The organism is Marinobacter salinisoli (assembly GCF_017301335.1).
GTDB classification, from domain to species: Bacteria; Pseudomonadota; Gammaproteobacteria; order Pseudomonadales; family Oleiphilaceae; genus Marinobacter; species Marinobacter salinisoli.
The window spans coordinates 3,567,729-3,621,893 of the sequence record NZ_CP071247.1 but is presented as its reverse complement, the minus strand read 5'-3'; the positions used below and the strand labels follow the sequence as shown (position 1 = coordinate 3,621,893).

Below are 54,165 nucleotides of genomic sequence, written 5' to 3'. Positions count from 1 at the left end.
TGGCCGACGTTCGGGAGCTGATGGCTCAGTGCCCGGCTGACCAGATTTTGCGTACTGCGTAGGTGTCAGACCCGTGGCCTGTCGAAAGGCGCGGGTAAAGTTGGCGGAATCCTGATAGCCGAGCCGGTAAGCCGTTTCGGTGACGCTCAGCTGGTCATGGGTCAGGTAATGCCTGGCCCGATCCATCTTCTCTCGCAAGAGTAGCTCCCGAAAACTGGTCCCATCTTTCAGTAGCCGTCGGTGCAGGGTTCGAGAGGACATGCCCAGATCAGCTGCGATGGCGTCCTGATTGAGCAGCCGCTGTCCGCAGTGCTGTAATCGTTCCATCACTTTGCCTGCCAGCCCCTGATGCCTTGCCAGCTGTTCAAGTTCCGCATTGCACTGCGCCAGCGCCCGGCTGTGCGCGGCCTGGTCTGCCAGGGCGAAGGGAATCTCAAGTTTTTCCCGTGGCAGCGAGAGGCGGTGCTCGGGTTGGTTGAAGGCAATGTTGTCGATGGCTGCGCCGAGCCGCTCACTCAATGCCGGGTCCTCAGCGAATGCCAGGCTTGCCCGCAGGTCCAGATTCCCCACCAGAAAGCTGCCCATGACATCGAAGCTGGCAAGCAGGGTATGAACCACGAAGCGTTCCGTTCTCTCGGAAATCCCGGGTGCGGGTGTAATCCTCAGGTCGGATCGTTCGCCCCGGTGTTCGAGGCCAAGCCAAGCCAGTGAGGTAATCAGAGGGAAGAACCTGATTGCCACCTCAATCGCCTGGCCTGCGTTGCCGGCGGTCAGGCCCGCGTAGCCGGCGGCGCCATGGGCGCTCACATTCAGGTGATGGCCCAGCCTTACCCCGGGCAGCGGTTCGTCGGCCAGGTTTTCAACGTTGGCGAGGAACTGGTCGAGTGTCTGGTGATCGATCCAGCCATCGGGGGTCAGCAGTTCATCCTGCCGAAGCCCGGTGCCAGCCAGAAGTGCCTCGGTTGTGAGCTGATCCGTTGTCAGTTGCTGGCAAAGGATGTGGATGTATCGGGCCGCCGTGGCGATGTGAGGGGCGTTGCTGGTCATGAGGTGAATATTCTTGTTGGTTTTTCATGCAGTGTCTGAAAATGACAGATAACTGTCAATTGCTAACCTGCACGGTTCTGCAAACGGGCGCACAGTGAGGGCATCCATAGGTTCGGCTTAGGCAAGGGAGGCTGACATGCTCGAGCGAGTGCCACCGAAAGTAATGATTACCCTGAAAAAAGCGATGTTTCTGCTGGTGTTTTTTGTCGCCATGCTGCCCTACAACGCCTGGCAAAACATGCAGGAAAGCGGGCACTGGAATCTGTATGCCTGGTGGCCGCTGTTTGTCATCTTTGGAATCATCCCGGTTGTTGATCATCTGGTGGGTAAGGATTCGTCCAATCCGCAGGAAGATGAGGTCGAACAGCTGGCGGCCCAGCGATGGTATGCCTTGCTGACTCTGATGGCGGTACCGACTCAGTTGGCGGTGCTGTATTTCGGCGCCTGGGTGTTTGTGACGACAGACCAGTTCACGCTGGCGGGGCAGGTAGGCTGGATTCTGTCCTGCGGCATTATCAGCGCAATTTTGTCCATCAATGTCGGGCACGAGCTGATCCATCGGCGCAGCCGGCTGGAGAATTGGGCCGGAGGGCTTCTGTATGCCTCGGTGTGCTACGCCGGCTTCAAGGTGGAGCATGTCCGTGGCCACCACGTGACCGTCTCTACCCCCGAGGACGCGTCGTCCGCTCGATATGGCCAGAGCCTCTACCATTTCTTGCCCAGGGCCTACCTGCACAATGTGCGCAATGCCTGGAAGCTGGAAGGGAAGCGGCTGAAACGGCTGGGCTTGCCCACTTTTCACTGGCGCAACGAGCTGATCTGGTGGAACGCCGTGAGCGTTGCATTTGCGGTGGCTGCCCTGCTGCTGTTTGGATGGGCCGGGCTGGTGTTTTATCTGGGTGTGAGCTGGATGAGCTTCACTACGCTGGAAATCATCAATTACATTGAGCACTACGGGTTGCATCGCCGGAAACTGCCGAACGGTCGTTACGAGCGCACCACGCCGGCCCATTCGTGGAACAGCAATTACCTGATTACCAATCTGGGGCTGTTTCACCTGCAACGCCATTCTGATCACCATGCGTTTCCCAACCGCCGGTACCAGGTGCTTCGGCATTACGATGGTGCGCCGCAGCTGCCCACCGGTTATGCGGGGATGTATGTTCTGGCCCTGGTGCCGCCGCTGTGGTTCCGGGTAATGAACCCCCGTGTCAGAGCCTATTATGAAGGCGAGGAATGGCAGCTTTCGGCCCAGGAGTTCGAGCAGTCGGCGGCCTGATGGCGCCCGGGAACTGACCGGGCTGCCCATACTTTTGCTACGGTGAGCCACACACCCTCGATGGTGCGGTGTGTGACAATGGCCGGGCAAACGCAGGGTAGCCTGGACAGGAAACATTCATCATGGATCGACAAGTAGACATTCCCTTGCCTTCGGGGCACCGGATGCGGGCCCACTGGTATCGCCCGAAGGATGCGAACCCTCATCGGGCGGCGGTCATCGCCATTCACGATATCTTCGGATACACCGCCGATATCGAGCGTATTGGCCGCCGTTTGGCCGATAACGGTTACCCGGTGCTGGTACCGGATCTGTACGACCTGCCGGGTAGCAAGCCGCTGTGTGTGGTCAAGACGCTCAAGGCTCACGAGATGGGCAGCGGGGAGGCATTCGAGCAACTGGAGGCCTGCCGGCTGTGGTTGCTGAGCCAGCCTGAGGAGCCGGTGACCCAGGTTGGCGTGATGGGCTTCTGCATGGGCGGACGATTTGCCGTGCTGTACGCAGCCCGGGCGCCGGTGCAGGTGGTCGCGCCTTTCTACGGCTCAATTCCGGGCAATCATGCAGCCCTCTCAGGCATCTGTCCCGCCGTCGGTGGCTGGGGCAAAACGGACCTGATATACGGCAGCCACGGCGAGCGCCTGGCCAGTCATCTTGAGCGCCTCGGGGTCCCCCACGATATTAAAACCTACGACAACGTCGGGCATTCCTACATGAACGACCATCAGAGCTTCATGTTCAAAAAAGTCGCCGCAGCTTCACCCATGCGGGCAAGGTATGACGAGAATGCGTCCGAAGACAGCTGGCGCCGTGTACTTGGCTTCTTTGAAAAAGTGTTTTCCGGTCAGTTGGGAACCTGAGGTCGGATGGCGCGCCCGTTCCCGCAAGCGGGCGCATTGATGCTCAGTCTGTCTGTGAGATCCGTGCGATCTCATCCGCGTAGAAGTCATCAAAGTTGGTGAAATCCATGCTGTCCTGTCCGCAGCAGCGGATGTTGCCGGTTTTGATGTCATAGACCCAGCCGTGGATTTTCACTTTGTGAGAGGCCAGTTTCGCGGCAACCACGGGGTGGGTACGCAGGTGCTGGACTTGTTGCAGCACGTTTTCCTCGATGGCTTCGTTCAGATAACTGCTGTCCAGGCCGGATTCTGTCGGGATGTTATGACGCTCCCGGACGATTTCCATGGCCGACCGGCAGTGTCCAAGCCACTCTTTGACGTGGGGCAGGCCCTTGAGGGCCGGAATATCCAGTGCGCCCTTGATGGCACCGCAGTCGGTGTGGCCGCAGACAATGATATGGCGAACGTGCAGTACCGCGACGGCATATTCAATGGACGCCGTCATCCCGCCCGTTTGATTACTGTGGGGCGGGATAATATTGCCAGCGTTCCGGCAGATGAACAGGTCACCGGGGCTGGTGCCGGTGACCAGATTCGGGTCGATGCGGGAATCCGAGCAGGTAATGAACAGAACATCCGGGTTCTGGCCGCCAGCGAGCGCGCCGAACAGGTCTTTGCGCTCCGGATAGACATTCTGGCGAAAATCCAGCACGCCCCGAATAATAGGTTCCATGAATCACTCCTCGGAAATTAAGAGGGCACAGCTGAACATATCCTTCCGGAATTACGCCAGACGACAAACGTATTGCTCTGTTCTCGGCCGCCCGCTATCGGGGTTAGCCCCTTGAGCCCCTCATTAGGCGGGTAAAGGTAGCACAGACGGTCGCAATTAACGTCCTTTGAAGACCGCCTCACGGCGTTCCAGAAACGATTGTATGCCTTCCTTGACGTCTTCACTGGCCATCACCGGTTGCAGCGACGTGAACAGGTGCTGCTTGGCGGCGATTTCCCCTTGCTGAACCGCCAGTTTCGAGGAGGCGAGGCTGCCAGTGACGCCAAGGGGCGCTGCTTTGGCGATTTTCTCCGCAATGGCCAGGGCCGCTGTAAACTGATCGCCCGGCTCAACCAGTTCCTGAATCAATCCCCACTGGTAGGCCTGGTCTGCGCTCCACTCGTCACCAGTCAGCAGATAGCGCTGGGCGTTGCCCCAGCCAATTTCCCGTTGCAGGCGAATGGTGGCACCACCGCACGGGAAAATACCTCGCTTCACTTCCAGTTGGGCAAAGCGGGTGCCCCTGGCGGCCACGCGAATGTCGGTATTCAGCATCAGTTCAACGCCGCAGGTAAAGCAGATGCCCTGGGCGGCAAACACGACAGGCTTGGTCAGTGCCTCGCCAACAACGTTGAATGGGTCCAGTTCGCCCTCGTTTGGCTCGATGCCTTTACCGCTGGAAAACACGCCGGCCCAGTCATCCAGTTGCAGGCCGCTGGTGAAGTGGTCGCCTTCGGCATAGAGCAGTCCCACCCGAAGTTCCGAATCGAACTGAAGCTGATGGTAGGCGCGGGCAATTTCGTGGTACATCGCCCGGTTCATGGCGTTCATCTTGTCGGCCCGGTTAAGGCCGATCAGCAGGATGTGTCCCCGTTTTTCTATGGTGACCAGTGACATAGTGCCCTCTCGTTTCTGATGCCGCTGCAGCGCTTCCAGAGCTGGTCCTGCAGAGTTGGGTTCGTTCGGTGAAGTCATGCGAGCTGTATTAGTAACGCAGGCTCTCACAGACGGACGCAGGGTGTAATTGGCGAGTCCGACATATAATTGGTCAAAACGGACATATGCCGAATCAAAGAGGCGTTCCGGGCGCGGTTAGCACGTTGGTAAACTTCATGGTATACCAGCACATCGTGAACTGGCGGGCGCTCCAGGGGAGCCCGCTGTTGAATAAGTATTCGGAGTTTCAGTCATGCCAAAAGCAAGTGAGATCAAAAAGAATTCAGCGGTGGAGTTTGATGGGCGAGTGTATTTCGTGAAGGACATCGAGCGTTCGGTGCCTCAGGGGCGAGCGGGTGGAAGTCTTTACCGGATGCGGATGTATGACGTGGTCACCAACAACAAGATTGACCATACCTTTAAAGATTCCGACATGCTGAACCTGGCGGACCTGGTGCGCCGCCCGGTGACCTTCTCCTACACTGATGGCGAAGAGTACGTGTTCATGGATAGCGAGGACTTCTCCCAGTACAGCCTGAACAAGGAGGCGATCGAAGACGAGCTGTTGTTCATCAGTGAAGACACGGAGGGGGTGATGGCCATATTGCTCAGCGACTCACCGGTATCCCTGGCACTTCCGCCCACCGTTGAGCTGGAAATCACCGAGACGGACCCGTCGATCAAGGGCGGTTCTGCCACGGCCCGTACCAAGCCGGCGACGCTTTCCACTGGGCTGGTAGTGCAGGTTCCAGAACACATTTCCACGGGTGACCGTATCAAGGTGAACGTGGAAGAACGCAAATTCCTGAGCCGGGTCTGATCCGGCAATAGGCCGATACATGGGCAGGAACAACGAAAAGCTGGTGGTGTTTTACGATGGCGCCTGCCCTGCGTGTATCAAAGACCGGCGCTGGTATGAAAAGCTGGCCGGGAAGGGCGGAGGCGCGGTGGAGTGGCTGGATATTACCGGCCAGGACGCCGTCTTGCGTGCACAGGGCATTGATCCGGAGCGTGCGCTTCGGGAGTTGCACGTCAAGGATGCCGACGGCCACATCCATCGAGAAATGGATGCCTACATCCTGCTGATGTCCCGGGTGCCTCTGCTCAAGCCGCTGGCTTGGATCATAGGCTTGCCCGTTATCCGGCCGGCATTGGCGTGCTGGTATCACCAATGGGTTAGCCGACGGTTGGACGGGCAGGGGTGACGCACGCTGTCTGGCTGATAAGCAGCACCACTGTGTCGGTCTAGCTGCCCGTCCTTTTCTGCCTCATCGTTAGCCTACTTTCTGAGCCCTGCGATCTGCTCCTTGGTTTTCCTGCGCTCGTCCAGAATTTCCCTCAGTAGCGCCTTACCTTGGTTATCCATCCAGGCTTTCCAAAAGGCCGCCCTGGCTCATTAATGCTCGTTAGGCAGCAATTCACCCCCCTGACGACTAAATCCGGCTCACAGGACGAGTTCAAGGAGTTTGGGCGTACGGGGGGCGTTTAGCGTTCGGGATCACGGAATCGCTGCAGAGACCGCTCTTTTCGATACAGACGAGCCGATTTATGCGTCCATAAAATTTACACATGGTGAGTTTGTGCGGGTCGAAATTCCAATAGCTCTCTGTATTTATTGATAAAAACGGTTTGGTATCTTATTTGCTACTACTATTGCGGGCGTTCCCTGCCCGAGACCAAACCGCTTCGAGTGGACATGAAACAAGGAATATAAGGATATAGATCATGAATTTTAAACGAGCTTCGCTGGCATTGGGCATAGCCTTGTCCGTCAGCAGCGTCCAGGCAGGTGTCACGTATTCCGTAGAAGCTGCGAATCAGCTCACCTCAACCCAGGTGGGTGTGACCACCGTCGATTTTAACGATGGTACTACCGGCTCCTACACTAGCGTAGTGGGCGATTTTACGATCTACGATACTCCAAGTGGCACCGGACAATCCGCTCCGCCCTTTAGTATTACGGATAAATATATCAGTGTGCCCAATCCCGTAAGCAACGGCAGCGCCACGTTTACTCTGGACGGCAGCTACAACTACTTTGGTTTCTTCTGGGGCTCAGTGGATACCTACAATACCATCGAGTTCTTTGATGGCATGACGTCCGTTGCAAGCTTTGGCGGCGGTGACATCACGCCCGAGCTGATAGCCGACGGGAACCAGGGCAGCTGGAATTCCAACCGCTATGTGAATTTCTTTTTCGATGGTGGGCACACCTTTGACAGTTTTGTCATGACAAGCACCAGCTTTGCTTTCGAAACAGATAATCATTCTTATGGCAATGTTGCTGTTCCGGAGTCTGGCACCCTCGGATTGCTATCCCTGGGGTTGCTTGGTTTAGGTTTGGCGCGTCGGCGTAAAGCGTAACTGACCCGATCCTGAAAAAACCGCAGAAATTATTCTGCGGTTTTTTTTCCCTACCTCTTTTATCTACCACCAGCTCATTTCCCCAGCATCGCGCGCTGCTTGCCTTTAACGCCCCACGAACTATTCAGGGAGTTTTGGCGCGTTAATAATCTAATGGCCTGATCTGGCTGGTTTATCCTTTATGCAGAGGCTGCGTTACCAGAGGAGTAACGACGATGGATAAGGTAAATTGGCGTATTAAGGGGTTGGAGTTTGTGAACTGCAACTGCGACCTCGGTTGCCCATGTCAGTTCATGGGCAGACCCAGTCACGGTGATTGTGAGGCTTTTGCTGCGGTCAAGATTGAAGATGGGTTCTTTGAAGATACCCGCCTTGATGGCCTGGCGTTTGCGATGACATTGAAGTGGCCGGGCGCGATTCACGAGGGCAATGGCACGGCGCAGGCATTCGTCGACGAGCGGGCGACACCGGAGCAGCGGGAGGCGCTCATGGCGATTCTGTCCGGCGAAACATCCGAGCCGGGGGCGACCTTCTTTAACGTGTTCGCCAGCACGCTCACCAAGATGCACGATCCGGTATTCTGTCCGATCGACATGGAGTGTGACGTCGAGGGGCGGCACGCGACGATTCGGGTAGCTGATTTGATTGAGGCCAGTGGAACGCCGATCCTCAGCCCCGTCGATGGCTCGGAGCACCGGGCCCGGATTGACCTGCCGCAAGGCTTTGAATACGCGGTGGCGGAAGTGGCGACCGGCCGCACCAGTGCGCACGCCGACGTGCCCATGGAGCTGAGCGCCTCCCACAGCCATATGGCGCATCTGGATATCGGCCCGACCGGCGTCTATCACTGATCTGCGACCATGGCGATTGGGGATAACATCCGTTTGGTCGCGAAGGGCTCCCTGCGCGGAAGCCGCATAACCCTGGCGGGCCTGCTTGCAATCACAGTTCTGGCCTGGTTGTACCTGATTGGTATGGCGTCTGACATGGATGCCATGGCAACGGGTGGGATGGTGACATTTCATCACTGGACGGTGAGCTATTTCATTCTGATGCTGGTGATGTGGATCATCATGATGATCGCCATGATGATGCCCAGCGCCGCGCCAATGGTGCTCCTTTATCGGCAGGTGGCGCGCAGGAACCGTCTCCCGGCTGTGCTCGGTACGCTGGCCTTCATCGGCGGCTATTTGCTGGTCTGGAGCGCGTTCAGCCTTTTTGCCACCGCGCTGCAGTGGCTTCTGGAGGAACTGGCGTTGCTCAGCCCCATGATGCGTAGCCAGAGTGCTTTGTTCAGTGGGGCTCTGCTGATCGCCGCCGGCGTTTACCAGTTTTCCTCATTCAAGCAGGCTTGCCTGAAACGCTGCCGTGGCCCTCTGCTTTTCATTACACGTTACTGGCGACCGGGCGTTACTGGCGCGGCTGAGATGGGGGTCCGGCACGGCATCTTTTGTGTGGGTTGCTGTGGGGCATTGATGCTGCTTTTGTTTGTCGGTGGTGTGATGGACCTCACCGTCATCGCGGTGATTGCTGCTGTGGTGCTGCTGGAAAAGCTGATGCCGGGCGGTGACCGGTGGGCAAGGGCTATTGGTGGCCTCGCCATCGTGCTCGGTGGCGTGCTGATTGTTGCGGGTACCTAGTTTCCGAGAGGAAGCAGAGTCACCGGCAGAGCAGGGGGCTGCCGGTGACAATCGGGGGCTAACCCCGCCCGTCCTCAATGTGATCCACATCCACCTGGCCGGTCAGCCGGCGCCGGATGTGAGACCAGGACAGGCCGAAGGCCAGCAGCAGGGACAGAACCAGCAGAATGACCCAGGTCATCGCGCTTTCCCCTTCCAGGCTGAGCCAGCCGATATCCACCAGCAACCACACCAGGCAGCCCAGCAAGGCGGCGCCCAGGGATATGCCCAGCCAGCCCAGGGACAAAAAGGTGGCCCTCAGGAAAACAATCCAACCGATCAGTAACACAATGCCGACGATGGCGATGACCGGCCCCATGGTGGTTTCCGAGTCAAAGGCCCAGGAGATATAGGAATACTGCGTCGGGTTGTAGGTACCGAAAACCAGTGCAGCAGCAAAAATCCAGCGCCCTACGACATTGCCCAGGCTAGAGGATGCGGCCATAGAAAGTTCTCCGTGTCAGTGGCGCGTGTCCGGTAGCGATTGAGTGAGTGGTTCCGCAGAACGGCGTCGGAGCCTATATGAGCTTAGACCAGATTTTGTCCAGACAGCGCAATGGAGCGCTTTCTTGGGGTAGAGTACGGAGTTCAAACCTTTCAAACGGAGATGAATGCATGACAGATCGTCCCGCCAAGCCCGTGTCTGCATCGGCAGTGGACAAGCACGTCTACAAAGTGTTTCCCAATGACATGAATTCCCACAACACGGTGTTCGGGGGAATGATCATGGCCAAGTGCGATCGGCTGGCGTTGGTTGTTGCCGAGCGGCATTCGGCCCATGTCTGTGTGACCGCGGCCGTGGATTCCATTCACTTCAGGGCGCCCGCCAAGGGTAACGACACCCTGCTGTTCAATCTGTCGTTGAATCGCAGCTGGGGCTCGTCCATGGAAATCGGCGCCCGGGTGGAGGCTGAGAACAGTTACACCGGCGAAGTGCGCCATATTCTGTCAGCCTATTTCACTTTCGTCGCCCTGGATGAACACGGCAAACCGGTGGATGTCCCTCAGGTCATCCCGGAAACCCGGGAACAGACCCGTCGTTTTGATAACGCCGGCATTCGCCGGCAGGCTCGCCTGGAAACCCGTGGCAAGCTGACCTCCCGGTAGCCGCGGGGTAGTGCTAAAGCCCCGCATCCTTCACGTTTTCCATCACCACAAAGGTGCTGGTTTGCTGCACGTGGGGCAGGGCTGAAATCTGCTCGCCAAACACTTTCCGGTATTCCGCCATGTCCCTGGTGCGAACCTTCAGCAGGTAGTCAAAGTGACTGGCAATCATATGGCACTGCTCGACCGCCGAGATCTTGCGCACGGCCTCGTTGAAAGCGCTCAATGCCGTGCTGCTGGTGTCGCCAAGTGTGACCTGGGCAAAGGCAACGTGTGACTGGCCGAGCTTGCTCTGATTGACCAGTGCCGTGTAGCCGGTGATGTAGCCCTGCTCCTCCAGTCTCCGCATCCGAACCTGGCATGGCGTTTTCGACAGGCCCACCCGGGATGCCAGCTCGGTCACGGTTATCCGGGCGTTTTTCTGCAATTCGCGAATGATGGAGTGGTCAATTCGGTCCAGTTCGACCATGGCATGCGTTTCCAATGCAATGAATGACTTGGTGAGTCTGAAACTATAACCAAATGTCCTGTATTTCTACATAGCATGGTCAAATCGACTTTGAATTGCGCGCCGTATAGGCCGTATCCCCCTGAAAGTTCTTGCATTGGCCACTATCATGGGGTGTAACCTGAGTTGACTTGGTTGTCGAAAGGTCGGGCACGGGAGTGTCTGAAGGGAAAACGCCTAAAAAACTGAAGGACAAGAAAAATAATTAATGCACGGCGCTGGAAAACGACCTTTTGTCACGTTTTGGAGGCTCTAATAGGAAAATCGTCTTTGTTCATCCCGGTAGAATTGCCGGCAGACGAATAACAGAAAGAGGGTGAGACTATGAGACCGCAGCGATCAGAAATTCCTGCTCTTGAAGACAGCCGTCAGGCGGTTCGTGATTACTACCTTGCTGACGAGCACAAGGTCATCCATGAACTGATTGCTGGCGCGGAGTTATCTCAATCCGAGCGCGATGCCATCTCCAAGCGAGCGGCAACGCTGGTGCGCAGTGTTCGCAAGAACGCCAAGCCCACCATCATGGAAAAATTCCTCGCACAATACGGTCTCACCACCAAGGAAGGTGTTGCCCTGATGTGCCTGGCGGAGGCCCTGTTGCGGGTTCCCGACAGCACCACCATCAATGACCTGATCGAAGACAAGATCACCTCGGGTGCCTGGGGCAGCCACGTGGGCAAGGCGTCGTCCCAGCTGATCAATACCGCTACCGTTGCCTTGCTGATGACCAGCAATCTGCTCAAGGATACCGAGCGCAGCGGCATCGGCGACACCCTGCGCAAGCTGCTCAAACGCTTTGGCGAGCCGGTGATTCGTACCGTGGCCGCGCAGGCCATGAAGGAAATGGGGCGCCAGTTTGTCCTGGGCCGTGACATCGAAGAAGCGCAGGACGAAGCCAAGGAGTACATGGAGAAGGGCTACACCTACTCCTACGACATGCTCGGTGAGGCCGCCCGCACGGACGCCGATGCCCAGCGCTATTTCGATGCCTACTCAACGGCCATCGACAGCATTGCAAAATCCTGCAAAGACGACGTCCGCAAAAATGCGGGCATTTCCGTCAAGCTGTCTGCACTGCTGGCCCGCTACGAGTACGGCAACAAAGAACGTGTCATGAACGAGCTGGTGCCACGGGCGCGCAAACTGGTGCGCAAGGCCAAGGCCGCCAACATGGGCTTCAACATCGATGCCGAGGAGCAGGACCGTCTGGACCTGTCCATGGACATCATCGAAGAACTGTTGTCTGACCCTGAACTGGCCGGCTGGGATGGCTTTGGTGTTGTTGTTCAGGCCTACGGCAAGCGCGCCGCCTTCGTTCTGGACTGGCTCTACGGCCTGTCTGCAAAATACGACCGCCGCATCATGGTGCGCCTGGTGAAAGGTGCGTACTGGGATGCGGAAATCAAGCGGGCTCAGGTGATGGGTCTGGACGGATTCCCTGTGTTCACCCGCAAGGCCTGCAGCGACGTATCCTACCTGTCGTGTGCGACCAAGCTGTTGAACATGGTCGACAGGATTTACCCCCAGTTCGCCACTCACAACGCGCACTCCGTATCCGGCATCCTGGAACTGGCGCAGGCCAGGGGCGTGAAAAATTACGAGTTCCAGCGCCTGCATGGCATGGGCGAATCCCTGCACGACGAAGTGCTGGCGGTCAGTGGTGTACCGTGCCGCATCTATGCCCCGGTAGGGCCGCATAAGGACCTGCTGGCGTACCTGGTCCGTCGACTGCTGGAAAACGGGGCGAACAGCTCGTTCGTGAACCAGATCGTTGACACCAGCATCACGCCGGAAGAAATCGCCAAGGACCCCATCGATGTGGTGCAGGCCATGGGCGAGAACATCTCCAGCAAGGCGATCGTGCATCCGTTCAAATTGTTTGGCGACAAGCGCCGCAACTCCAAGGGCTGGGATATTACCGATCCGGTGACCGTGGAAGAGGTTGAAGCAGGCCGTGGTGCGTTCAAGGAGCACCGCTGGAAAGGCGGCCCGCTCATTGCCGGCGACATTGCCGGTGGCGAGGTTCAGGTGGTCCGCAACCCGGCTATTCCCGAGGATCTGGTCGGCCACATGACTCAGGCTTCGGACGCGGATGTGGATACCGCGGTCGCCGCCGCGCAGGAAGGCTTCAAGAGCTGGTCTGCGATGTCCGCCGAGGAGCGTGCTGCCTGCGTTCGCAGGGTGGGCGATCTGTATGAAGAGCACGCGCACGAACTGTTCGCTCTGACCACTCGCGAAGCGGGCAAGTCCCTGCTGGATGCCGTGGCTGAAATTCGTGAGGCGGTGGATTTCGCTCAGTTCTACGCCGAAGAGTGCATCCGCTACAAGGACGATGGTGAGGCGCGTGGTGTTATCTGTTGTATTTCACCGTGGAACTTCCCGTTGGCCATCTTCACGGGCCAGATCATGGCGAACCTGGCGGTTGGCAACACGGTGCTGGCCAAGCCGGCTGAGCAGACCGCTCTGATCGCCCACCGGGCGGTTGAGCTGATGTACGAAGCGGGTATCCCGAAAGACGCTGTGCAGCTGGTGCCGGGCACCGGTGCAACCGTCGGTGCGGCACTGACTTCGGATTCCCGCGTGACCGGTGTGTGTTTCACCGGATCTACCGCGACTGCCCAGCGCATCAACAAGGTCATGTCTGAAAACATGGCACCGGATGCCCCGCTGGTGGCAGAAACCGGCGGCCTGAATGCCATGATCGTCGATTCCACCGCGCTGCCGGAACAGGTGGTGCGTGACGTGCTTGCGTCCTCCTTCCAGAGCGCCGGCCAGCGTTGTTCGGCCCTGCGCATGCTCTATGTGCAGAAGGACATTGCCGACCATCTGCTGGAAATGCTCTACGGTGCCATGGAGGAGCTGGGCATTGGCGACCCGTGGCTGCTGTCCACCGATGTCGGGCCGGTTATTGATGAAACCGCCCGCAAGAAGATCGTCGATCACTGCAAGAAGTTTGAGGACCAGGGCAAGCTGCTGAAGAAGTTGCCGGTGCCTAAGAACGGCCTGTTTGTATCGCCGGCCGTGCTGAAGGTGTCCGGCATTGAAGAGCTGGAAGAGGAAATCTTCGGCCCGGTTCTGCACGTGGCCACCTTCGAAGCCAAGAACCTGGACAAGGTTGTCGATAGCATCAACGCCAAGGGCTACGGCCTGACGTTTGGCATGCACAGCCGGGTGGACCGCCGGGTAGAGCATGTTGCCAAGCGCATCAAGGTCGGCAACACCTACATCAACCGCAACCAGATCGGTGCCATTGTGGGTTCCCAGCCGTTCGGCGGTGAGGGGTTGTCCGGGACCGGCCCGAAAGCGGGCGGCCCGCAGTACGTCCGTCGCTTTATGAAGGGCGAGACGGTTGAGGTTAAGGCCGACAGCGGAGCCAAGACCATCGGTGCCAGTAAGCTGCAGAAGCTGATTGACCAGGTGGCCGGCATGAAGGCGCCCAAACCCGAGGCGCGCGAAGCACTGATCAAGCCGATCTTTGGCGCCGCACCAGCACCGCTGGACGCGCACAAGGAAGAGCTGCCGGGGCCAACGGGCGAACTCAATCGCCTGTCCAACCACGCGCGTGGTGTGGTTCTGTGCCTGGGCCCGGATCGGGCAACTGCGCTTGAGCAAGCGGGCACGGCCCTGTCGCAGGGTAACCAGGTGGTTATCGTTGCACCGGGTGTGGAAGGTGCCGTGAAGGACGCCGCCAAGGCCGGCTTGCCGGTTGCTGGCGCCGATGGGCTGCTGGCGGCGGATGCGCTGACTCAGGCCAATGGCTATGAGGCGGCCGTGAGCTGTGCCGAACCCTCGCTGCTGCGAGAGTATCGACTGGCCCTGGCCAAGCGCGATGGCGCGCTGCTGCCGTTGATCACCGAGCACAAGCTGGATCAGCGTTTCGTGATTGAGCGCCACTTGTGTGTGGACACCACCGCAGCCGGTGGTAACGCCAGCCTGATTGCTGCTGCCGAATAAGCGCAGTTAGCGAACGAAAAAACGCCCGTTGGCCATGCCTTCGGGCGTTTTTTATTGGCTGGAGTTTGTTGAAACGTGAGCCTCGCTAAATTGGAGCCTAGATTCGAGCGCTCCTTAACGAGGCACTGTCCGTAACCGGCAAGTGGCGCTAATTGGGGATTACAGGTATCAACAAATGAGAATCATAAACACCGCCCGTATGAACCGAGTGAATGCCTTTGTTGACAGTGCGGTCGTGCGCGAGCATCGGGTGATCAAAAATATCATGGCCCTGAATTGTCAGTTCCAGGGACTCTCCTTTCCTGAAAAGGGTGCTGCTAGGAAGAATTTCAATGTTAACCGGCACTATTTGGTCGGGAGATATCTTATCCGTATCCCTGTGCGTGAGAACAGGTAACCACGGCTCGGATGTCTGCTCGTCGAGTTTTCGTTCAGAAACTCTCAACCAGCCCAGGGCAACGACGCCTTTGTTGAATCCTGTTTTTCCATAGAAATCAACTTTGTCACCATTAATATCCAGTTTGTTGACTCCGATGAATAAATCCATATCGGAGCCCCGGGACGTCGACACCCAGAGTTTCAGCTTCATATTGCCCGATAGTTCTGTGTCTTCATCGAACTGAATTTGATAAGTGACCGTGCCGCTCTTCGCGTCATAATTTGCCGTGGTTTCCTGCCGTGGGCGGTCATGTGTCAATGACTGCTTTTCCTGATCAAGAAACAAGGCCCGATATTCTGTTCTGGGTATTGGCCAATCGTCCTCATAACGAACTTTGTATTTGGTCAGAGTTTCTCTTACTTCTAAGCGAACCGGCTTAAGATCGGTGATTCCAGTCGGCTCGCCTTTGAGGAAGTGATCGAAGAACTTTTTCTGAAATTCCAGGGCCTCTTCACTGTAATAGGTGGACCATTTCGGGCGCCCATGGGTGAATAACCATTTTTCGTCTGATGATATGGATTTGTACCCCTGAAATGAGCCCCGGCTGTGCAGGCCCTGATCCGACCAGGTCGCGGCAATCAAGGCAGGTACATCGATCTTGCTCAGCTCAATATTTATTGGATCGACCACCCTTTTGAACAGCCACGGCCGCTGATGAAGAAAGCTGAATAAAAAGCCAGGCGGCCCGACCCTTGATTTAGCCCCGGTATTTACTTTGTTAATCCAGAAATCGGTAAACGCCGTTTCAGGTATGCCTCCGTGGTAAAGGACCTCTCTGTAGGCATCGGTTTGCCCTTCCCACGGAATAATAGCTTTTAGATGCGGGGGTCTCGCACTCGCTGCGACCCATTGAGAAATGGCCAGATAAGAAACACCGTTCAGCCCGACATGGCCGTTGCTCCACGTCTGTGTCCCTGCCCACTCGATGGCATCGTAAAAGTCGTTGCCATCTCGTTCACTGAGGATGGCGGCTTTGCCTTGAGATCCAAAATAGCCCCTCGAATCAACGTAAATGACCACGTAATCCTCGGGGACCCAAAATGCGGGGTCGGGCGCCTCCCAGGTTGTCCAGGGGCTCACATTGATCGGGCCAAGGTCAAAATCGGGCTTGGCATTGTGTTCCAGCACTTTCGGATACTTTGTCGGACCCAAGTCCTTACCGTATGCGGTAAAGCTCATGATTACGGGAAATTGCCCGATTTTGTTGGGCCGATAAATTCTGGCAGAAAGGCGAACCCCATCCCGCGTATAAATAGGGATATCCCGTTCAATGATCACCTTGTCTACAAGCGTATCCACGGTCTGAATCTGAACTGGATTATCCCCCGGCTCTGCGTAGTTAGCTGACTCTGCTTCTGGGCTGGTACTGGCGCAGGCGCTGCATAGCAAAATCAGAAATATCGCCAAAAATTTGAAATTGGTGATGAAGATGTTTTTTTGCATTGAAATGTCGTCTCCAGGTTCTCGTGGCAAAGACAGCTCAGCGAGGCTCAAATAAAGACTGAAGAGAGGAATGAAAAAGGGGCTCAAACTGATGCCCCTCTCGTTAAATTACCGGAAGTTTAAAAGTGATAGCCCAACCGTAATGCCAGGGCCTTCGCCGAATTGTTCTTGAACTCCATCTCAATCGCTTGTCCCGGCACCAGGTTTCCGAGTGGTATCGCTGTTTTGCCATCCTCAAGCTTGGCGTAGGTGAAGCTCGCGTCTAACCGCAAATCGCCGATAGAGTATCGTGCGCCAATATTAATCCCCTGGCGGTCGTTGACGGGGCTGTATAAGGCTGCACGACCTGTCTTATGGGATAGCGCGGTCACCAGACTGAAGTTTGGGTTCAGCCTGTAGGCATAGCCAAGAACATATTCGTCGATATCGATCATGGCGGTGATCGTTTCGAAATTCGGAATATTGGACTGCAGCTGGTCGTCCGACCAGTTGGAACGACGGTAACTCGCAAACAGCATCGAGCTCTGGCTCAGAGGTTGTCTTATGGAGAGCAGGAATGTCTCTGGCGTCGTAAATTTCAGTTGCGCGTCAGTGGTGGCGGTAGCCAAAGAGACCGGTGCAGCGCCAAGAGGTATTCCCGAGCCCGCTACGCCGGCACCTTGCTGGTCGTGCGCAATTTTCGAGGTGTAGTTAACTAACACTTGCGTTCTGTAAGAGGCATTCTGGTATCCGCCACCGATGCTGTAGCCTGTTGCAGTGTCGGAATCAACTTCAAACTGTCCGAGGACGGTGTTGCCTAAGGAGGTTTCGTCAACCACCTGAATGCGTGGTCCGGCGAATACACTGAATTCATTATTGACGTTGTATTTGACCAGCAGATCGTAAGCCGTTGCCTCGAGATCGATGTTGTAACCCAGTACGGCATCAGAGTAGGCGACCTTATTTCCTGCCGGTTGGGTCCGGCGGAATCCGAAAGCGACCTTGTCTCCCAGATCGGTTTTTATAGAAAGCCCTGTTCTGGTGAAATCCTTTACGACCGATCCGGTATCTTCACCAACTTCCGGCAGGAGTGAGGCAAGAGCCTGGGCAGCGGGAATTCCGGAGTTCAGCAATGCTTGCTTGGGGGATCCTACAACCTTTCCCGTCACGTCAGGCTGCACGGTCGCATAGCTGAGTTCTAGAAAAGTTCCGTCCTCATAAAGAAAATTTGGTGGTATAACACTCCGGTCAAATCCGAAGGCACCAGTTGAAAGAGTTAAACCAATCGCGGATAAAATCGAGCGTTTTTTATAATTGCCTTTCATTATTGTTACCTATTTAGACACCTGATTACTTCTAAATCTGTTCTTCAATATCAAGGTCACATTTTGGAAACCTATTGGAAGACGCTTTTTGATAATGAAGTTGCTGCCCATTGAGGCAGGCGGAGCCATTGTAGTGCTTTGTATTTTTTCGATACACTTGTCCCGTAACTTGCGAAACAAATGGGGCGAAATTTGTATCACATCAAAGCTGACAAACGAGTTAGACGCTCTGCGGAGCGTATGTATGAAGGGCTTAATCGCTGCCTCGAGGCAAAAAGCCTGAAGGAAATTACGGTCAGCGATGTCTGCAAAGAGTCAAAGGTAGGGAGAGCTACTTTTTATCGGAACTTTGATGTTGTTTCCGATATTTTATCGATGAAATGTGACCAGTGCTTTAAAGAAGTACTTGAAGGATTTGTGGAACATAATGGAGATAGGCCGTTTGACGCAAAAAATCTTCTGAAGTTTTACATTTCCTATTGGTCAGAGAACTGGAAGATAATTGATCACATAGTGAAATCTAACCGAATTGATATTATCTATAAGTGTCACCTGAAAAACTCACTCATTATCGCGAGTAAATATAATCCAAATCCTCATTTGTCTGAGGCGGAGCGAAGGTATCTGATAGCGATGAGGAGCGGAGAGACGATCAGCATTTTATCAACCTGGATTTTAGGTGGCCGGAAAGAGACTGCGGACGAACTTTTTAACATAGTCAGGAAGCTGCTTTTTCCAGGTCAGTAATCGTGACAGCCGTTTTGGATGTCAGTGGTATTGGGGAAGTGCGGAAATCAAAAGGGATGAGGCCTGCACAGTACAGCCAGGATTCGCTCGCCTTGGTTAGGCAACCATAGTTTCCGTGTTCCAGGTTCCTTTGTGCCTGTTTGTTATCGTGCCTGGGTCGGTTAAACCGGCTTTGCCCCTACACAGTGAAACGCTTTTCGCTCATTCACTTGGCTGTGAAGGTAGCTCCTTCGGGGTTGGTCACCTTTCATCGCTGAGTGCACGCGACGATCCGCGTGTTCAATGGCTTTTCGAGATTCCTAAAGGATCGGAATTTATCGTCCGCCTCAAGAGTGCGCTTTGCAACCATAAAGAGCCAACCTGCCTAATCCCAAACCCATTCCGCTCGGCCGATGGTCCCAACCAGACTATTAAGGGTTTTAGATGGCCAGATGCTCGCCATCGTCGGGCACGAGAGCCTTGGTTGCCGTGACTATATGCGCAGGCACACTAAACTCCACGGTTCCATCGGGAAGCTGAAAGGCCGATAGCGCCGATTCGGCTTCCCGGATAACCGCGGCAGTCTGTTCTTCCGACAGTGCCACGCCCGCAAAGGGAAACCAGCCTTGAATGTCGGCCAGTACCAGATGCTTCAGGCTCGGGAAACGGGCCGTTTGGGTCAGGCGGACCCGCTCAGAATCATGAATCCCGGCTTGATTGAAGAGGTCACTCAGTGTGGCTGGATCGCCCAGTGAGAAGGGCGCGCCGAGCAAGGTGCCCAAATCGGCGGATACCACCTGGGCATAGATTTCCGAAAGAGTGCGGTAGACCGGCTGCTGGGCCAGGTTATCGAATACCGTCACCACCAGGTGATGTTTGGGCTTGAGTACCCGGATCATCTCTTGCAGCGCGGTCACCGGATGTTCGAACAGCATCAGGCCAAACTGGCAAAGCACTGCGTCAAAGTGGTTGTCTTCGAAGGGCAGGGACTCGGCGTTGCCCTGTTGCCAGCGGATGTCCGGGGATTTGGTGCGGGCGACGGCGAGCATGCCCGGATTCAAATCGTACCCGGTGGCCTGGCCATCCGGAGCGACCTGGCTCGCTGCGCCGAGGGTCAGCTCCCCGGGCCCGCAGGCGACATCAAGTACTTGATCTCCGGATGTCAGGTGAGCATGTTCGAGGGTTTGGCGATTCCAGGGAACAAACAAAGTGGGTGTCAGGCGCAGGTCGTATTCCCGTGCGACTGTCTCTAGTTGCTCCGGTGTTAAGTCCGGCATGGCGCGGCCCCCCCTTTCCGCCTTAACTTTAGTCCGGCCAGCTATGGCTGTCGAACCTTCGCAGGGGCTGCGCCTGGTTAGCCGCACAGCGTCTAACCAGACCCGCAATTACCCATGTTACGACTGATCGGGTTGGTGGCCGGGCAGGCTGACTGCACGCTGATCTTCATCCCTGCCAGGGTCGCGTGAGTCAATCAGCTCGGCGACCAGCATGCCCGCCAGGATAAACAGCCCGCCGATCCAGGCCAGCGCGCTGAGCGATTCGCCCAGCAACAGCACGCCACCGACGGCAGCAAAGAGCGGTTCGGTGGTGAAGATGAGCGCCACTCGCCAGGACTCAAGAAACTTCTGACCGATGGTTTGTGCCACATACGCCAGGCCCGTTCCCAAAATCCCGCCGATCAGGATGGCGACCCAGGGCAGCCAGTGCGGATCAAAAATCAGGGTCTCAGCAGCGGCGCCCAGCGCCGTACTCTCAAAGGCGACGGCGGACAGGGCGCTGAGAACGGTGACGGTGATGAGCTGGATTTTTGACAGGGACAGGGCATCGGTTTCCCGGGTGTAGATGCCGGTGTAAACAATATGCAGCGCAAACGACAGGGCGCAGATCAGGACCCACAATTCCCCGGCGCCGAAGCCCGACACGCCGCCGGTCAGAAAAAATGTACCGATCGTTGCAGAACCCACACCGAGCCAGACCCAGTAGCGCATTTTCTGTCGCAACCACAGGGCGGCAATGATGGGTACCATCACGCAGTTTAAGCCGGTGATAAAGCCGGCATTGCTCGCGGTTGTGTATTGCAGGCCGATGCTTTGTGTCGCAAAACCCGCATAGAGCAGGCTGCCCAGCACAATGCCATGTTTCAGGGTGTCTGGATTGGCCAGCAACGTCAGGCGAATGCCACGCCAGGCGCACCAGAGTTGCAGGGTGATGACCGCGATAAAAAAGCGAACCGCGTTGAACAGGTGGGGCGTCAGGCTGTCGAGCGCCTGATGCACCAGTGAAAACTCAATGCCCCAGACGAAACTGACGAACAGTAACATCCATGCCCAGAAGTGCGCTGTTTTAGTCATAATATATTTAACGGGTGTTCAGATAATTAAACGGCAGCGCAAAATAGCACGTTCAACCCGCGATGGCGAGGCGCGTTCCGGGAAGTGATGGTGACTCGGGGGTGAGCGTGCGGCTGGATGAGCTACTGAAGGAGAGGGGGCGGGGGCCCGGGGGCCCCGGAGGCTTGCTCAATCGGTCTGCGCGTCCTTGTACAGGGACTTTCTTGGTTCTGCGAACACCTTGCGAACCATCGGCTCGAAGTAGGACAGCGGCAGAGTTTCCGCTTCCGGGTCGAAGGCCGGCGAATCGTACTTGCTGACGAACTCGATGGTGCGATTGAAGTGCGGATGGTCCTTGTACTGGTTCCGCATGTCCCGGTCCATGCCCAGGTAATGGAAGAAGTGGTAGCCCTGGAAGATCGCGTGGTGCTTGATCATCCAGTGGTTGGCTTCGCTCACGAAGGGTTCCAGCAGCACGGCCGCGACATCGGCATGGTTGTAGGTGCCCAGAGTGTCGCCAATGTCATGGAGCAGGGCGCACACCACGTATTCGTCGTCCTTGCCGTCCCGGTGGGCCAGGGTGGCCGTTTGCAGGCAATGGGTCAGGCGGTCCACCTGAAAGCCCCCGAAATCCCCTTCGAGCATTTTCAGATGCTCCAGAATCCGGTCTGGCAGTGTCTGGGCGAACTTGCCGAACGAATCGGCGATGATTTTCCAGTCTTCGGCGGTGCCGTCCTTCATGTGCGTGAAGGCGGCCTGGGGGGCGGTTACGTCACTCATGATAAGTCCTCCTTCAGTCCCGGTAGCCGGGGTTCACGCGATCCAGCTTGCGCAGCAGCCCCGGCCAGGCCAGCTTGCCGCCCATGCCCTTGGTCACCTGTTCGGCTTGTTGGCGAATGGTATCGACAATGCCCGCCGGTACCGGGGTCAGTTCCCGGTTGCCGGACAGCGCCTGAATCTGGATTTCGCAGGCGGTCTGCAGGATGTACATACCGAGAAACGCATCGGCCACGCTGGTGCCCGTGGTCAACAGGCCGTGGTTGCGCAGGATCATGAAGTTGTTGGTGCCCAGGTCTGCCTGCAGGCGGGCCTTTTCATCTTCCCGCAGCGCCACACCCTCGTAATCGTGGTAGGCGAGATTCGACAGGGGAAAAAGGCTTTGCTGGGACAGCGGCAGCAGGCCATCTTTCTGGGCGGACACGGCCACACCGGCACGGGTGTGGGTGTGCATGACACAGGCTGCATCGTCGCGGACCGCGTGAATGGCGCTGTGGATGGTAAAGCCGGCCGGGTTTACATCGAAATCGTCCGGGTTGATCTTGTTACCTTCCTGGTCAATGCGCACCAGGCTGGAGGCGGTGATTTCATCGAACATCATGCCGTAGGGGTTGATCAGGAACTGGTGTTCCGGCCCGGGGATGCGCACGGAAATGTGGGTGAAGATCAGGTCGTCCCAGCCGTACATCGCGATCAGACGATAGGCGGCGGCCAGATCGACACGCAGTTGCCACTCTTCGGCACTGACCTGGCCTTGCTTGGAGGGAATTGCGATACGCTCAGACATGGGCGGTCTCCTTGTTGTTCGTTGGCCCTTGAAGGGATCGTACCCTCAGTTTAGGGCGTTGGGGGAGCGGGCGACTGTCAAATGGTTTACATTTGGGTTTGGTGGTCACGGGTTTTAGCGATGTCTGAACTGAGCGATGTTTTAAGGGCCTGCCCATTACTGGGCGGGCTGCCCGACAAGGGATTGGCCGAGGCCGAGATGATGGCGCGCTGGCGCAGCTTCGGGGCGGGCGAGCCGATCTATGAAAAGGGCTCCATGCAGTCGTCGCTGTGCGTGATCGCCCAGGGGCAGGTCCGTATCAGTTCGGTGAACTCGGAGGGGCGGGAGGCCACGCTGATCATTTTCGGAGCGCCGGCCTGGATCGGTGATGCGGTTTTCTCACCCGGAATGCCGCGGGTTTACGGAGCCACCGCCCATGAGAAAACAAGGCTGGTTGAACTGCCCGGAGATGGCTTCCGGCGGCTGCTGGACACCTATCCCCAGGCCTACCCGGTGGTGCTGGACCTGATCAGCCAGCGGCTCTGGTCGGTAATGTCCATCATCGCTGACGACGCGCTGCAGGGGATCGCCACCCGTATCGGGCGCCGGTTGCTGTTCCTGGCCCAGCTGCAGGGAGCCGGCGGCTTGACGTCCACGCCGGTCACCTTTCATCTGACCCGTGAACACATTGCCAATATGATGGGCATGACGCGGCAGGGCGTGCACCGGGTCATCAAGGAGTATGAACAGGCCGGCTTGCTGAGGCTCGACTACGGCCGGGTTACGGTCACCGATCCGTTGGCGCTGCAGGCCTATCTTTACAACCTGCCGGACTGAGTCCGGTGCCTTCCCGGGTGGGGCAGGAAAGCACCGGGCTGATGACGGTTACTGGTCGAGATACTGGGACAGGTGCAACACGAAGGTACCGTTTACGTTCGCGCTGTACCCCGCATACAGGCGGTCGCCATCGATGGCGGCGCTGCCTGTGGTGATCTGGATGTACTCACGGAGTGAGGACTCCGCCACCCGGTTGCCATCGGTGTCGTACTTGGCGTTGGTGCCACCGCCCACGATGAACAGGTCGCCGTCCCGCATTGCCGCGTCGCTGATCATTTTCTTACCCCGCCGGTTCCAGGTCACGCGGCCGGCGGCATCCAGCTTCACGATCCGATGGCCGTCTTCATTGGAGGCGAGCAGCAGCAGATCGCCCCGGTAATCCTCGAAAACCCGCGGCCGGCCCGGCAGGCCATAGCTTTCATAAGCCGCCGAAAAGACTTTGAACCAGAGTAACTCGCCGGTTGCTGAGAACCGTGCCAGGCTCGCGCCACCGTTTTCTTCCAGCGCGTTGGTCGCCACCAGGTCGCCCTGCAGGGTGAACCGGGTTTCGCCGAAGGCCCAGTCACGGTCAGACAGCCGGTGATGCCAGAGTTGCTGGCCCTGGGCATTGAACAGGGTGACGGCGGAGCCACCACCGAGGGCAATGTCACCATTGCGGTTCACAGCCACCGAACGCGCCACGTGGTGCGGGTGCTCGAAACTGAGCAGTTGGCTGCCATTGAGATTGAAAACCCGGGTTTCCGGGCCGGACACATAGAGCTGGTTGTTCGCCAGCGTCAGGGTGCGGAAATTGGTGCCTTCACCCAGCTCCTGACGCCAGCGCTCGTTGCCGTTGGCATCAAAGCTGATCAGATAATTGCCGCTGGCGGATTCCTGCTCGCTGACGATACGGAACTGTTCCACCAGAACGTAAATGTTGTCGGCGGTGTCCAGCACCAGCTCCAGCGGGCTGTCGTCGCTTTTGTAGCGGGAGGTGGACAGGTCCAGTACGCGGGACCACAGCCGGTTGCCTGTGGCATCAAATTTCACCAGAGCGAAGTCGTGGATGTGCAGTTCCATGGACGCCCGGATGGTGCTGGCGGCAACCACGACGTTGCCGTAACTGTCGACTTCCATGTCATCGAACCAGGCCAGACGGTCCGGCTCCTCCTGGGCTTTCGGGTTAAAGGTGGCGACCCAGGCGGGTGCAATGGTGGCCGTGCAGGCGATCAGCACGGTGGCAATAAACAATAGGATCGGTAATTGGCGCCATGTCTTGGTGGGCATAAACAGCAGTCCTTTGCGTGGTTTAACATCTTTGACTTGAACGAAAAAAACGCATTTTCAGAGCCTTGGGGCTTGCGGTTTTCGTTCAATAGAGAGCATCCTATCGATCCAAACTAGTACATTCATACTAATTTCGTGGCTATCCAGCCAAGGTTTCGGAGTCCCGTTGTGCTGTCACTGAACTGGTCATTGCTGTCTGCCTTTGTTCCCACTTTCTTCGTGGTGTCCATTACGCCCGGCATGTGCATGACACTGGCCCTGTCCATGGGCATCACCATTGGTGTTCGGCGGGCACTCTGGATGATGGCGGGCGAGCTGCTGGGCGTGGCCATCGTGGCAACATCGGCCGCCATCGGTGTGGCGGCCTTCATGCTCAAGTACCCCACGGCGTTTGCCGTGTTCAAGTACGCCGGCGGTGCCTATCTGGCGTGGCTGGGGATTCAGATGTGGTTCTCGAAAGGGCGCATGGCCATGCCGGAGGAAGAGGTATCGGCGGTTGATTTGTCACGCTGGCAACTGGCGTTGCAGGGCTTTGTCACCGCCATCGCCAACCCCAAAGGCTGGGCGTTTTTTGTCGCGCTGTTGCCGCCGTTTATTGATAACAGTCTGCCGATGACTTCCCAGTTGACGGCGCTTATTCTGATTATTCTGCTGCTGGAATTTATCTGTTTGCAACTCTATGCCCACGGTGGCCGTGGTCTGCGGACGTTGCTGCGCCAGGGGAGCGGTGTGCGCACCGTCAACCGGGTGGCGGGCAGCCTGATGATCGCTGTCGGTATCTGGCTGGCGCTGGGGTAAAACGCTGGCGTCAGTTGGCGGCGTAGCGCTGGTGCAGAATGCCCACGCGGTGCACGTAGGCCTTGGTTTCGGCGTAGGGTGGCACGCCCTTGTAGCGTGTCACTGCACCGGGGCCGGCGTTGTAGGCCGCTGTCGCCAGGCGGATATCGCCGTTGAAACGTTGCAGCATCATGGCCAGATAATTGACCCCACCACGAATATTTTCCGATGCCACCAGTGGGTTAACCACGCCCAGCTCCTGAGCCGTGCCCGGCATTAATTGCATCAGCCCCTGAGCACCCACCGGCGACAGCGCTTTCTCGTTGAAGGCCGACTCAGCGTGGATAACGGCCCGGACCAGTGCCGGGTCAACGTCAAACTCCTGGGCGGCGGTCCGGATCTCGTCACGATAGCGTTGTTTGAACAGCGGCGTCCTGCGCCAGTCCACGTTGGATTCCGGATCGCAGGCGTAACAGTGAAAACGAATAACCTCGAACTCGTTGCCGGCCGGGCGAACACTGCTGAAAGCCACCACGCCGTGGTCATCCTTGTAGCGGTAGACGGTGTCGTTGCCGGTAGAGGCCCGGGGCTGGCTCTGTTTTACATTGGTGAATTCGACGGTGCCATCCGGGTGAACGATACGGGTAATCTCCGCCTGCGCGGCGGTGGTGGCCATCCATGCGGTGAGGGTGAGCAGGGCGAGGGTTACGGCTGATCGCGTCTGTCCGGGTCTCATTCGGGGTCCGTGCGGCTTCGGGCTGAGAGCATGAATATTGGTTCATGCTTTTCGCCGGATTATACGGCTTTGTGTCAGTCATGAAACCGCACGGATTGTCGGAAAACTGTTACTTTTCGAGTACTGCCGGCCAGTTCTCATTCGCGGTGCGAATGAAGTTCTCGGTATCTTGCAGCCACTGATCCTGAATCGACTGGTTGTAGTTCAGGTACAGTTTGCCGTCCCGGACGGTCCAGTGCTCCGGGTCGCCCTTGGCCAGGTAGCCCTGGCTGACCGCCCAGGCGCAGTAGCCGCCGTATTGGGGGGCATAGGCTTGTGGATCGGCCTCAAACTTTTCTTTGTGTTCGGCGCTGGCAAAGCGCCAGCGGACGCCGAGGTAGTCGGCGGTGTGGCTGGATGAACCCTCAACGGCCTCGCCATCCTCGAAATAGCTCACCACATCGTAACCACCCGCGCCGGTGTTGGAGAGCAAACCGGTGTACACCGGGTCTTCCGCCGCCAGTGCAAGGGCGGAACCCAGCATCAGTGCCAGCGACAGGGCCAGTGAATGGGGCAGGTAGCGGGAAAAAATATAACGCATGGTGTCCTCCTTGAGGCAAAGGGTATAGTTTTCAGACCAAGGTTAGCCGTACTTGTTACAATCGGCCGCCCAACTTTTCCGGAGTAGACATGCCTTACCTGAAGACTGACCAGAACATTGTCCTGATTGGAATGCCCGGCAGTGGCAAGAGCACGGTTGGCGTCTTGCTGGCCAAGCGCCTGGGGATGGGGTTCGTGGATACCGATCTGCTGATTCAGGAGAAAGCCGGCCGGACCCTGCAGGACATCGTTGACGAAGATGGTTATCAGGCGTTGCGCCACATTGAGGAAGAGGTGCTGCTGGAGCTGGATGTGCATCATCAGATCATCAGTACCGGCGGCAGTGCGGTCTACAGTGAGGCGGCCATGGCGCACCTGAAAACCAACGGTGTGGTGGTGTTTCTGGATATTCCTCTGCCTCTGGTGATCCAGCGCATCGGCGACTACAGCGCCCGGGGCATCTCACGCAGGCCGGACCAGTCGCTGGATGATCTGTTCGAAGAGCGTTTTCAGCTCTACACCCGCTACGCGGATCTTTCCGTGACCGGGGAGGGCAGAAGTCAGGACGAGGTGTGTGAGTCGGTGGTTCAGGGCCTGCGGTCAGATCTGTTTCGGTAGAACTACCGATAGCAACCTTATTGGTGCGTTAGTAGGGTGCCCGGCCCATTCAACGACCGGCGATTTACATGTCCTCTACTAGTGCAACTGTTTCTGCTAGCGAATCCACCGGGCTCCGGCGTCTGGGTGATCCGGTGGTGTTGACCCTCACCATGGGATTCATCTTGCTGTTTGTCGGGTGGTCCCTGACCGATGCCAAGGGTCTGGCATCGGTCATCGGTGACGGATTCAGCTGGACCGCTCAATACATGGGCTCGTTCTTCCAGCTGCTGCTGTTACTCACCTTCTTTATTTCCCTGGCCGTGGCGCTGAGCCGCGCCGGTGCCGCCCGTCTCGGTGGCCTGGCCAAGCCTGAAATCAGCACCTTCCGCTGGATGTCGATGATTCTCTGCACCCTGCTGGCCGGGGGCGGCGTGTTTTTTGCCGCGGGCGAGCCGGTGTATCACTTCGTGGTGTCGCCGCCGGTCTTTACGGCCGAAGCCGGCACGGCGGAAGCGGTGGCGCCGGCTATGGCGCAGTCGTTCATGCACTGGGGCTTTCTGGCCTGGGCGGTCCTTGGCTCGCTGACGGCCCTGGTGCTGGCCTATGCCCATTATGTTCAGGGTAAGCCGCTGCAGCCTCGCACCCTGCTGTATCCGGTGCTCGGAGAGCGGGTCATGACCGGCTGGTTTGGCGGCCTGGTTGATGCGCTTTGCGTTATTGCCGTGGTGGCGGGCACGGTCGGACCCATTGGGTTTCTGGCCACCCAGATGAGTTTTGGCCTGCACGAATTGTTCGGGATTGCCGATGAGTTCTCGACCCAGCTGACCATCCTGGTGATGCTGGCGGGCGTGTACATGGCCTCGGCGGTCAGTGGCCTGCACCGTGGTATCCAGTTGTTGAGCCGATTCAACGTGATTCTGGCCCTGGCAATCGCGGCGGTGATCTTTATCTTCGGTCCGACGCTATTCCTGACCAATACCTACCTGTCCTCGATGGGTGAGTACCTGAGTTCCTTCTTTGCCATGTCGACGGTGACCGCTGAAACGGCTCCGGACTGGTGGATGAAGTGGTGGACGGTGTTTTTCTTCGCCTGGTTCATCGGCTACACACCCTTGATGTCGATTTTTGTGGCCCGGATTTCCCGCGGACGCACCATCCGCGAAACCATCCTGGCCGTCGCGGTGCTGGCCCCGATTGCCACATCCATCTGGTTTACCCTGCTGGGAGGCTCCGGTATTTACCACCAGTTGGCGGGCACCTTTGACCTGACCGAAGCACTCAACAATTTCTCCTTTGATGTCGCCACGCTGACCGTTGCAGAAGCTCTGCCGGGGGGCACCGTCATGGCCGCCGCAATCCTCCTGCTGACCACTATTTTCGTGGCCACCACCGGGGATTCGATGAGTTATGCCATCGCGACCGTGGGTGCTGGCCACGATGAGCCGCATTATCTGGTAAGGGCATTCTGGGGTGGGGCCATGGCGCTCATGGCGGCGATTCTGCTGTACATGGGGGCTGGACAGATTGGGGTGCTGCAGCAGTTTATCGTGCTGACGGCGATCCCCGTGTCCCTGATCATTCTGCCGTCACTGTGGACCGGGCCAAAAGCTGCGTATGCAATGGCCCGGGCCCAGGGTGTCACTGATTAAGCCGTTAGCTGATTGACTGCGAACGTCGTTTCGACGCCGGGCCCTAGACCTTGGGGCCCCGGCCACGAACGACGTTGGCAATCACCGAGATAATCAGCAGAACAAGGAAGATAAAAAACAGAATTTTTGCAAATTCTGTCGCCGCGCCGGCGATACCTCCAAACCCCAGAACGCCGGCGATGATTGCTACGACCAGACAGATTATTGACCAGTACAGCATTTTCTTTCCTCCAGCTGGAGTCCGGTCTTAACTGTAGGCCGAAGCCGGAAAAATGCTAGTTTTCGGCCGCAATTTCCCGCAGCGCTTCAACCAGGGTTTCCGGCTCCTGGGCACCCGAAATCAGGTATTTCTCGTTGATGATGTAGGCCGGAACGGAGGACACGCCGGCTTGCTGGTAGCGCAGTTCTTCCCCGCGCACGTCATCGGCATAACGGTTGGAGGCCAGAACGGCTTTTGCCGCGTCGGTGTCCAGCCCGACCTGTTCCACCGCCGCCAGCAGAACCTCGGTATTGGAGATGTTCTCCGCCCGTCCGAAATAGGCTTCAAAGAAAGCCAGTTTCAGTTCGGTCTGTTTGCCCTGTTCCGCCGCCCATTTGAGCAGACGGTGGGCGTCGAAGGTGTTGCGGGTGTGGCGCTGCTGAAGCTTTTCGAAATTCAGCCCGAGGCCGGACGCGATGTCCATCATCTGCGCCTGGTTGGCTCTCATTTCGTCCTCGCTGCGGCCGTACTTGCGGGCCAGGGCAGGCAGGATGGCTTCGCCGTCGTTGGTTGAGTCCGGATTCAGCTCGAAGGCTCGCCACTGAATGTCGAACTCGAGCTCATCTCCGAGTTCTTGCATGGCTTTTTCGAGACGTTTGTAGCCGATGGCGCACCACGGACAGGCGATGTCCGAGACGATGTCGATATGTACCTGAGTCATGGCAACTCCTGCTTGAAATTCAGCCGCCCAGCCTACCGCAACAGGCGCTTGTTGTCGTCCTTACGCTGGATTGCTGGCTTCCGGTTCACTCACCAGCCGGGTGCCGGACCAGTTTTCCATCAGTCGGCAGGTGATCAGGTCGCCGGTGACATTGATAGCGGTGCGGCACATGTCCAGAATCCGGTCCACGCCCATAATCAGCGCAATGCCGCTGGGCGGCACGCCCACGGTTTGCAATACCATGGCCAGGATCACAATGCCGACCCCCGGCGTTGCCGGCGAGCCGACCGAGGCGCCCACCGCCATAGCCACCACCAGAGCCAGGCTGCCGGTGCCCAGATCGACACCGTACACCTGGGCCAGAAACACCGTTGCCACCGCCTGGTACAGCGCCGTGCCGTTCATGTTGATGGTGGCGCCCAGGGGAATGACAAACTGAGACACCGACGGCCGCACCCCAAGTTTGTCCTCGGCGGTGCGGATCGACAGGGGCATCACCGCCGCTGAACTGGATGTGGAGAACGCCAGTAACAGCACATCCCTGGTGTCTTTCAGGAAGCGCCGGGGTGAGTCACCGGCGATGACTTTGAGGATCACCATGTACACCACCAGCATCAGCAGCAGGCCGACGATGACCGTGACTACATAGGATGCCATGCCGAGCATGGCCTGGAAGCCGATGGTGGTGGTCAGTTGCGCCATAAGCCCGAATACGGCGACGGGGGCCAGGCGCATAGCCCAGCCCACGACGGTCATGCAGATCTGTTGCAGGGAGTCGAGCAGTTCGAGCATCGGGCGGGATTTTTTCGACTCCATGCTCACCAGTGCCACCCCGACAATGATGGAGAAAATCACCACCTGCAGCATCTGCCCCTCCACCATGGCGTCCAGCGGGTTGCCCGGTAGCAGGCCAATCAGGGTTTCGGGTAATTCCAGCACGTCGGGCAGATCGGCGGCCGGTGCTGTGGCCGTGATTGACGGTGGCGCTGTGGCAGCCAGGCCGGTCATCATGGCACCGGGGTTCATCACGCCACCAATCCACAAGCCGATCATTGCCGCGACGGCGGTGGTGATGATGAAGAAGATTGTCACGCGGACGCCCATGGTTCGCAGTTGCGACACGTTTTCACTGGCGGCCAGGCCTCGCACCACCGAGGCAATCACCAGTGGAATGACGATCATCTGAATGGTGGCCAGAAACAGCTGGCCGGGAAACGCCAGCCAGTTCCCGATCAGGCTGCCGGTGGCCGGTTCAACAAGGCCAACAGAAGGCCCCAGCAGGGTTCCGGTAATCAGCCCGAGCAGCATGCCGATCAGGACCTTGAGCCACAGCCGGCCCTTGACCAGATCAGCAAGATAAACGCTCAGATGGCGCAATTGGCGCGGGTAGTAGCCGTTGTTTTCCATGGCTGTCAGTCGTCCGTGTGCGATGGGCTAGGGGAAGTATAGGGCATTAGATAATGAGACTGGTCTCTCAGCCCTGAGCTGAATCAAGAAACGGCGCTAAACCCGCTGAGCCGATCGACTATGCTGTGAACAAGCAACGACAATAAATCGAGGTTTCACACATGCCGTTTTCTGCTGATCATCTTGCTGAACTAAACCTGCTGGCCCAGTTTCCGTCCTCGTCTTCGCAGGAGGGGATCAAGGTGCACGCCCACACCGCCGCGCCGGAGATCGTTGACGCCGCAGAACATCTTTTTGCCAAGGGCCTGATCAGCCAGAAGGATGGCGGTTATCTGACGCCGCTCGGCGCCGAGGCGGTGGAGCTCACCCAGAAGCTGCAGTCGATTCTCGGCGGTTCATGAGCCGCCTCGGTCAGTCTGACCCGGCGTAAATATCTGGTCTGACCAGCCTTTGGTCCGATTGCCGAAACCTGCGGATTGAACGATACTGCCTGGCCTATTTCGTTTGGCTGCTAACGTTTAGCCTGCAGTCTTAAACTTCTCGTTCAGTCTGGTTGTCTTGCATGCACCCGGTTGTTTCCTCCTACCTGATTCCGGCGCTGTTCGTCTGGCTCTGGAGCACTGGCTTTATTGGCGCCAAGTACGGCTTGCCCTATGCCGAGCCCTTTACCCTGCTGTTGCTCCGTATGCTGATCACCCTCGGGTTACTGGCCATTCTGGTCCGGCTTGTGAACACCCGCTGGCCTGGCTGGCGGGCGGCGGGCCATCTGGCGGTGACCGGTGTGCTGGTGCATGGCTGTTACCTGGGCGGGGTGTACTACGCCATTCAGGATGGCATGGCCTCGGGCATTGTGTCGCTGATTGTGGGGCTGCAGCCGCTGGTGACGGCCGCGGTGGCCGTGATGCTGCTGGGCGAGCGGGTGACCTTCCGGCAATGGCTGGGGTTGGCGCTCGGGCTTGTTGGTGTGTCGCTGGTGTTGTTTGAGAAGTACGCCGGCAACCAGGTGGGCGCGCCTCTGTCGGCCTGGGCTTTGCTTTGGGCGCTGGTCGCTCTGGCCGGCATCTCGCTGGGTACCGTGTACCAAAAGCGCTTCGGGACCGGCGCGGATCTGGTGGCAGGGACCTTCATCCAGTATTCCGCGGCGGCATCCTTCTTTGCCATTGGCGCCTTTGCGCTGGAAAGCCGTGAGGTGGAATGGAGCCTGCAGTTGCAGCTATCCATGGCCTGGCTGGTGCTGGGGGTATCGATCGGCGCCATCCTGTTGCTCATGTGGCTGATCCGGCGCGGCGCAGCCTCGCAGGTGGCCAGCCTGTTTTACCTGGTACCACCGGTCACCGCCCTGGAAGCCTACATTCTGTTCGGTGAGCAGCTTGGCGGCCTGGCGCTGGCTGGTGGTCTGGTAGCGATTGTTGGTGTGGCGCTGGCGGTGACGCAGCAAAAAGCCGGAACCGGCGCCCCGTTCAAGCGTGCAACGGCCGATGAATGACGTAACCCGCGGTGTCTGGTATGGGTTGTCGGCTTACCTGATCTGGGGCTGTTTCCCGCTGTTTTTCGCGCTTTTCGAAGGTATTCCCGCCTTTGAGGTTCTGGTGCACCGGATCATCTGGTCCTGCGTTTTTCTCTCGCTGGTCATCACCGTGCTCAGGCGTTGGCGACCGGTTAAGCAGGCCCTTGCGGAGCCGGCAAAACTCTGGCGGGTACTGGCGTGCGCGTTACTGATTGCGTCCAACTGGGGAATCTACATCTACGCGGTCGAAACCCGCCATGTGTTGCAGGCCAGTCTCGGATACTTCCTCACGCCGCTGGTGAATGTGGCGCTTGGCTTGCTGGTATTGCGTGAACGCATGGCCGTTCTGCAGGTGATGGCGGTGGGGCTGGCGGGCCTTGGCATCCTGGTGCAGCTGGTCACTCTCGGTGAGTTGCCCTGGATGGCGCTGGCGCTGGCTGTCACTTTCGGCACCTATGGCCTGCTTCGCAAACAGGTCGTTCTGGACGGGCTCTCGGGCCTGTTTGTGGAAACCCTGCTGCTGTTGCCGGTGGGGTTGCTTGCCTTTACCTGGCTCAGCCAAAGCGGGCAATCTCATTACGGTGGCAATGCGATTCACGCGACCCTGCTGATGGCCAGCGGCATCGTTACCGCCATCCCTCTGCTGTTGTTTGCCGGAGCGGCACGCCGGTTGCGGCTGGCAACGCTGGGTTTCCTCATGTATCTCAACCCGACGCTGCAGTTCTTCCTGGCGTTATGGGTGTTTGATGAGCGCCTTAGCCAGATCCAGCTAGCCAGCTTTCTGATGATCTGGACCGCATTGGCGCTTTACAGCTGGTCCTCCTGGCGTCAGCAAGCCAGAAAAGCCGCCCTCCGTTAGCTGGCCGGAGGGCGGGCGTCCATGCGCGCCATCAGATCGATGATGGCGTTTGAAAACGCCATCGGAGCATCCTCCTGCAGAAAATGGCCACCCTTGAGTGTGATATGGGGCTGGCCTTCGGCACCGGGAATCCGGTTTTGCATGTAGGCGTCCCCGCCGCGGGTAATCGGGTCGCCACTGCTGAAAGCGGTCAGGAAGGGTTTGTTCCAGGCTTCCAGAACTTTCCACGCCGCCCGGTTGGCGGGTGCGGCCGGGTCATCCGGGGTCATCGGCACCAGCTTGGGAAACGCGCGCGCACCGGCTTTGAAGGTCTTGTCCGGAAAGGGCGCATCGTAGGCTCTTCGTTCATCTTTGGTGAGGGTCCGGGCAGCGCCCAGGTTGACGATCTGGGCGATCGGGAACCAGGGGCTGTTCAGGGCAAAACCCTTCCACAGTTTGAAGGCGGCCGGTGCCTTCTGGTCGCCGGTTGGCAGCATGCCGTTGCCAACCACAATGGCGCGGAATCGCTCCGGATTTTCAGCCGCCAGACGCAGCCCCAGCAGCGAGCCCCAGTCCTGGCAGACCAGAGTGATGTCACTCAGCTTGGTTTGATCCAGGAACGACTGCATCCAGTCCATGTGCTGCTGATAGCTGTAGGCGTTGATGTCCGTTGGTTTGTCGGATTTGCCGAAACCGATCAGGTCAGGGGCAACGACCCGGTGCCCCTTGGCCACGCACAGGGAAATCATGTGCCGATACAGGTACGACCACGAGGGCTCGCCATGAAGCATGAGGATGGGTTTCGCTTCCGCAGGGCCTTCGTCCACGTAGTGCATCCGAAGGCCGCCGACATCCAGGTAATGGGGGGCGAACGGGTAATCGGGCAGGTTGACGAATCGGTGCTCCGGCGTGCGAAGGAAGTCCATGGGGGTGCCTCGTAATCTGTTGTTCGTTGTTATTGCTCTGTCGGCGTACGGGCAGTTTGCCCAGTCCCCGGGTAACCGTCAATCCAGCCGTTCGGCGGGCAAAAGAGCGAAAGTACCGAGACTGCATTATGGTTGAGTAACAGGTACGGGCGATGTTCACAGGAATGAACGCATCGGGGGGCGGAATGCATGACCTACTGGCTGGTGGCCAATCCAAAAGCGGGCGATGGCCAGCGGGGACAAACATTCTGGCTGAACGCATTGGCCCGGGCCGGGATACGGGAGCCGCGAAAGGTCGGCTTTGACGATCAGGCATGGACGGAAGAGATCCGGCCTGGCGATGTCGTGATGGTGGCCGGCGGAGACGGCTCGGCCAATTTTGGCGCGCAGCTGTGCCTGGAAAAACAAGCCACGCTGGCGGTACTGCCGTCGGGAACGGCGAACGACTTCGCACGCAACCTGGCGCTACCCGAGGATCCGGAGGCTCTTTGCTCGCTGGTGGCACAAGGCAGCACGCAGAAGGTGGACGTTGCCGAGTTCGACGGCCGGCTGTTTCTTAATGTCGCGCATATCGGTCTGGGCACGCTCCCGGTTCGCAAATCGGAGCCTGCCGGCAAGAAACTCTTTGGCCGCTTCAGCTACGGTGTTGAGCTGCTGCGCAGGCTGAATGCCAAGCGGGGGTTTTCGGCGGAGATCCGTTGCGACAAGGCGGTGATTCGGGGCCGCTGGCTGTCGGTTGCCATCGCCAGTGGTGCGTTTTTCGGGGGTGGCAACGAAATACCCGAGGCCAGTGCGGATGACGGGCAGTTGGATGTGGTGGCCATCAAGCCCCGGTCTCTGGGGCAGTTGCTGCTGACGTTCCTGACCATTCGCCTGAACCGGCGTTCGCCGGATCGAACCAGTACCGTGATTCAGATGAAAGGGCGCGAATGCTCGATCGTTACCAGCAAGTCCAAAACGGTGACCGCCGACGGTGACGTGGTCGGGGAAACTCCGCTGAGAGTGGTGAGCCGGCCCCGTTGTCTGTCCGTTATCGGGGCCCGGGTGGTCAGCACGGCCCCAGGCAAGGCACGCCTCTAGAACCAGAGCCCGGGATCTGGCTCCGGTTGCTTTCGCTCAATGGTCAGGCCACGGGATTCGAGAAATCGCACCAGTGCCTCGGTGTCTTCCACGTTCAGGAAGGAGCCCAGCGAAACGTGAACGTCGCGATGGATGAGGACCAGTTTCGGTGGCGCGAAAGGGTGCTCTGGCGGGTTCATGCGAAGGCGCGCGTAACGCACTGGCAAGGTCCACTCGGACAGTTTTCGCCGCCGGCCTTTTTCCAGCCGGATGTCGCTGTTGTTAATGGTGAGTACTTCCTGTCGCTGGCACGACTGGGACGTCAGGTAAACGCCGATCGCCAGCGCCAGCAGTTCCAGGCCGGCAAATGGGACCACCACCCAGGCCCCGGCCAGCGCCATGGCGGTAGCGATTATCAGGGTGACCGCCACGACACACAGCCAGATGCGAACATTGCCTCGCCAGCTCAGAGAACGGTTAGGTGTCAGTAGCAGCCGGACACCTTCTGCGTGATTAAGGTGCTGCACCATAGTCTGGCGCCTTTGGTCGTCACAATGGCCGGTTATACGTCCTGCCGGGAAATAACGATGAGTCGTGGAATGACCCAGCGGTAATCCCACAACATCGCAAAGCACGACATACTAGAATCATGAGCTTGATCATAGTCGAGATTTTCAGGTGGAGGCGGTGTGGCCCGTAGATCACGGACGAAAAAACTACTGACCTGGCTGATGTCATTGTGTGTCGGCGCTTTGCTTCTGGTGCTTGGTGTCCTGGTGCTGTTTCGCTTCGTCAACCCGCCGACATCCGCCTTTATGCTGGCGTACCAGTGGCAGCCGTCGGAGGCTCCGTTGCGCCAGGCGTGGGTAGACGCTGAGCAGATTTCGCCGTGGATGCCTCTGGCCGTCATTGCCAGTGAGGACCAGCGCTTTCCCCAACACTGGGGGCTGGATGTGGACGCTATTCAGAAAGCCGTGGAGGAGTACCGTTCCGGCGATGGCTTGCGTGGCGCCAGTACCATCACCCAGCAGACGGCTAAAAATCTGTTCCTTTGGAACGGCCGCAGTTTCGTTCGCAAGGCACTGGAAGCGGGCCTGGCGCTGGGGCTTGAGTTGGTCTGGTCGAAACAGCGAATTCTCGAGGTGTACCTCAACATCGCCGAGTTTGGTCCCGGTATATACGGTGTGGAAGCCGCCAGCCGGCATTACTTTGGTATTCCGGCCAGTCGCCTGTCCGCCCGACAGTCGGCGAGGCTCGCTGCCGTGTTGCCAAATCCCAAGGTACTGAGTGTGGTGAATCCCTCCGCCTATGTGGCGGGCCGGGTGGCCTGGATTCGGGGGCAGATGCATCAGCTGGCCGGGCTGGACTATCTTCAGAGCTGGCCCCGCTGACCGGCAGCGGCCGTTTCCCCGTTCGTGCTTTCGGTGCACGGCCGGGGATAAATCAAGGGCGAGGAGGGCAGGGTTCTGAAACTGCATACCTGGGTGTCGCTGGTGGTTATTGCTTTCGCCTGGCTTGCGCTTGTCCGGGCGGGCACGGCCTCTGCTGATGAACTTGAGGATGCGGTGCGTCAGGGACTGGCGGAGACCTTCTCTCTGGCGGCTTTTTTGACCAATGGCGAGACCATCCGGTTTGGTGTCTGGGACTTTGACCCGAACGAGGTGTTCCGGCTGGAGGACCCGGAACTGGGCTCGGCCGAATCCTCGGAGCTGCGCCGCAGCATCCGCAACGTGATGATGCCTTTGACCACCTCGACACCGCTGCCCCAGTGGAATTCCGAGCTTATTTGGGGCGGCAGTCTGGCACTCATTGAAGTGACCCGGGAGGGGCAGCTGGTGGCGTCCGAAGAGGCCGCGCTCGATGAGATTCGGGACCAGGTGTTTTCGGTAGGAGCACACGCCCGCTGGGATTACTTTCTGCGCCCGGACTGGCACTTGAGGGCCCGGATAGAGGGGCGCTGGATGCGCTATCGCAACGACACAGCCTTCCGCACGGTACAGTCGCGCAGGATAGAGCCGGACCTGGACGGGCTGGTCAGCAACATTCGCGTCAAAGCGCTGATGACCGAAACGGCCATCGGTACCTGGTATCAGAATTATCTGCACGGATCGGTCTGGCACTGGACGGCGGATGTCCACTACCTTGCGGGTGACACCTACGATACCGACGTGCCCGCCCACAACACGCAGCCGCGGGCCTGGTTTACCCGTGCCGGGGTGCGCATCAGGGACCCGTTACGGATTCCCTTATGGCGGGATCAGAGCCTCTGGCTGGAAGCCTATCGGGTGGACATGGGCGGAGATCTGGACGGCCAGCTCGGTAACGATCACTACTATGAACTGGGCGGTGGCTGGCAGATGGAAATGCCGGACTGGGTGCCTTATCTGGACAACATCGCCATCGGTATCAACATTAATTATGGTAGTGTCCTGCGGGGCGGCACCCTGGTTTTTTTGTTCAACGAAGAGTAGCCGACGTCATTTCACGAGGGGAGAATACTGGCCATGGCAGGGACGGAGCAAGGGTTGACGGTTCTGGTTCTGGGCGCAACCGGGCTCACTGGTTCTCAGGTGGTTCGGGGGCTGTTGGAGCGGGCTGAGGTCCGGCGTGTGGTTGCTCCGGTTCGGCGGGAAACCGGGCTGAGCCACACCAAACTCGACCAGCCGCTGGTGGATTTCGATGCCATGGACAGCCAGGCGGAGCTATTTGCCGTGGACGCCATCATCTGCTGCCTGGGCACCACCATCAAAAAGGCCGGTTCTCAGGAACAGTTCCGCAAGGTCGATTACGGGTACAGCCTTAAGGCTGCGGAGCTGGGACGGCTGGCCGGTGCCCGGGCCTTGATTCTGATGTCGGCGGTGGGCACCTCAGCCACATCGAGCATCTTTTATAACCGGGTGAAAGGCGAACTGGAGGAGGCGGTGCGGGGGCTGGGCTATCCCTACCTGTCCATTTACCACCCGGGGTTGCTGCTGGGGCAGCGTCAGGAGCAACGGACGGCGGAAGCGCTGGGCATCAAGGCGATGCCACTGCTCAACCGCTTACTGCTGGGACCACTGGAGCCCTATCGTGGGATTGAGGCAGCGACAGTGGCTCGGGCGATGGTAAACGAGGTGTGCGAGCTAGCCGTCAACGCCGATAGAGCAAGCGGTCAGCAGGACTGGACCCACCGCGATATTTGCAGGCTCGCCGGCGACTAGCTCACCCCAGGGTCGCATCCAGCGACATCATGACGACAAAACCGATCAGCAGCGAAAAGGTGGCGATGGTTTTGTAGCTGTTGCGGTGGGTTTCGGGAATGATTTCATTGCTGATGATGAACAGCATGGCGCCCGCCGCGAAACCCAGTGTCCAGGGCATGATGGGCTCGGCAATCCACACCAGTGTCGCCCCGAACAGACCACCGATGGGCTCGGCCAGCCCGGTCAGCAGAGCAATCGTGAAGGCTTTCAGCCGGGAGTAGTCGATCGCGAGCAGGGAGAACGCGACGGCCAGGCCTTCGGGTATGTTCTGAAGGCCGATCCCGGTAGCCAGCACATAGCCGTTGCGGACATCGCCACCGGCAAAGCCAACACCGACCGCCATGCCCTCAGGGAAGTTGTGCAGGGTGATGGCGATGATGAACAGCCATATTCTGCGGATGTGTTCGGCGTCCGGCCCCTCACGGCCAAGGTCAAAATGTTCGTGGGGTAATTTCTGATGCAGGAAAAACAACACCGCCGCCCCGGACAGCAGGCCAAAGATCACCACCGCCGCCGAAGCCCAGGTGGCGCCCAGCAGCTCCTCGCCGTACTCCAGACCCGGCAACAGCAGAGAAAAAAATGACGCCGCAAGCATCACGCCGGCAGCCCCGGCGAGCATGCTGTCCTTCAAGCGTTCGGATAACGATTTAACGAAGAAAATGGCGAGCGCGCCCACGCCGCTGGCGGCACCCGCTGCCAGACTTGCGAGTGTTCCCTGCCAGATGATGCTGATGTCAGTGGCCATCGTGTCGGATACTCATGGGCTTTGGGAGGACTACGACACGAACCCCGGGGCAGTTCAGCCGGCGCGATACCGGGTTTATGACGGCTGAGAATTCGTGGATGGCTTATCGGAGTGGCCGAGTGATCGGTCCGGCTCTATTTCATCCCGCACCAGTTGCTTGAGTTGGGTGATTTCCGGGAATCCCTGTTGCTCCTTGCGTGACCAGATGCGTTTGCCATTGACCCACACTTCAAAGATGCCGCCCGTTCCGGGATGCAGGGTGAGCTGGTCGAGGCTGCCTTCGAAGGTGGTCAGCAGTTCCTGGGCCATCCAGGCTGAGCGAAGCAGCCAGCGGCATCCGGTGCAGTAGTGGATATCGACTTGGTTTGTCATGGCATCAGGTCTCCGTGTTGTGATTCAGATACTGCCGAATCCTGCTGAACAGGTCATCCTGGAAATGCTCCGCCAACGGGTACAGGTGACCGGCCTCTGGCAGCAGGGTCAGCGAGGCCTGGGGCAGGTTGTTCGCCAGGTGGCGGGCATAGTCTACCGGTATGAACGGGTCCTGCATGCCCTGATAGAGCAGAATGGGAATGTTCACTTCCGACAGCGTAAAACCCCAGCTTTCCAGTTCTGTCAGCAGGTCGGTGGCGATCGCGTCACCGCCACTGGCCAGGCACACCATCTGGTCCCGGCGAAACACCTTGCCGCGCAGGAAATAGCGCAGGAGGTCGCGATCTTCCTGGCTGATCAGTTGCTCGGCTTCGCGCATGTACAGGCCCGGATGGCGCCTGAACATCCAGGCGGCAACGCGCACCGCGATCCTGGTGAGCCGGGGGCTCATGCGGGCGAGGCGGGGGCCGGGCCAGCGTGTGCCCTCGACAAATTGGTGCGGGCGCTGGTATTCGTCGAAACTGGTGTATCCGGACAGGCACACCCCCAGATCCATGCGCCGGCCCAGGGCGAAGGCGCACGCCAGCGTTCGGGAGCCACCACTGGACCAGCCAACATGGCTGAACCGTTCGAATCCGAGCGTGTTTGCCAACTGCAGGATGTCGCTGGGATAGTCCAGCAAAGACCGCCGCTCCTGGAAGTCCGAGAGGCCAATGCCGGGCCTGTCAGGGGTGATGATCCGAAAGCCGTGTCGCCTTGCCCGCTGGTGGAAAAAACGGCCCTCCAGCCGGGAACCGGGCATGCCATGCCCGAAAAATACCGGATAGCCATCCTTTGCGCCGACATCGGTGTAGGCCAGCTTGCGCCCGTCCCGCAAGCGGATCAGGTGGTCAGCCGTCGCTGGCGTGTCAGATGATGAGGCTGTGCTTCCTGACAATGGCAGGTGTCCCTGGCAGCGAGATGTCAGTCGGTCTTGTAGGTTGGGAAGACCGACCGGGAGAGCGTTGGCTCGCAGCCGGTAACGCCCCTTGCCCGTTCGTGGGCGTGAAGGTACCAGCGTACGCCCGGTTGGGTAAAGGTCCGCTCGGTGATGGCGATATCGACAGTCTGGGCCGTCTGTGGAATCGGGGTGCCGTCGGCATGGCGATAAACACAGGCGGCACCGAGGGTAACTGGCGAAGCCGCCGGCAGCTCGATAAAGCCGTCGTCCCGGATCTCCGGTGGCTCCCCTTCAACGGCAATGACTTTCAGGCAGGGGCCGTAATGAATTTTGTCCAGATCCTCGAGTTCTTCACTCAGGCAGTGTTCTGCACTGAGAAACACGACGTTGCGGTCGATGCCTTCCTGTTGGTCCGGCAGCGACTGGCAGCCGGATACCAGCACCAGCGTCAGTGCCAGGATGGTGATGCGGTGTGTCATGGGCGCTCCTCGGTATCTGGACTCATCACGATAGCAACCGGAGTCATTCGTTGGGTATCGCCGGAGGGTGTCTGGCGCAGCGCACTGATCAGCGGGCCGTCGCGGTTGTAGATGTCGGTGCGGATCTGCAGTTGTCCACTGTTGTCCACCCAGGCGGTCCAATATTGAATGTAGACCGGAACCGGGTTGGGCAGGGTCACGGTCTGCGTTCGCTCGCTGGCGACCGCTTCGGTCAGCGTTGCGTCGGTCCACTCAGGATCGCCCGACAGCAGCCATTGGGCCAGCAGGAAGGGCTTCTCAACACGGATACAGCCCGAGCTGAAGGTGCGATCGATGCGGCCGAACAGTTGTTGCCCCGGGGTGTCGTGCAGGTACACCGCATAGCGGTTCGGGAACATGAACTTGATGCGCCCGAGAGCGTTCTGAGGGCCTGGCTGCTGGACCAGGTGGTAGGGAAACGCGTCCGGAGTCAGCTCCGCCCAGGGCACCGTGGCGGGGTCTACCTCTTGTCTGTTTGCGCCCCAGCCCTGGTACACCCGAATGTTCATTCGGGCCAGATAGTTCGGGTCGCGGATGATGCGCGGCAACTGGTCCGCGATCACCAGTTTTCGCGGGATGGTCCAGTCGGGGTTCAACACCAGGTAGCGGATGCGGTCGCTGAAGACGGGGGTTTGCCGGAAGGGCTGGCCGACGATGACTTTCTGGTGCTGAATCTCCATTCCATCGTCCACCACGGTCAGGCTGTAACCGGCGATGTTCACCAGAACGTAGCGCTCACCAAGCGCTTCCGGCAGCCAACGCCAACGCTCCAGGCTGGCGTCGATCTGGCGCACCCGCTCGATGGGCAGCATATTCAGGGCTTGCAGGGTTTGCGGGCCGATGAGGCCGTCCGGTGCCAGCCCATGACGGGCCTGGAAGGTGGCCAGTGCCGGCTTCATTTCCGGGGTATAGGCACCCAGGTTGGATGGCGGGGCCCGTTGCTCCCGGTCGGCCAGGTCGGTCAGGGCACGCAAGCGCCGGCGAATCTCGGGCAGGCGGTCGTCGCGATCCCCGGGCCTGATCACCGGCCCGAAGGCAATCGGCAACCAGGACCGACCAAGCAGAGGCGTCATTTGCTGGCGCGCGTCCACCAGCTGTCTGTAACCGGGGTGGGCAGGGCGCAGGCGAGCCAGTGCTCCGGACACGTCCTCGGTGGCCAGTGCAGTGGCCAGTGCGGCAACGATGTCCTGTGTTCGGTCACTGGCGGACCAGTCTGGCTGCCGGGTTCGCGGATTCACCTTACCTTCGAGCAGGTGCGAGCTGAGCAGCAGAAACGCGTCGGACAGCAGCATGTCCAGGTCGGCCCGCAGGTCTGGGGAGTATTGGCTCATGTCGCCGGTGGCGAGCTCGGAGAGTATGACCGAGTGATAATCCTCCGGCGCCAGCCCCTCCTGGCCGATGGCACGGATGCTCCTGATCAGTTGTTGCCGGGCTGCGGGCGACTGCCAGGCGGGTTCGTATTGGCGGGCGCTGTAGAAGCTCGACAACGCCTTCCGGGCCAGCAGCGGATTGCCCAGAACCTCCACCGGGAAACCGGTATCCAGTGCTTCAACGCGGTTGACGATGGCTTCGTCGGCCGACAGCCGCGATGACTGGCAGGCAAGGATTAACAGGCTGATGATAAGCAGTGCGGCTCGTGCAGGCGCGCTGGATACTGGCATGAACTGTCTCCGGTTCGTCCCTGAACAAACAGCATAGTTGAGAAACGTGTTGCCCCTTGGATGTCACCACAAGGCTATTTGTTCCCCTCCGGGCCGGCGGAACAGATCCGTTCGCAGGGGCTCGGTTTCGTGCAGGGTTAAGCCGAGCTTGCGGGCTCGGTGGTTGAAGCGCTGGCGAATCAGCTCGGCATAGGGCCCGGTCCCGGTCATCCGGCGGCCAAACTGGCTGTCGTTGTGTTTTCCGCCCCGCAGATCCCGAATCCGGTTCATCACCCGCTCGGCACGATCAGGGAAGTGCCGGTGCAGCCAGTCCTGAAACAGTTCGTCCAGCTCAAGCGGGAGTCTGAGCATGATCCAGCTGGCGCGGGTTGCGCCCGCGTCCGAGGCGGCGCTGAGTATGTCTTCGATCTCGTGATCGTTGATGAATGGAATGACCGGGCCAAGGATAATGCCGGTGGGAACGCCCGCTGATGCCAGCTGGGCAATCATCTTGAGGCGTGTGGCCGGCGCAGCCGTGCGCGGTTCCATGCGCCGTTTCAGGTCGTTGCTGAGTGTGGTCAGGCTGATGCGCACCGAGCACAGTCCCTGCGCCGCCAGTTCCGATAGCAGATCCAGGTCCCGCAGGATCAGCGCGCCCTTGGTAATGATCGACACCGGGTGACGGTATTCCGAGAGCACTTCCAGCACCGAGCGGGTAATGCGGCGGTCCCGCTCCAGCGGCTGATAGGCGTCGGTATTCACGCCCAGCGCGATGGGCGACGGTGTGTAGCCCGGCTTATCCAGTTCCCGGCGCAGTTGCCGCGCCGCACCGGGTTTGGCAATCAACCGGGTCTCGAAGTCCAGCCCCGGTGACATGTCCCAGTACGCATGCGTGGGCCTGGCAAAGCAGTAAATGCAGGCGTGCTCGCAGCCGCGGTAGGGGTTGATGGATTGATCAAACGGCACATCCGGGGAGTTATTCCGGCTGATGATGGTGCGCACCTGCTCGTCGACCACCTCGGTCGCCATCGAGTCGGGATTCGGATCGTCCTCCTCCGGCTGGTACCATTCGCTGTCCCGCGAGCGGGCGATCACTCTGGGCTGATAGCGATTGTGAGGGTTCAGGCTGGTACCGCGGGTTTTCATAATTACCGATACTGTTTAAATGTACAGTATTGTATGCTAGCTCCGCAGACTCCGGAGCGCAAGGGTGCCGCTGAGGCGGTTTTGGTGATTGGTGGGAGTGGTATGTCTGATCTGAGCCTGATTCAGTATGTGCTGATTGGTCTGATCTTTGTCTGGAGTGGGTTTGTGCGTTCCGGGCTTGGGTTCGGCGGCGCGGTGCTGTCGCTGCCATTTCTGCTGCTGGTGCTGGATCAGCCGCTGGTGTTTCTGCCTCTCATTTCGGTTCACCTGCTGGTGTTTTCCTCCCTGACCATCTGGCTCAATAACCGGAAAAACCGTACCGCCCCGGCCACGACATCGGACGAGCGCGGAGCGCACAGTGGCGTGAGGGAAAGCACCGTCGACTGGCAATACCTCTGGCGCATACTGGGCATCATGATCGTGCCAAAACTGGTGGGGGTGCTGGGGCTGATCACCCTGCCTTCGAAGGTGCTCAGTGGCATCATTTTCGCCATCGTGGCGCTGTATTCGGTGTCTTACATCATCAATCGTCCGTTCCGCAGTGGCAGCAAGTCGGTAGATACCGTGTTTCTCATGCTTGGCGGCTACATCAGCGGTACGTCGTTGATTGGCGCACCGCTGATCATTGCGGTGGTGGCTCAGCATTTGCCCAAAGAAAAACTGAGGGACACGCTGTTCGCGCTCTGGTTTATCCTGGTGACCATCAAAATGGCGGCGTTCATCTGGGCGGGGGTTGATCTGCAGTTGATTCATCACCTCTGGCTGCTGCCGTGTGCGGCGGTGGGGCATGTCATCGGCCTGGTGGTCCACGATCGCATGTTAAGGGCGGAAACACCGGTGTTTTTCCGGGTACTGGGCACGGTACTTCTGACCGTCAGTACGATAGGGATTTTCAGCGTCGCTGGTTAGACAAACGCCAACTTGTGTCCTGCCCGCTCACGGCCAACACTTCTTGTTGGGATACCCGGTAGGGAGGCACCCCGATGAGCGAGCAACCAGGCTATACCCGTCTGCGGAACTGGATGGTGGATCAGCAAATCAGCAGCCGTGACATCTCATCGCCCCTGGTGATTGAGGCCATGCGGCGTGTGCCCCGGGAGAAATTCGTGCCGCCGGATCTGGCGGACAGCGCCTACGACGACGGTCCGCTACCGATTGGTGAGGGCCAGACCATTTCCCAGCCTTACATCGTGGCGCTGATGGCGGATGCGCTGGACCTGCGCGGCGGGGAAAGCGTGCTCGATATCGGCACCGGCTCGGGCTATGCCGCTGCCGTGATGGCGTCCATCGCCGGGCGGGTGTACAGCATTGAGCGCCTTGAAACGCTGGCGGAAAAAGCGGCTCGCGTGCTTGCCGCCGAAGGCTACGACAACGTCGAGGTGCGCTGTGGTGACGGCACCCTGGGCTGGCCGGACAAAGCACCCTTTGATGGTATATGCGTGGCGGCTGGGGCGCCGGCGGTGCCCGATGCCTTGAAGCAGCAGCTTGCCATTGGTGGTCACCTGGTGATTCCGGTGGGGTCCGAGCATACGGTTCAGTCGCTGCGGAGGGTGACCCGGATATCGGAAACGGAGTATCGAACTGAGGATCTGGGGGGCGTACGTTTTGTGCCATTGAAAGGCGAACAGGGCTGGTGATAACCAGCCCTGTCGCGTTCCGGAGACCGGCGCCGGTCAGGCGGCGTTGGTGCTCTCGAAGATCTTGTCGGCGGAAGCCGCCACGAAACCGGTGTACAGGGTTCCGTCTTCTTTCGGGTAACGCAGGGCGAACTCGTAGAAGCAGCTCGGGATGGTTTCTTCGCGGTCACTAAACTTGACCGGAATGCGATCCGCCATGGTGGAAGACTGCTCCAGCAGGTCGGCCGGGGAACCTTTCACTTCGCCACCGGAGGCGTTCACGGTGTAGCCGCTGTCCTTCAGCAGCTGGTTCACTTCCGGAACCGTCTGGTACTGGGTCAGGTGATTGATGCTGACGGTAAAGTGATTGGCACGGTAACCCCAGGCTGCCATCCACGCCGCGTACTCACTCTCTTCCAGCAGCTTGCGGTAGGTGTCGTAATCCACATCCCAGTGCCGGCCGGAGTACAGGAAGTTGTCGGCTTTGACGTCTTCCGGCTTAACCTGGGAAACCATGTCTTTCACGACGGTCTGCAGCTCCGGAGAGAACTCTTCCACCAGCAGCTCGGAGATAAATACCTTCGGTGCTTCCGGGTCCGGATGCTCGAAGTGGCGGGCGTACAGTTTCTTGGCCTCGAAGTGGTATTCACCACAAGCCTTGTAGCCAATGCTGGTGAAGTGCTCGGCCAGTGCGTCCAGGCCAACCGGGGCCAGGTTGAAGGTGCGCAGGGCGATGTGATCGTTCACGATCTTCTGGCCTTCCTCGGCACCCAGGATGCGGTGGATTTCATCCGCTGACGGGGTTACCGACTTGTAGTTTTCCCAAAGGTTGTCAAAAAGCTCTTTCAGATCAGTGTGCATAGTTAACCTCCGCACGAGTGTGTTCGGTAGCAGCCGGCATGGCCTTGGACTGGCTGGTCAGTGGCAGAACCCGGCAAACGCTGCCGTTTTGAAGGTTCAGATGTTTTGCCTGGGCTGGCGTCAGACACAGGGTGCGCGAGCCCGCGCGCGTCGAAGCGCCGGTCAGAACCGTCGCCCGGAAGCCGGCGGTTTCTGTGTTGGTGACCAGCAGCGGTGAATCGAATCGTGTCCGGCTGCGTTTCTGGAAATCATTGGTCGGAACCTGCTCAATTTCAACAGACCAGTGCTCCGACTCCTGCACGCTTCGGATGTCCGGCAGCTTGCATTCCACCGTCGGACCACCGTCAAACAGGTCGACAAATCCTTTGTGCCGGAAGCCCTCGGCCGTGAGCATGTGCAGGGCGGGACGAGTCTTCTCGTGAACCTCGCTCAGTACACCTTGGGCCTCAGGGCTGAGCAGACAGGTGTAGAGCGGATGCGAGGGCATCAGCTCTTCAATGAAATCGGTATTGCCGCTGCTGATCAGGCGAGTGACCTCGGCAAATTCCATGTCGACAAAATGCGCTTGCATCCAGTCCCAGAACGGCGAACGACCTTCGTCATCCGACACGCCGCGCATTTCGGCGATGACCGTGTCGGAAAAACGCTCGGGGTGCAGCCCCATGAACAGGAAGCGCACCCGGGACAGCAGCTTGCCGGCATTCGGCCGGCGGAATTCCGGACGCAGGTACAGCGAGCAGACCTCGGTACAGCCGGAATAATGGTTGCAGCGGCTCAGGGTTTCCACGCTGTGGCGCAGGCCAAGGTCACGGGAATGATGGGTCACGGTATTGCGGTGAAAATGATACAGCGGGTGGGCATGGCCAACGGCTGCCTCGATACCGGTTGTGCCCATAATCTCGCCGGTGGTCTCGTCCTCCAGCACGAACAGATAATGTTCGTCACCGGGGGTGGAGACTGACCGGTTAAAACTGGCGACGGAGTGTTCGATTTTACGGGTCAATGCGTCCCGATCCGGCATCAGGGAAGTGAAGCCCGGGCCGGATTCAACGGCGATCTGATACAGCGTATCAAGATCTGAATGTGCAATCGGGCGAATCAGCATGTCCGAAATTCCTGAGTTGATTTGGCGAAAGTATGAAGGGTTGGGGTGTCAGATTGCAGATGCAAAATGACCGAATCGAGATAGAATAAGATCAAATTGGTAAGTTGAGATGTCAAAATGATCAGTAAGCAGGACCAGAAGCTGCTGATGCTGCTTCGTCAGAACGCCCGCACCAGCATCAGTGACCTCGCGCGGGAACTGCATGTCTCGCGCTCGACGGTGCAGAATCGCATTGCCAAGCTTGAAGCCAGCGGCGTGATACGGGGTTATTCCGTGATGCTGGGCGGCGAGTTTTCAGAAAACCTGGTGGAAGCTCATGTGTCCATCAAGGTGATGCAGAAGCTGACCGCGAAAACCAATATCGAGCTGGAAGGCATCTCACAGGTGGCTCAACTGTTCGCCGTCAGTGGCGAATACGACCTCATTGCCATTGTGCAGGCCCAGTCCCTGGAGGAACTGAGCGCTGTGCTGGATGAGATAGGGAATCTTGAGGGGGTAGAACGCACCAACTCGGCGGTGGTGCTGGAAACCCGTTTCCGGCGCTGACCTCAGACCGGCTTCAGGCGGAACCCCTGCTTCGGGAAGTGGACATGAACAAGGCCCACGGCCGGCGTCTCGCGGGCAAGAATGGTTTCGGTGGCACCGGAATGCACAAGCGTGCCGGTCACCGGGTCCCGGCCATAGTCGGTGGGGGCGATACTGACGGTCTGTCCGGCGTGCTGGGTATCCACCGCCGCCGGCAGCGCGCGGGGCTGGCTTTGCCGGGCCTGCTCAATGGCGTGTTCCGGACTGATCTCGGTGGGCGTGCCGTGGCCAAAGGCCCGGATCCGATCCATCCAGGCCGCCACTGTCGGGTAATCCCGAAGCCAGGGCTTGCCGGCCAGATCGCACGCGAACCAGAGGCCATGGTAGGCGGAAAAGTCGGCGATGCAGGGCTGGGCGCCAAACAGGAAGTCCTGTGTCAGGCGCTCGTTCAGATCGGCGATAAATGCCATCACCACCTTTCTGGATTCGCGTGCCCCCATGGCGCGAACCCGGGCCTTGCGGCCCATGGTTATGCGGTCCTTCAGGAACCGGAAGGTGTGCAACAGGGAGGTTTCACGGAACAGCTTTGTCAGCAGTCGGGCGTCGCTGGCGGCAATCACACAAGCCAGAAAAATCTCCAGTTCCACCTTCTCGACAAAGGCCTGAACGTCCTCCGGCTGTTCACTCAGAATCAGTTCCGGCTTGTTGGCCCGGGTGGCAATTTCGCGGGCAATGGTGCGGGTGTCGCAAAAGATATCCGCGCCTGATTGGGCCACCGGGATTTTCCGGTAGCCTCCGGCCAGGGTGTCCAGCACCGGTCGGGGTGGCATTTCCTCGACCCGAACCGATTGCCAGCTGAGGCCGGCGTAACCAAGAAGGGCTCGGATCTTTTCGGAAAAGGGCGACATGGGGTAGTGAAAAAGCACCAGATCAGACATGTGAGCGCATCCATTCTTTTGGAAAAAGAACAGTTTACAGGAGGATGCGCTGCCTTACAGGTCTGTCGTGAGGCTGTTAAGGCCTTTTTGTAACTGCGCTCAGCCGCCCAGAAGGCCGATGGATGCGCAGTACAAAAACGCGGCGGAGCCCAGCAGGATGAGGCCCCAGGCGGGGAAAATCAGAAAAGAGCGGGACGATGATTTCACGGAGTCCTCCGGTGGGCGAGCAAGTCGCGGTGCTTCCATTTTCAATCTAGACCAGGGCCAGCGATTTGAAGCTCAGGTTCTGTGAACTGCTTCACGCCCATGGCAAATAATGTCAGTCAGGCAGTTGGGTCTTGCTATTGAGCCAGCTCGGAATACGGCTACTATGAAGACAGACGTTTTCCGCCGGATTGAATCAACACAATAATAAGGAGCCATCGATGGCATCTGATTCCCGCAAGCAAACTTCTCTGCACTGCCTTTATTACTGGGCCAAGGAAACCCCCGATAACGTCTTCCTGACGCAGCCGTTCCCGGACGGGCATGTCGAGGACATCACCTGGAAAGAGGCGGCCGACCAGGTATCCCGAATGGCGGCGCACCTGAACGGGCTGAACTTCCCGGAGCAAAGCAAAATAGCCATCCTGGGCAAGAACAGTGCTCACTGGATTCTGGCTGATCTGGCGATCTGGGCATCGGGTCATGTGTCCGTTCCGCTGTATCCCACGCTCAACGGCGAAACGGCCGCCTACATTTTTGATCACAGCGAGGCCAAGTTGCTGTTCCTCGGCAAGCTCGACGGTAAGGCGGATGGCTGGAATGACATCAAGGGACATGTTCCGGCCGATCTGCCGATTATTTCCCTGCCAATGTCGCCGCGCGACGACACGCCGAAGTGGCTCGATATCATCGCCAAAACCGAGCCTGCTGAACCCAAACTGCCGACGCCGGACACGCTCGCAACGCTTCTGTATACCTCCGGAAGCACCGGCCGCCCCAAAGGCGTCATGCACAGTTTCCGGACCATGATTTCCGTGGCCGAAGGCCTGCAGCAGATATTCCCGGTGGATTCAGACGAGCGCATGCTGTCGTATCTGCCGCTTGCGCATGTGGCCGAGCGGGCCGCGGTGGAAACCCAGGCCCTGTATTACGGTTTTCATCTGTATTTCGCCAATTCCCTGGAGACCTTCCAGGAAGACCTGCAGCGCGCCCGGCCGACTGTCTTCTTCTCGGTTCCGAGGCTGTGGATGAAGTTCTACCTAGGAGTCAGTGCCAAGCTGCCGCCGAAAAAACAAAAGGTACTGTTCAACATTCCACTGCTGAACTCGCTCGTGAAAAAGAAAGTGCTGAAGCAGTTGGGACTGGATCATTGCCGTGCGGCGCTGACCGGGGCGGCACCACTGTCGGCCGAGATTATCGACTGGTACCGGAACCTGGGGCTGGAGTTGCTTGAGGTATACGGCATGTCCGAGAACTTCGCGTATTCACACGCCAACCGTCCCGGAAAAACCAAGGTCGGCACCGTGGGTAACGCTAACCCGGGCGTTGAGCACCGGATTGCCAGCAATGGTGAAATTGAGGTGAAGAGCCCGGGCCTGATGCTCGGATACTTCAAGAATGACGAGAAAACCAAAGAAGACATCACCGACGACGGTTTCCTGAAAACCGGCGATATGGGGGAAATCGACGCAGAAGGTTTCCTGAAAATAACCGGTCGGGTAAAGGACCTGTTCAAGACCGCCAAAGGCAAATATGTGGTGCCGGTACCGATCGAGAACCGCTTCAATCATCCGAAAGTAGAAGTTGTGTGCGTTGCCGGCGCGAACCAGCCGCAACCCTGTTTGCTGGTGCTGTTGTCGGATGAAGCCCGGCAGGAGCTGGCCAACGGTGGCGATCGCAAAGAGTTGGAGCAGGAATTGCGGCAGGTATTCGATGCGGTGAATGCGAAATGCGAGCCGCACGAAAAGCTGGCTCACATGATAGTGGTCAAAGACCCCTGGACCATGGAAAACGGCATGTTGACGCCCACCATGAAGATCAAACGGAATGTTATTGAGGACTTTTATGCCGGCAAGATGGATGGCTGGTTTGAGAGCAGGCAAACCGTTATCTGGGAAAGCTGATCCAAAGAAAAACGCCGGTGTTCCGAAACACGGAACACCGGCGTTCTAGAATTCCTTCCTGTCAGGCCTGCGGTTCTGCCGCTGGCCTGCACTCCTTAGACGCTGCCCTGCATCCGGGGCATATCAATAGCGGCTTCCGCCTGAGTCTGAACGGTCTGTGCCTTGCGGCTGAACCGTTGCACCATTCCTTTGATGGCTGCGCGGGTGTATTGCCTCCGCGTCTCAGCGCCGTTGTGGAGGAGCGCTGATGGAAGCGGCTGATCTGTAACACTGTGTCTATGAATCATTACGCTTTCCTCCAAGTAGGTGCGAAATAGTTAGCGATCTACCTTAAACTGCGAGACGCATTCTACGATTTCTAATTCGCAGTATTAATAAGTTAAAATCCGTATCCGTGTTGCAAAAATGCAGTGAGAGATGGACTGGGATTATCTGAGATTTATTCGCGCCCTGGCCCAGGGCGGCACCCTTGCGAAAGCGGGGCAACTGTTGGGCGTGCACCAGACTACGGTTCTCCGTCGGCTCGACCAGGTGGAGGAGTCTATGGGTGTGCAGTTCTTTGAGCGCAGCCGGGATGGGTTCCAGCTTACCCCGGTGGGCGAGACCGCTTTTCGCGAGGCGGAAAAGCTCGCCGTGGCCATGGAAAACCTGGAGCGCAAGCTGGTGGGGCAGGGCGACGATCCGGTGGGTAAGGTGCGCGTCGCGGCTGAGGATGTTCTGCTGAATGAGCTGCTCAGCCCCATTCTGGCGGAGCTGGTTCGGGACTACCCCGGCATTGAGCTGGAGGTACTCACGGATAACGATGTTGCCAACCTGAGCCATCGGGAAGCCGACATCACCGTTCGGCCGGAGAACGACCCCCAGGAAACCTTGTCCGGGGAGCGAATCGCCGCTATCGAATCAGCGGTGTACGGTTCGATCGGATATTGTCGGCGGCACCGTGATATCGAGATGCTGAGCCGGCCAGAGGATTTCCGCTGGCTGATTCCTGACGAGAGCTTTACCCAGCTGGCGACCGGGCGGTGGTACCGCCGAAACCTGAAACAGGCGGAATTGCTGGTTCGATGCAATAGCCTGCAGTCGATGGTCGCGCTGGCCAGGGCGGGCGCCGGACTGGCTGTCTTGCCCTGTTATCTGGGGGAGGGCGCGCGTGAGTTGCGGCGTCTGAGTGATCCGCTGGAAGGAGAGAGCGTCGATTTGTGGCTGCATGTCAATCAGGACACCCAGCAAATGGCCCGCGTGCGGATTGTCATGGAGTACCTGGTTGAACGTTTGCGGGCGCACGCCGGCGCCATTGAAATAAGCGCCGCGTTCTGATCAGCCCCCCTTAACCGGGCACCGAACAGAACGGCCAGAACTGATACCAGCGCCAGCACTGGAATTCCTGCTCACAGGCCTGAAGCTGGTTGTCGTACCGGAACGCCCGACTCCGCACCCGCTTGGCGAGCCCCACGATGGCGGGCTTTTGATCGAAGGTGCGTCGGCTGAAACCTCCGCGTCCTTCGTGGTAGGCCAGGTAAAGCTGAAACGGATCGGAGAAGCCAACGTCCAGGTGACGGTGGGTCAGGTGGTTGTACCAGCCGATGAAATCCAGGGCGTACTTCATATCAGTTCGAACCGCATACCAGCTGCTGTCATTGGCGCTCAGGTAATCGTGCCAGGCCGGGTCCAGGGCCTGCGCGTAACCGTAAGCCGAGCTGACCCGGAACCAGGGCATCCAGCCCCACAAGCGCTTCCGCGGTGGTTGGGCGTGGCTCCGGAACGACGATTCGTAATACACGAAGGCCATCTGAGTCGCTATCGGGGTTCCCCAGACGTCCTGTGATTCGCGGGCGTAGTCGTACCACGCCGGATGTTCCCGGAATATCTCGCACAGATTGTCGGCATTGGCCGGCGGGTCCGGCGCGAGCAAACTGAAGCGAATGGTGGCCCAGATTCCAATGAGCACTCCGGCCACCGGAAGCGCATACCAGGTCAGGCGGGCACGCCATGGTGAAACGCGGCGACGGCGCCTGCGGGTGTTTCGTTTCCCTACCAAACTGTCATCTCCCATTAATTGGGATCACTTGCCGATTTGGCATAACTCGTGCCATAAACAAAGGAAGGCACACAACGAGATGATAGTGTTATGAAACCTCGCGCTCTAATTAAACCTCTTTTAGTTGCTGCGGCAATGGTGGCCGGTCAGGCAGTAGCCGCCCCTAGTGCACAGCAGGTTCTGACGGCGTCTCCCATCGATGACATCGTGGCCCATTATCCGGCGATGATGAAGCAGGGCATTGAAGACGGGCTTGCCCGGGTAGGGCAAATGCCACCGATGGTCACGGCAACCATCGGGCAGGTGGTCAGCCACAGTTTTCGGGATGCCGACATCGAACAGCAGATCGTTGCCAACCTGGAAAACAACCTGACCCCGGATCAGCTGGCGTCGGTTCATGACTGGTATAAAACACCGGTAGCCCGGAAGATTGCCGAAGCGGAAATCGCGGCATCCGCGCCCTCGGTCTGGAAAGAAATTCAGGCCCAGGGGCCCGAGCTGAGTAAAAAATACCGCAATACCGAACGAAGCCGGATGTTCGAACGCTACGATCGAGCGGCCCGCGCCACCGAGAGCGCGGTGGATACCACCATTGCTGTGCAGCTGGGGCTGGCCACTGCCATGTCCGCATTCAGTCCCGGGGCCATGAGCCAGCAGGAACTGCGCCAGGCGATCGAAAATCAGCGCAGCACCCTGCGAGGCGTGGTGGGCCAGCAGGTGTTTGATAGCTACCTGTACACCTATGAGGACATCAGTACCCAGGAAATGAGCCTCTATCTGGACTTCCTTGAGAGCGCGCCCGGGGCGGCTTTTTCCAAGACCGTGACCAGCAGCATTCAGCAGGCGATTTCCGAACCGATTGAATCGGTCAGTTCACAGATGGTACGCCTTCTTGCCCCGGCTGCCGGGGGAAAACAATAACTGTCGCAACGGCTCAGCAAGGGCGTTAGCCGCCCCGTTCCAGCGACAACTGTCAACCCATTCAAACCAAGGGATTGGTGAAAGT

Annotated in this window: 58 protein-coding genes (2 of these 58 running past the window's edge); 28 read left to right on the top strand and 30 right to left on the bottom strand. The window is 58.6% G+C overall.

The features are described from left to right. On the top strand, nt 1–62 hold the 3' portion of the coding sequence (locus LPB19_RS16570; protein ID WP_228289286.1) for a threonine aldolase family protein. 1,006 nt of this gene lie to the left of the window's left edge; 62 of the gene's 1,068 nt are visible here — the last part of the coding sequence; its start codon lies beyond the left edge, outside the window; its stop codon occupies nt 60–62. Here LPB19_RS16570 and LPB19_RS16565 read toward each other — a convergent pair. Continuing rightward, nucleotides 1–1,047: the 5' portion of a helix-turn-helix domain-containing protein gene (locus tag LPB19_RS16565; RefSeq protein WP_206643978.1), read on the bottom strand. 45 nt of this gene lie to the left of the window's left edge; 1,047 of the gene's 1,092 nt are visible here — the first part of the coding sequence; its start codon is at nt 1,045–1,047; the stop codon falls past the left edge of the window. The genes LPB19_RS16570 and LPB19_RS16565 overlap by 107 nt on opposite strands. A 136-nt stretch (nt 1,048–1,183) precedes the next feature. On the opposite strand from LPB19_RS16565, the gene LPB19_RS16560 reads away from it, so the two are divergent. Further along, nucleotides 1,184–2,326, top strand: a complete 1,143-nt coding sequence (locus LPB19_RS16560; protein ID WP_228289150.1) for an alkane 1-monooxygenase — start codon at nt 1,184–1,186, stop codon at nt 2,324–2,326. Between the two features lie 122 nt (nt 2,327–2,448). After that, a complete protein-coding gene (locus LPB19_RS16555) occupies nt 2,449–3,183 on the top strand; it encodes a dienelactone hydrolase family protein (protein WP_206643977.1) in 735 nt (244 codons plus the stop codon). Nucleotides 3,184–3,226: 43 nt separating this feature from the next. Here the strand turns inward: LPB19_RS16555 and LPB19_RS16550 are convergent, their stop codons facing one another. Together LPB19_RS16550 and LPB19_RS16545 are read right to left on the bottom strand one after the other, a co-directional pair. Continuing rightward, complete coding sequence (locus tag LPB19_RS16550) at nt 3,227–3,895, bottom strand: carbonic anhydrase (RefSeq protein ID WP_206643976.1); 669 nt, start codon at nt 3,893–3,895, stop codon at nt 3,227–3,229. A 156-nt stretch (nt 3,896–4,051) separates the two neighbouring features. Then, nucleotides 4,052–4,831: a crotonase/enoyl-CoA hydratase family protein gene (locus LPB19_RS16545; RefSeq protein ID WP_206643975.1), complete on the bottom strand. Its 780-nt coding sequence runs from the start codon at nt 4,829–4,831 to the stop codon at nt 4,052–4,054. Nucleotides 4,832–5,123: 292 nt separating this feature from the next. Between LPB19_RS16545 and efpL the strand changes: the two genes are divergently transcribed. From efpL to LPB19_RS16520, 5 genes are all read left to right on the top strand, one after another. Continuing rightward, nucleotides 5,124–5,690, top strand: coding sequence for an elongation factor P-like protein EfpL (gene efpL / locus LPB19_RS16540; RefSeq protein WP_206643974.1), 567 nt, complete (start codon nt 5,124–5,126; stop codon nt 5,688–5,690). A 19-nt stretch (nt 5,691–5,709) separates the two neighbouring features. After that, entirely contained in the window at nt 5,710–6,075 is a 366-nt protein-coding gene (locus LPB19_RS16535) for a thiol-disulfide oxidoreductase DCC family protein (RefSeq protein WP_206643973.1), read from the top strand. A 520-nt stretch (nt 6,076–6,595) separates the two neighbouring features. Continuing rightward, nucleotides 6,596–7,234: an Npun_F0296 family exosortase-dependent surface protein gene (locus LPB19_RS16530; RefSeq protein WP_206643972.1), complete on the top strand. Its 639-nt coding sequence runs from the start codon at nt 6,596–6,598 to the stop codon at nt 7,232–7,234. A 293-nt stretch (nt 7,235–7,527) separates the two neighbouring features. After that, nucleotides 7,528–8,085: a DUF1326 domain-containing protein gene (locus LPB19_RS16525; RefSeq protein WP_206643971.1), complete on the top strand. Its 558-nt coding sequence runs from the start codon at nt 7,528–7,530 to the stop codon at nt 8,083–8,085. Between the two features lie 9 nt (nt 8,086–8,094). Then, on the top strand, nt 8,095–8,874 hold the full coding sequence (locus LPB19_RS16520; RefSeq protein WP_206643970.1) for a DUF2182 domain-containing protein: 780 nt from the start codon (nt 8,095–8,097) through the stop codon (nt 8,872–8,874). A gap of 58 nt (nt 8,875–8,932) precedes the next feature. Here LPB19_RS16520 and LPB19_RS16515 read toward each other — a convergent pair whose 3' ends face one another. Continuing rightward, nucleotides 8,933–9,358: a DUF6524 family protein gene (locus LPB19_RS16515; RefSeq protein ID WP_206643969.1), complete on the bottom strand. Its 426-nt coding sequence runs from the start codon at nt 9,356–9,358 to the stop codon at nt 8,933–8,935. Between the two features lie 170 nt (nt 9,359–9,528). Between LPB19_RS16515 and LPB19_RS16510 the strand changes: the two genes are divergently transcribed. Beyond that, on the top strand, nt 9,529–10,020 hold the full coding sequence (locus LPB19_RS16510) for an acyl-CoA thioesterase (protein WP_206643968.1): 492 nt from the start codon (nt 9,529–9,531) through the stop codon (nt 10,018–10,020). 13 nt (nt 10,021–10,033) lie between these two features. On the opposite strand, the gene LPB19_RS16505 is transcribed toward LPB19_RS16510, so the two are convergent. Continuing rightward, nucleotides 10,034–10,486 carry a winged helix-turn-helix transcriptional regulator gene (locus LPB19_RS16505; protein WP_206643967.1) on the bottom strand — a complete coding sequence of 151 codons (453 nt, stop codon included), beginning with the start codon at nt 10,484–10,486 and terminating at the stop codon, nt 10,034–10,036. Nucleotides 10,487–10,849: 363 nt separating this feature from the next. On the opposite strand from LPB19_RS16505, the gene putA reads away from it, so the two are divergent. Next, a complete protein-coding gene (putA, locus tag LPB19_RS16500) occupies nt 10,850–14,479 on the top strand; it encodes a bifunctional proline dehydrogenase/L-glutamate gamma-semialdehyde dehydrogenase PutA (protein ID WP_206643966.1) in 3,630 nt (1,209 codons plus the stop codon). 148 nt (nt 14,480–14,627) lie between these two features. Here putA and LPB19_RS16495 read toward each other — a convergent pair whose 3' ends face one another. Continuing rightward, a complete protein-coding gene (locus tag LPB19_RS16495) occupies nt 14,628–16,361 on the bottom strand; it encodes a CocE/NonD family hydrolase (protein WP_206643965.1) in 1,734 nt (577 codons plus the stop codon). Between the two features lie 119 nt (nt 16,362–16,480). Beyond that, nucleotides 16,481–17,665, bottom strand: coding sequence for an outer membrane protein transport protein (locus LPB19_RS16490; RefSeq protein ID WP_206643964.1), 1,185 nt, complete (start codon nt 17,663–17,665; stop codon nt 16,481–16,483). A 192-nt stretch (nt 17,666–17,857) separates the two neighbouring features. On the opposite strand from LPB19_RS16490, the gene LPB19_RS16485 reads away from it, so the two are divergent. Continuing rightward, on the top strand, nt 17,858–18,412 hold the full coding sequence (locus LPB19_RS16485) for a TetR/AcrR family transcriptional regulator (RefSeq protein WP_206643963.1): 555 nt from the start codon (nt 17,858–17,860) through the stop codon (nt 18,410–18,412). Nucleotides 18,413–18,831: 419 nt separating this feature from the next. Here the strand turns inward: LPB19_RS16485 and LPB19_RS16480 are convergent, their stop codons facing one another. The 4 genes from LPB19_RS16480 to LPB19_RS16465 all read right to left on the bottom strand — a co-directional run bounded on the left by LPB19_RS16480 (nt 18,832) and on the right by LPB19_RS16465 (nt 22,285). Then, nucleotides 18,832–19,668, bottom strand: a complete 837-nt coding sequence (locus LPB19_RS16480) for a methyltransferase domain-containing protein (protein ID WP_206643962.1) — start codon at nt 19,666–19,668, stop codon at nt 18,832–18,834. A 117-nt stretch (nt 19,669–19,785) separates the two neighbouring features. Continuing rightward, nucleotides 19,786–20,742 carry a DMT family transporter gene (locus LPB19_RS16475; RefSeq protein WP_206643961.1) on the bottom strand — a complete coding sequence of 319 codons (957 nt, stop codon included), beginning with the start codon at nt 20,740–20,742 and terminating at the stop codon, nt 19,786–19,788. A gap of 168 nt (nt 20,743–20,910) precedes the next feature. Beyond that, nucleotides 20,911–21,501, bottom strand: a complete 591-nt coding sequence (locus LPB19_RS16470) for an HD domain-containing protein (RefSeq protein WP_206643960.1) — start codon at nt 21,499–21,501, stop codon at nt 20,911–20,913. Nucleotides 21,502–21,514: 13 nt separating this feature from the next. Further along, nucleotides 21,515–22,285, bottom strand: a complete 771-nt coding sequence (locus LPB19_RS16465; RefSeq protein ID WP_206643959.1) for a class II aldolase/adducin family protein — start codon at nt 22,283–22,285, stop codon at nt 21,515–21,517. A 120-nt stretch (nt 22,286–22,405) separates the two neighbouring features. Here LPB19_RS16465 and LPB19_RS16460 point away from each other — a divergent pair, with 120 nt between their 5' ends. Then, nucleotides 22,406–23,101 carry a Crp/Fnr family transcriptional regulator gene (locus tag LPB19_RS16460; protein WP_206643958.1) on the top strand — a complete coding sequence of 232 codons (696 nt, stop codon included), beginning with the start codon at nt 22,406–22,408 and terminating at the stop codon, nt 23,099–23,101. A gap of 48 nt (nt 23,102–23,149) precedes the next feature. Here LPB19_RS16460 and LPB19_RS16455 read toward each other — a convergent pair whose 3' ends face one another. Continuing rightward, on the bottom strand, nt 23,150–24,367 hold the full coding sequence (locus tag LPB19_RS16455) for an outer membrane protein assembly factor BamB family protein (protein WP_206643957.1): 1,218 nt from the start codon (nt 24,365–24,367) through the stop codon (nt 23,150–23,152). Between the two features lie 168 nt (nt 24,368–24,535). Between LPB19_RS16455 and LPB19_RS16450 the strand changes: the two genes are divergently transcribed. After that, the gene (locus tag LPB19_RS16450) at nt 24,536–25,165 is read left to right on the top strand and encodes a LysE family translocator (protein ID WP_206643956.1); all 630 of its coding nucleotides are present in this window, start codon (nt 24,536–24,538) and stop codon (nt 25,163–25,165) included. A gap of 10 nt (nt 25,166–25,175) precedes the next feature. On the opposite strand, the gene LPB19_RS16445 is transcribed toward LPB19_RS16450, so the two are convergent. Both LPB19_RS16445 and LPB19_RS16440 read right to left on the bottom strand, forming a co-directional pair. Next, complete coding sequence (locus tag LPB19_RS16445; RefSeq protein ID WP_228289285.1) at nt 25,176–25,820, bottom strand: lytic transglycosylase domain-containing protein; 645 nt, start codon at nt 25,818–25,820, stop codon at nt 25,176–25,178. A gap of 169 nt (nt 25,821–25,989) precedes the next feature. Then, the gene (locus tag LPB19_RS16440; protein ID WP_228289148.1) at nt 25,990–26,460 is read right to left on the bottom strand and encodes a YHS domain-containing (seleno)protein; all 471 of its coding nucleotides are present in this window, start codon (nt 26,458–26,460) and stop codon (nt 25,990–25,992) included. An 89-nt stretch (nt 26,461–26,549) separates the two neighbouring features. On the opposite strand from LPB19_RS16440, the gene LPB19_RS16435 reads away from it, so the two are divergent. Both LPB19_RS16435 and LPB19_RS16430 read left to right on the top strand, forming a co-directional pair. Next, nucleotides 26,550–27,077, top strand: a complete 528-nt coding sequence (locus LPB19_RS16435) for a shikimate kinase (RefSeq protein ID WP_206643954.1) — start codon at nt 26,550–26,552, stop codon at nt 27,075–27,077. Nucleotides 27,078–27,145: 68 nt separating this feature from the next. Beyond that, complete coding sequence (locus tag LPB19_RS16430; RefSeq protein WP_206643953.1) at nt 27,146–28,708, top strand: BCCT family transporter; 1,563 nt, start codon at nt 27,146–27,148, stop codon at nt 28,706–28,708. 43 nt (nt 28,709–28,751) lie between these two features. Here the strand turns inward: LPB19_RS16430 and LPB19_RS16425 are convergent, their stop codons facing one another. Genes LPB19_RS16425 through LPB19_RS16415 form a run of 3 tightly spaced genes read right to left on the bottom strand, consistent with a single transcriptional unit; the run spans nt 28,752 to nt 31,035 of the window. Beyond that, nucleotides 28,752–28,928, bottom strand: a complete 177-nt coding sequence (locus LPB19_RS16425; protein WP_206643952.1) for a DUF1328 domain-containing protein — start codon at nt 28,926–28,928, stop codon at nt 28,752–28,754. A gap of 55 nt (nt 28,929–28,983) precedes the next feature. Next, nucleotides 28,984–29,628 (bottom strand): DsbA family oxidoreductase, encoded by a 645-nt coding sequence (locus tag LPB19_RS16420; RefSeq protein WP_206643951.1) that lies wholly within the window; start codon nt 29,626–29,628, stop codon nt 28,984–28,986. Nucleotides 29,629–29,688: 60 nt separating this feature from the next. Beyond that, on the bottom strand, nt 29,689–31,035 hold the full coding sequence (locus LPB19_RS16415; protein WP_206643950.1) for a dicarboxylate/amino acid:cation symporter: 1,347 nt from the start codon (nt 31,033–31,035) through the stop codon (nt 29,689–29,691). Between the two features lie 161 nt (nt 31,036–31,196). Between LPB19_RS16415 and LPB19_RS16410 the strand changes: the two genes are divergently transcribed. From LPB19_RS16410 to rarD, 3 genes are all read left to right on the top strand, one after another. Continuing rightward, entirely contained in the window at nt 31,197–31,436 is a 240-nt protein-coding gene (locus LPB19_RS16410) for a TIGR02647 family protein (protein ID WP_206643949.1), read from the top strand. A 161-nt stretch (nt 31,437–31,597) separates the two neighbouring features. Further along, complete coding sequence (locus LPB19_RS16405; protein WP_206643948.1) at nt 31,598–32,521, top strand: DMT family transporter; 924 nt, start codon at nt 31,598–31,600, stop codon at nt 32,519–32,521. After that, nucleotides 32,514–33,401, top strand: coding sequence for an EamA family transporter RarD (gene rarD / locus LPB19_RS16400; protein ID WP_206643947.1), 888 nt, complete (start codon nt 32,514–32,516; stop codon nt 33,399–33,401). The genes LPB19_RS16405 and rarD overlap by 8 nt, the downstream gene beginning before the upstream one ends. Here rarD and LPB19_RS16395 read toward each other — a convergent pair. Further along, nucleotides 33,398–34,306: a haloalkane dehalogenase gene (locus LPB19_RS16395; RefSeq protein WP_206643946.1), complete on the bottom strand. Its 909-nt coding sequence runs from the start codon at nt 34,304–34,306 to the stop codon at nt 33,398–33,400. The two genes, rarD and LPB19_RS16395, sit on opposite strands and share 4 nt — an antisense overlap. Before the next feature lie 189 nt (nt 34,307–34,495). Between LPB19_RS16395 and LPB19_RS16390 the strand changes: the two genes are divergently transcribed. Beyond that, the gene (locus LPB19_RS16390; protein ID WP_206643945.1) at nt 34,496–35,386 is read left to right on the top strand and encodes a diacylglycerol/lipid kinase family protein; all 891 of its coding nucleotides are present in this window, start codon (nt 34,496–34,498) and stop codon (nt 35,384–35,386) included. Here LPB19_RS16390 and LPB19_RS16385 read toward each other — a convergent pair. Beyond that, the gene (locus LPB19_RS16385; protein WP_206643944.1) at nt 35,383–35,895 is read right to left on the bottom strand and encodes a DUF2244 domain-containing protein; all 513 of its coding nucleotides are present in this window, start codon (nt 35,893–35,895) and stop codon (nt 35,383–35,385) included. The genes LPB19_RS16390 and LPB19_RS16385 overlap by 4 nt on opposite strands. Nucleotides 35,896–36,054: 159 nt before the next feature. Here LPB19_RS16385 and mtgA point away from each other — a divergent pair, with 159 nt between their 5' ends. The 3 genes from mtgA (at nt 36,055) to LPB19_RS16370 (ending at nt 38,565) form a co-directional block, all read left to right on the top strand. After that, nucleotides 36,055–36,756 (top strand): monofunctional biosynthetic peptidoglycan transglycosylase, encoded by a 702-nt coding sequence (gene mtgA / locus LPB19_RS16380; RefSeq protein WP_206643943.1) that lies wholly within the window; start codon nt 36,055–36,057, stop codon nt 36,754–36,756. Nucleotides 36,757–36,858: 102 nt separating this feature from the next. After that, the gene (locus LPB19_RS16375; protein ID WP_206643942.1) at nt 36,859–37,836 is read left to right on the top strand and encodes a Solitary outer membrane autotransporter beta-barrel domain; all 978 of its coding nucleotides are present in this window, start codon (nt 36,859–36,861) and stop codon (nt 37,834–37,836) included. A 33-nt stretch (nt 37,837–37,869) separates the two neighbouring features. Then, entirely contained in the window at nt 37,870–38,565 is a 696-nt protein-coding gene (locus LPB19_RS16370; RefSeq protein WP_228289146.1) for an NAD-dependent epimerase/dehydratase family protein, read from the top strand. 1 nt (nt 38,566) lies between these two features. Here LPB19_RS16370 and LPB19_RS16365 read toward each other — a convergent pair whose 3' ends face one another. From LPB19_RS16365 to LPB19_RS16340, 6 genes are all read right to left on the bottom strand, one after another. Further along, on the bottom strand, nt 38,567–39,352 hold the full coding sequence (locus LPB19_RS16365) for a ZIP family metal transporter (RefSeq protein WP_206643941.1): 786 nt from the start codon (nt 39,350–39,352) through the stop codon (nt 38,567–38,569). A 75-nt stretch (nt 39,353–39,427) separates the two neighbouring features. Beyond that, complete coding sequence (locus tag LPB19_RS16360) at nt 39,428–39,724, bottom strand: SelT/SelW/SelH family protein (RefSeq protein ID WP_206643940.1); 297 nt, start codon at nt 39,722–39,724, stop codon at nt 39,428–39,430. A gap of 4 nt (nt 39,725–39,728) precedes the next feature. Beyond that, nucleotides 39,729–40,661, bottom strand: coding sequence for an alpha/beta fold hydrolase (locus LPB19_RS16355; RefSeq protein ID WP_206643939.1), 933 nt, complete (start codon nt 40,659–40,661; stop codon nt 39,729–39,731). A 26-nt stretch (nt 40,662–40,687) separates the two neighbouring features. Further along, nucleotides 40,688–41,143: a hypothetical protein gene (locus tag LPB19_RS16350; RefSeq protein WP_206643938.1), complete on the bottom strand. Its 456-nt coding sequence runs from the start codon at nt 41,141–41,143 to the stop codon at nt 40,688–40,690. Continuing rightward, entirely contained in the window at nt 41,140–42,843 is a 1,704-nt protein-coding gene (locus tag LPB19_RS16345) for a L,D-transpeptidase family protein (protein WP_206643937.1), read from the bottom strand. The genes LPB19_RS16350 and LPB19_RS16345 overlap by 4 nt, the downstream gene beginning before the upstream one ends. Before the next feature lie 63 nt (nt 42,844–42,906). After that, nucleotides 42,907–43,968, bottom strand: a complete 1,062-nt coding sequence (locus tag LPB19_RS16340) for a PA0069 family radical SAM protein (protein ID WP_206643936.1) — start codon at nt 43,966–43,968, stop codon at nt 42,907–42,909. 102 nt (nt 43,969–44,070) lie between these two features. Between LPB19_RS16340 and LPB19_RS16335 the strand changes: the two genes are divergently transcribed. Beyond that, nucleotides 44,071–44,877 (top strand): TSUP family transporter, encoded by an 807-nt coding sequence (locus LPB19_RS16335; protein ID WP_206643935.1) that lies wholly within the window; start codon nt 44,071–44,073, stop codon nt 44,875–44,877. 74 nt (nt 44,878–44,951) lie between these two features. After that, nucleotides 44,952–45,605, top strand: a complete 654-nt coding sequence (locus LPB19_RS16330; protein ID WP_206643934.1) for a protein-L-isoaspartate(D-aspartate) O-methyltransferase — start codon at nt 44,952–44,954, stop codon at nt 45,603–45,605. Nucleotides 45,606–45,641: 36 nt separating this feature from the next. Here the strand turns inward: LPB19_RS16330 and LPB19_RS16325 are convergent, their stop codons facing one another. Further along, nucleotides 45,642–46,445: a DUF1338 domain-containing protein gene (locus LPB19_RS16325; protein ID WP_206643933.1), complete on the bottom strand. Its 804-nt coding sequence runs from the start codon at nt 46,443–46,445 to the stop codon at nt 45,642–45,644. Beyond that, nucleotides 46,435–47,550: an arginine N-succinyltransferase gene (locus LPB19_RS16320; RefSeq protein ID WP_206643932.1), complete on the bottom strand. Its 1,116-nt coding sequence runs from the start codon at nt 47,548–47,550 to the stop codon at nt 46,435–46,437. Before LPB19_RS16320 ends, LPB19_RS16325 begins: the two co-directional genes overlap by 11 nt. 117 nt (nt 47,551–47,667) lie before the next feature. Here LPB19_RS16320 and LPB19_RS16315 point away from each other — a divergent pair, with 117 nt between their 5' ends. Next, nucleotides 47,668–48,096: an Lrp/AsnC family transcriptional regulator gene (locus LPB19_RS16315; RefSeq protein ID WP_206643931.1), complete on the top strand. Its 429-nt coding sequence runs from the start codon at nt 47,668–47,670 to the stop codon at nt 48,094–48,096. A 2-nt stretch (nt 48,097–48,098) separates the two neighbouring features. Here LPB19_RS16315 and LPB19_RS16310 read toward each other — a convergent pair whose 3' ends face one another. Continuing rightward, nucleotides 48,099–49,013 (bottom strand): glutathione S-transferase family protein, encoded by a 915-nt coding sequence (locus LPB19_RS16310; protein WP_206643930.1) that lies wholly within the window; start codon nt 49,011–49,013, stop codon nt 48,099–48,101. Between the two features lie 425 nt (nt 49,014–49,438). On the opposite strand from LPB19_RS16310, the gene LPB19_RS16305 reads away from it, so the two are divergent. After that, nucleotides 49,439–51,121 carry an AMP-binding protein gene (locus LPB19_RS16305; protein ID WP_206643929.1) on the top strand — a complete coding sequence of 561 codons (1,683 nt, stop codon included), beginning with the start codon at nt 49,439–49,441 and terminating at the stop codon, nt 51,119–51,121. 95 nt (nt 51,122–51,216) lie between these two features. On the opposite strand, the gene LPB19_RS16300 is transcribed toward LPB19_RS16305, so the two are convergent. Then, a complete protein-coding gene (locus LPB19_RS16300) occupies nt 51,217–51,408 on the bottom strand; it encodes a hypothetical protein (protein WP_206643928.1) in 192 nt (63 codons plus the stop codon). 130 nt (nt 51,409–51,538) lie between these two features. On the opposite strand from LPB19_RS16300, the gene LPB19_RS16295 reads away from it, so the two are divergent. Beyond that, the gene (locus tag LPB19_RS16295; protein ID WP_206643927.1) at nt 51,539–52,438 is read left to right on the top strand and encodes a LysR family transcriptional regulator; all 900 of its coding nucleotides are present in this window, start codon (nt 51,539–51,541) and stop codon (nt 52,436–52,438) included. A gap of 10 nt (nt 52,439–52,448) precedes the next feature. Here LPB19_RS16295 and LPB19_RS16290 read toward each other — a convergent pair whose 3' ends face one another. Beyond that, entirely contained in the window at nt 52,449–53,159 is a 711-nt protein-coding gene (locus LPB19_RS16290; RefSeq protein WP_228289145.1) for a transglycosylase SLT domain-containing protein, read from the bottom strand. 90 nt (nt 53,160–53,249) lie between these two features. Here LPB19_RS16290 and LPB19_RS16285 point away from each other — a divergent pair, with 90 nt between their 5' ends. Further along, complete coding sequence (locus tag LPB19_RS16285; protein WP_206643926.1) at nt 53,250–54,080, top strand: DUF2059 domain-containing protein; 831 nt, start codon at nt 53,250–53,252, stop codon at nt 54,078–54,080. The last annotated feature ends 85 nt before the right edge of the window (nt 54,081–54,165 follow it).

Excerpts from the sequence above, each read along its gene's own strand:
- LPB19_RS16560 (WP_228289150.1), top strand. The coding sequence starts at position 1,184 with ATGCTCGAGCGAGTGCCACCGAAAGTAATGATTACCCTGAAAAAAGCG.
- LPB19_RS16555 (WP_206643977.1), top strand. The coding sequence starts at position 2,449 with ATGGATCGACAAGTAGACATTCCCTTGCCTTCGGGGCACCGGATGCGG.
- LPB19_RS16550 (WP_206643976.1), bottom strand. The coding sequence starts at position 3,895 with ATGGAACCTATTATTCGGGGCGTGCTGGATTTTCGCCAGAATGTCTAT.
- LPB19_RS16545 (WP_206643975.1), bottom strand. The coding sequence starts at position 4,831 with ATGTCACTGGTCACCATAGAAAAACGGGGACACATCCTGCTGATCGGC.
- efpL (WP_206643974.1), top strand. The coding sequence starts at position 5,124 with ATGCCAAAAGCAAGTGAGATCAAAAAGAATTCAGCGGTGGAGTTTGAT.
- LPB19_RS16535 (WP_206643973.1), top strand. The coding sequence starts at position 5,710 with ATGGGCAGGAACAACGAAAAGCTGGTGGTGTTTTACGATGGCGCCTGC.
- LPB19_RS16530 (WP_206643972.1), top strand. The coding sequence starts at position 6,596 with ATGAATTTTAAACGAGCTTCGCTGGCATTGGGCATAGCCTTGTCCGTC.
- LPB19_RS16525 (WP_206643971.1), top strand. The coding sequence starts at position 7,528 with ATGGGCAGACCCAGTCACGGTGATTGTGAGGCTTTTGCTGCGGTCAAG.
- LPB19_RS16520 (WP_206643970.1), top strand. The coding sequence starts at position 8,095 with ATGGCGATTGGGGATAACATCCGTTTGGTCGCGAAGGGCTCCCTGCGC.
- LPB19_RS16515 (WP_206643969.1), bottom strand. The coding sequence starts at position 9,358 with ATGGCCGCATCCTCTAGCCTGGGCAATGTCGTAGGGCGCTGGATTTTT.
- LPB19_RS16510 (WP_206643968.1), top strand. The coding sequence starts at position 9,529 with ATGACAGATCGTCCCGCCAAGCCCGTGTCTGCATCGGCAGTGGACAAG.
- LPB19_RS16505 (WP_206643967.1), bottom strand. The coding sequence starts at position 10,486 with ATGGTCGAACTGGACCGAATTGACCACTCCATCATTCGCGAATTGCAG.
- putA (WP_206643966.1), top strand. The coding sequence starts at position 10,850 with ATGAGACCGCAGCGATCAGAAATTCCTGCTCTTGAAGACAGCCGTCAG.
- LPB19_RS16495 (WP_206643965.1), bottom strand. The coding sequence starts at position 16,361 with ATGCAAAAAAACATCTTCATCACCAATTTCAAATTTTTGGCGATATTT.
- LPB19_RS16490 (WP_206643964.1), bottom strand. The coding sequence starts at position 17,665 with ATGAAAGGCAATTATAAAAAACGCTCGATTTTATCCGCGATTGGTTTA.
- LPB19_RS16480 (WP_206643962.1), bottom strand. The coding sequence starts at position 19,668 with ATGCCGGACTTAACACCGGAGCAACTAGAGACAGTCGCACGGGAATAC.
- LPB19_RS16475 (WP_206643961.1), bottom strand. The coding sequence starts at position 20,742 with ATGACTAAAACAGCGCACTTCTGGGCATGGATGTTACTGTTCGTCAGT.
- LPB19_RS16470 (WP_206643960.1), bottom strand. The coding sequence starts at position 21,501 with ATGAGTGACGTAACCGCCCCCCAGGCCGCCTTCACGCACATGAAGGAC.
- LPB19_RS16465 (WP_206643959.1), bottom strand. The coding sequence starts at position 22,285 with ATGTCTGAGCGTATCGCAATTCCCTCCAAGCAAGGCCAGGTCAGTGCC.
- LPB19_RS16460 (WP_206643958.1), top strand. The coding sequence starts at position 22,406 with ATGTCTGAACTGAGCGATGTTTTAAGGGCCTGCCCATTACTGGGCGGG.
- LPB19_RS16455 (WP_206643957.1), bottom strand. The coding sequence starts at position 24,367 with ATGCCCACCAAGACATGGCGCCAATTACCGATCCTATTGTTTATTGCC.
- LPB19_RS16445 (WP_228289285.1), bottom strand. The coding sequence starts at position 25,820 with ATGGCCACCACCGCCGCGCAGGCGGAGATTACCCGTATCGTTCACCCG.
- LPB19_RS16440 (WP_228289148.1), bottom strand. The coding sequence starts at position 26,460 with ATGCGTTATATTTTTTCCCGCTACCTGCCCCATTCACTGGCCCTGTCG.
- LPB19_RS16435 (WP_206643954.1), top strand. The coding sequence starts at position 26,550 with ATGCCTTACCTGAAGACTGACCAGAACATTGTCCTGATTGGAATGCCC.
- LPB19_RS16430 (WP_206643953.1), top strand. The coding sequence starts at position 27,146 with ATGTCCTCTACTAGTGCAACTGTTTCTGCTAGCGAATCCACCGGGCTC.
- LPB19_RS16425 (WP_206643952.1), bottom strand. The coding sequence starts at position 28,928 with ATGCTGTACTGGTCAATAATCTGTCTGGTCGTAGCAATCATCGCCGGC.
- LPB19_RS16420 (WP_206643951.1), bottom strand. The coding sequence starts at position 29,628 with ATGACTCAGGTACATATCGACATCGTCTCGGACATCGCCTGTCCGTGG.
- LPB19_RS16415 (WP_206643950.1), bottom strand. The coding sequence starts at position 31,035 with ATGGAAAACAACGGCTACTACCCGCGCCAATTGCGCCATCTGAGCGTT.
- LPB19_RS16410 (WP_206643949.1), top strand. The coding sequence starts at position 31,197 with ATGCCGTTTTCTGCTGATCATCTTGCTGAACTAAACCTGCTGGCCCAG.
- LPB19_RS16405 (WP_206643948.1), top strand. The coding sequence starts at position 31,598 with ATGCACCCGGTTGTTTCCTCCTACCTGATTCCGGCGCTGTTCGTCTGG.
- rarD (WP_206643947.1), top strand. The coding sequence starts at position 32,514 with ATGAATGACGTAACCCGCGGTGTCTGGTATGGGTTGTCGGCTTACCTG.
- LPB19_RS16395 (WP_206643946.1), bottom strand. The coding sequence starts at position 34,306 with ATGGACTTCCTTCGCACGCCGGAGCACCGATTCGTCAACCTGCCCGAT.
- LPB19_RS16390 (WP_206643945.1), top strand. The coding sequence starts at position 34,496 with ATGACCTACTGGCTGGTGGCCAATCCAAAAGCGGGCGATGGCCAGCGG.
- LPB19_RS16385 (WP_206643944.1), bottom strand. The coding sequence starts at position 35,895 with ATGGTGCAGCACCTTAATCACGCAGAAGGTGTCCGGCTGCTACTGACA.
- LPB19_RS16370 (WP_228289146.1), top strand. The coding sequence starts at position 37,870 with ATGGCAGGGACGGAGCAAGGGTTGACGGTTCTGGTTCTGGGCGCAACC.
- LPB19_RS16365 (WP_206643941.1), bottom strand. The coding sequence starts at position 39,352 with ATGGCCACTGACATCAGCATCATCTGGCAGGGAACACTCGCAAGTCTG.
- LPB19_RS16360 (WP_206643940.1), bottom strand. The coding sequence starts at position 39,724 with ATGACAAACCAAGTCGATATCCACTACTGCACCGGATGCCGCTGGCTG.
- LPB19_RS16350 (WP_206643938.1), bottom strand. The coding sequence starts at position 41,143 with ATGACACACCGCATCACCATCCTGGCACTGACGCTGGTGCTGGTATCC.
- LPB19_RS16345 (WP_206643937.1), bottom strand. The coding sequence starts at position 42,843 with ATGCCAGTATCCAGCGCGCCTGCACGAGCCGCACTGCTTATCATCAGC.
- LPB19_RS16340 (WP_206643936.1), bottom strand. The coding sequence starts at position 43,968 with ATGAAAACCCGCGGTACCAGCCTGAACCCTCACAATCGCTATCAGCCC.
- LPB19_RS16335 (WP_206643935.1), top strand. The coding sequence starts at position 44,071 with ATGTCTGATCTGAGCCTGATTCAGTATGTGCTGATTGGTCTGATCTTT.
- LPB19_RS16330 (WP_206643934.1), top strand. The coding sequence starts at position 44,952 with ATGAGCGAGCAACCAGGCTATACCCGTCTGCGGAACTGGATGGTGGAT.
- LPB19_RS16325 (WP_206643933.1), bottom strand. The coding sequence starts at position 46,445 with ATGCACACTGATCTGAAAGAGCTTTTTGACAACCTTTGGGAAAACTAC.
- LPB19_RS16320 (WP_206643932.1), bottom strand. The coding sequence starts at position 47,550 with ATGCTGATTCGCCCGATTGCACATTCAGATCTTGATACGCTGTATCAG.
- LPB19_RS16315 (WP_206643931.1), top strand. The coding sequence starts at position 47,668 with ATGATCAGTAAGCAGGACCAGAAGCTGCTGATGCTGCTTCGTCAGAAC.
- LPB19_RS16310 (WP_206643930.1), bottom strand. The coding sequence starts at position 49,013 with ATGTCTGATCTGGTGCTTTTTCACTACCCCATGTCGCCCTTTTCCGAA.
- LPB19_RS16305 (WP_206643929.1), top strand. The coding sequence starts at position 49,439 with ATGGCATCTGATTCCCGCAAGCAAACTTCTCTGCACTGCCTTTATTAC.
- LPB19_RS16300 (WP_206643928.1), bottom strand. The coding sequence starts at position 51,408 with ATGATTCATAGACACAGTGTTACAGATCAGCCGCTTCCATCAGCGCTC.
- LPB19_RS16295 (WP_206643927.1), top strand. The coding sequence starts at position 51,539 with ATGGACTGGGATTATCTGAGATTTATTCGCGCCCTGGCCCAGGGCGGC.
- LPB19_RS16285 (WP_206643926.1), top strand. The coding sequence starts at position 53,250 with ATGAAACCTCGCGCTCTAATTAAACCTCTTTTAGTTGCTGCGGCAATG.